This window comes from Clostridium arbusti SL206 (genome assembly GCF_000246895.1).
Classification (GTDB): Bacteria; Bacillota; Clostridia; order Clostridiales; family Clostridiaceae; genus Clostridium_I; species Clostridium_I arbusti.
In genome coordinates this window covers 1-57,671 of record NZ_BAEV01000006.1, presented here as the reverse complement: position 1 = coordinate 57,671, position 57,671 = coordinate 1, and the positions used below count along the sequence as shown (strand labels likewise).

Annotated in this window: 53 protein-coding genes, 4 pseudogenes and 1 riboswitch (1 of these 58 running past the window's edge); of the genes and pseudogenes, 45 read left to right on the top strand and 12 right to left on the bottom strand. The window is 30.5% G+C overall.

Annotated elements, in window-relative coordinates; translation table 11 throughout:
* Positions 1–831, bottom strand: the 5' portion of a protein-coding gene (locus RH99_RS02360; RefSeq protein WP_010233593.1) for an AbrB family transcriptional regulator. Its footprint begins 231 nt before the window's first position; the window shows 831 of its 1,062 coding nt (coding positions 1–831); it begins with the start codon at positions 829–831; its stop codon lies beyond the left edge, outside the window.
* 190 nt (positions 832–1,021) lie between these two features.
* Between RH99_RS02360 and RH99_RS02355 the strand changes: the two genes are divergently transcribed.
* The gene (locus tag RH99_RS02355) at positions 1,022–1,963 is read left to right on the top strand and encodes a substrate-binding domain-containing protein (RefSeq protein WP_010233592.1); all 942 of its coding nucleotides are present in this window, start codon (positions 1,022–1,024) and stop codon (positions 1,961–1,963) included.
* Between the two features lie 76 nt (positions 1,964–2,039).
* Here the strand turns inward: RH99_RS02355 and RH99_RS19420 are convergent, their stop codons facing one another.
* Complete coding sequence (locus RH99_RS19420; protein ID WP_193352364.1) at positions 2,040–2,447, bottom strand: hypothetical protein; 408 nt, start codon at positions 2,445–2,447, stop codon at positions 2,040–2,042.
* 442 nt (positions 2,448–2,889) lie between these two features.
* Here RH99_RS19420 and RH99_RS02345 point away from each other — a divergent pair, with 442 nt between their 5' ends.
* Both RH99_RS02345 and RH99_RS02340 read left to right on the top strand, forming a co-directional pair.
* Positions 2,890–3,774, top strand: a complete 885-nt coding sequence (locus RH99_RS02345) for a LysR family transcriptional regulator (protein ID WP_010233590.1) — start codon at positions 2,890–2,892, stop codon at positions 3,772–3,774.
* Positions 3,775–4,545: 771 nt separating this feature from the next.
* Complete coding sequence (locus RH99_RS02340; protein WP_010233589.1) at positions 4,546–5,373, top strand: 4Fe-4S binding protein; 828 nt, start codon at positions 4,546–4,548, stop codon at positions 5,371–5,373.
* Between the two features lie 188 nt (positions 5,374–5,561).
* Here the strand turns inward: RH99_RS02340 and RH99_RS02335 are convergent, their stop codons facing one another.
* Positions 5,562–5,897 carry a YmaF family protein gene (locus RH99_RS02335; protein WP_010233588.1) on the bottom strand — a complete coding sequence of 112 codons (336 nt, stop codon included), beginning with the start codon at positions 5,895–5,897 and terminating at the stop codon, positions 5,562–5,564.
* Positions 5,898–6,309: 412 nt separating this feature from the next.
* Between RH99_RS02335 and RH99_RS02330 the strand changes: the two genes are divergently transcribed.
* The 24 genes and pseudogenes from RH99_RS02330 (at position 6,310) to RH99_RS02235 (ending at position 26,671) form a co-directional block, all read left to right on the top strand.
* On the top strand, positions 6,310–7,047 hold the full coding sequence (locus RH99_RS02330) for a hypothetical protein (protein ID WP_010233587.1): 738 nt from the start codon (positions 6,310–6,312) through the stop codon (positions 7,045–7,047).
* Between the two features lie 236 nt (positions 7,048–7,283).
* Complete coding sequence (locus RH99_RS02325; RefSeq protein ID WP_010233586.1) at positions 7,284–7,739, top strand: 8-oxo-dGTP diphosphatase; 456 nt, start codon at positions 7,284–7,286, stop codon at positions 7,737–7,739.
* Between the two features lie 136 nt (positions 7,740–7,875).
* Positions 7,876–8,853, top strand: a complete 978-nt coding sequence (locus RH99_RS02320; RefSeq protein WP_010233585.1) for an aromatic acid exporter family protein — start codon at positions 7,876–7,878, stop codon at positions 8,851–8,853.
* A 125-nt stretch (positions 8,854–8,978) separates the two neighbouring features.
* Positions 8,979–9,104, top strand: a pseudogene (locus RH99_RS20000) (FosX/FosE/FosI family fosfomycin resistance thiol transferase); the annotation flags it as partial.
* A 332-nt stretch (positions 9,105–9,436) separates the two neighbouring features.
* Positions 9,437–9,841 carry a cytidine deaminase gene (locus tag RH99_RS02315; protein ID WP_010233582.1) on the top strand — a complete coding sequence of 135 codons (405 nt, stop codon included), beginning with the start codon at positions 9,437–9,439 and terminating at the stop codon, positions 9,839–9,841.
* A gap of 57 nt (positions 9,842–9,898) precedes the next feature.
* The gene (locus RH99_RS02310; RefSeq protein WP_010233581.1) at positions 9,899–10,678 is read left to right on the top strand and encodes an alpha/beta fold hydrolase; all 780 of its coding nucleotides are present in this window, start codon (positions 9,899–9,901) and stop codon (positions 10,676–10,678) included.
* A gap of 127 nt (positions 10,679–10,805) precedes the next feature.
* The gene (locus RH99_RS02305) at positions 10,806–11,384 is read left to right on the top strand and encodes a GNAT family N-acetyltransferase (RefSeq protein WP_010233580.1); all 579 of its coding nucleotides are present in this window, start codon (positions 10,806–10,808) and stop codon (positions 11,382–11,384) included.
* A gap of 263 nt (positions 11,385–11,647) precedes the next feature.
* On the top strand, positions 11,648–11,803 hold the full coding sequence (locus tag RH99_RS19120) for a hypothetical protein (RefSeq protein ID WP_158511922.1): 156 nt from the start codon (positions 11,648–11,650) through the stop codon (positions 11,801–11,803).
* Positions 11,804–11,849: 46 nt separating this feature from the next.
* Positions 11,850–12,116: a hypothetical protein gene (locus RH99_RS02300; protein WP_010233579.1), complete on the top strand. Its 267-nt coding sequence runs from the start codon at positions 11,850–11,852 to the stop codon at positions 12,114–12,116.
* Between the two features lie 70 nt (positions 12,117–12,186).
* Entirely contained in the window at positions 12,187–12,516 is a 330-nt protein-coding gene (locus tag RH99_RS02295; RefSeq protein WP_010233578.1) for a hypothetical protein, read from the top strand.
* A 603-nt stretch (positions 12,517–13,119) separates the two neighbouring features.
* Positions 13,120–13,626 (top strand): PH domain-containing protein, encoded by a 507-nt coding sequence (locus tag RH99_RS02290; RefSeq protein WP_010233577.1) that lies wholly within the window; start codon positions 13,120–13,122, stop codon positions 13,624–13,626.
* Positions 13,619–15,016, top strand: a complete 1,398-nt coding sequence (locus tag RH99_RS02285; protein ID WP_010233576.1) for a PH domain-containing protein — start codon at positions 13,619–13,621, stop codon at positions 15,014–15,016. The genes RH99_RS02290 and RH99_RS02285 overlap by 8 nt, the downstream gene beginning before the upstream one ends.
* A gap of 282 nt (positions 15,017–15,298) precedes the next feature.
* Positions 15,299–16,585 (top strand): glycoside hydrolase family 18 protein, encoded by a 1,287-nt coding sequence (locus RH99_RS02280; protein WP_010233575.1) that lies wholly within the window; start codon positions 15,299–15,301, stop codon positions 16,583–16,585.
* A gap of 262 nt (positions 16,586–16,847) precedes the next feature.
* Complete coding sequence (locus RH99_RS02275) at positions 16,848–17,720, top strand: DMT family transporter (protein ID WP_010233574.1); 873 nt, start codon at positions 16,848–16,850, stop codon at positions 17,718–17,720.
* A 311-nt stretch (positions 17,721–18,031) separates the two neighbouring features.
* Entirely contained in the window at positions 18,032–19,015 is a 984-nt protein-coding gene (locus RH99_RS02270) for a serine hydrolase (RefSeq protein WP_010233573.1), read from the top strand.
* Between the two features lie 335 nt (positions 19,016–19,350).
* On the top strand, positions 19,351–19,830 hold the full coding sequence (locus tag RH99_RS02265) for a recombinase family protein (protein ID WP_010233572.1): 480 nt from the start codon (positions 19,351–19,353) through the stop codon (positions 19,828–19,830).
* 350 nt (positions 19,831–20,180) lie between these two features.
* Positions 20,181–20,480 (top strand): autorepressor SdpR family transcription factor, encoded by a 300-nt coding sequence (locus RH99_RS02260; protein ID WP_010233571.1) that lies wholly within the window; start codon positions 20,181–20,183, stop codon positions 20,478–20,480.
* Positions 20,464–21,129 carry an SdpI family protein gene (locus RH99_RS02255; protein WP_010233570.1) on the top strand — a complete coding sequence of 222 codons (666 nt, stop codon included), beginning with the start codon at positions 20,464–20,466 and terminating at the stop codon, positions 21,127–21,129. The genes RH99_RS02260 and RH99_RS02255 overlap by 17 nt, the downstream gene beginning before the upstream one ends.
* A 229-nt stretch (positions 21,130–21,358) precedes the next feature.
* Positions 21,359–22,804: a catalase gene (locus RH99_RS02250; RefSeq protein WP_010233569.1), complete on the top strand. Its 1,446-nt coding sequence runs from the start codon at positions 21,359–21,361 to the stop codon at positions 22,802–22,804.
* A gap of 508 nt (positions 22,805–23,312) precedes the next feature.
* Entirely contained in the window at positions 23,313–24,920 is a 1,608-nt protein-coding gene (locus RH99_RS02245) for a putative polysaccharide biosynthesis protein (RefSeq protein WP_010233568.1), read from the top strand.
* A 12-nt stretch (positions 24,921–24,932) separates the two neighbouring features.
* The gene (locus tag RH99_RS19995) at positions 24,933–25,025 is read left to right on the top strand and encodes a hypothetical protein (protein ID WP_373854692.1); all 93 of its coding nucleotides are present in this window, start codon (positions 24,933–24,935) and stop codon (positions 25,023–25,025) included.
* Between the two features lie 160 nt (positions 25,026–25,185).
* Positions 25,186–25,722, top strand: coding sequence for a hypothetical protein (locus tag RH99_RS02240; protein ID WP_010233567.1), 537 nt, complete (start codon positions 25,186–25,188; stop codon positions 25,720–25,722).
* Between the two features lie 84 nt (positions 25,723–25,806).
* A pseudogene (locus RH99_RS19570) lies at positions 25,807–25,953 on the top strand (IS30 family transposase); the annotation flags it as partial.
* Positions 25,954–26,188: 235 nt separating this feature from the next.
* Positions 26,189–26,671, top strand: coding sequence for a DUF2975 domain-containing protein (locus RH99_RS02235; protein WP_010233566.1), 483 nt, complete (start codon positions 26,189–26,191; stop codon positions 26,669–26,671).
* A gap of 287 nt (positions 26,672–26,958) precedes the next feature.
* On the opposite strand, the gene RH99_RS02230 is transcribed toward RH99_RS02235, so the two are convergent.
* Both RH99_RS02230 and RH99_RS02225 read right to left on the bottom strand, forming a co-directional pair.
* Entirely contained in the window at positions 26,959–27,537 is a 579-nt protein-coding gene (locus tag RH99_RS02230; RefSeq protein ID WP_010233565.1) for an LOG family protein, read from the bottom strand.
* Between the two features lie 57 nt (positions 27,538–27,594).
* Positions 27,595–28,050 (bottom strand): annotated as a pseudogene (locus RH99_RS02225) (DMT family transporter).
* Between the two features lie 113 nt (positions 28,051–28,163).
* Here RH99_RS02225 and RH99_RS02220 point away from each other — a divergent pair.
* The 6 genes from RH99_RS02220 to RH99_RS02195 all read left to right on the top strand — a co-directional run bounded on the left by RH99_RS02220 (position 28,164) and on the right by RH99_RS02195 (position 33,993).
* Entirely contained in the window at positions 28,164–29,051 is an 888-nt protein-coding gene (locus RH99_RS02220; protein WP_010233563.1) for a LysR family transcriptional regulator, read from the top strand.
* A 39-nt stretch (positions 29,052–29,090) separates the two neighbouring features.
* Entirely contained in the window at positions 29,091–29,732 is a 642-nt protein-coding gene (locus tag RH99_RS02215; protein WP_010233562.1) for a lactate utilization protein, read from the top strand.
* Positions 29,733–29,934: 202 nt separating this feature from the next.
* Positions 29,935–30,648, top strand: coding sequence for a flavodoxin family protein (locus RH99_RS02210; protein ID WP_010233561.1), 714 nt, complete (start codon positions 29,935–29,937; stop codon positions 30,646–30,648).
* Between the two features lie 33 nt (positions 30,649–30,681).
* Entirely contained in the window at positions 30,682–31,269 is a 588-nt protein-coding gene (locus tag RH99_RS02205) for a DJ-1/PfpI family protein (protein WP_010233560.1), read from the top strand.
* Positions 31,270–31,327: 58 nt separating this feature from the next.
* On the top strand, positions 31,328–33,076 hold the full coding sequence (locus tag RH99_RS02200) for a MutS-related protein (protein ID WP_010233559.1): 1,749 nt from the start codon (positions 31,328–31,330) through the stop codon (positions 33,074–33,076).
* Complete coding sequence (locus tag RH99_RS02195) at positions 33,073–33,993, top strand: ketopantoate reductase family protein (protein ID WP_010233558.1); 921 nt, start codon at positions 33,073–33,075, stop codon at positions 33,991–33,993. The genes RH99_RS02200 and RH99_RS02195 overlap by 4 nt, the downstream gene beginning before the upstream one ends.
* A 295-nt stretch (positions 33,994–34,288) precedes the next feature.
* Here the strand turns inward: RH99_RS02195 and hydG are convergent, their stop codons facing one another.
* The 4 genes and pseudogenes from hydG to RH99_RS18435 form a co-directional block, all read right to left on the bottom strand.
* A complete protein-coding gene (gene hydG / locus RH99_RS02190; protein WP_010233557.1) occupies positions 34,289–35,701 on the bottom strand; it encodes a [FeFe] hydrogenase H-cluster radical SAM maturase HydG in 1,413 nt (470 codons plus the stop codon).
* A gap of 194 nt (positions 35,702–35,895) precedes the next feature.
* Positions 35,896–36,141: a TM1266 family iron-only hydrogenase system putative regulator gene (locus RH99_RS02185; protein WP_010233556.1), complete on the bottom strand. Its 246-nt coding sequence runs from the start codon at positions 36,139–36,141 to the stop codon at positions 35,896–35,898.
* Positions 36,142–36,303: 162 nt separating this feature from the next.
* Positions 36,304–37,428: an RNA-guided endonuclease InsQ/TnpB family protein gene (locus RH99_RS02180; protein WP_010233555.1), complete on the bottom strand. Its 1,125-nt coding sequence runs from the start codon at positions 37,426–37,428 to the stop codon at positions 36,304–36,306.
* Positions 37,412–37,531 (bottom strand): annotated as a pseudogene (locus RH99_RS18435) (IS607 family transposase); the annotation flags it as partial. The pseudogene RH99_RS18435 and the gene RH99_RS02180, both read right to left, overlap by 17 nt.
* A gap of 476 nt (positions 37,532–38,007) precedes the next feature.
* On the opposite strand from RH99_RS18435, the gene ftsH reads away from it, so the two are divergent.
* Positions 38,008–39,846, top strand: coding sequence for an ATP-dependent zinc metalloprotease FtsH (gene ftsH, locus RH99_RS02175; protein ID WP_010233554.1), 1,839 nt, complete (start codon positions 38,008–38,010; stop codon positions 39,844–39,846).
* The gene (locus RH99_RS02170) at positions 39,825–41,954 is read left to right on the top strand and encodes a HelD family protein (RefSeq protein ID WP_010233553.1); all 2,130 of its coding nucleotides are present in this window, start codon (positions 39,825–39,827) and stop codon (positions 41,952–41,954) included. Before ftsH ends, RH99_RS02170 begins: the two co-directional genes overlap by 22 nt.
* 61 nt (positions 41,955–42,015) lie before the next feature.
* Here the strand turns inward: RH99_RS02170 and RH99_RS02165 are convergent, their stop codons facing one another.
* A complete protein-coding gene (locus RH99_RS02165; RefSeq protein WP_010233552.1) occupies positions 42,016–42,525 on the bottom strand; it encodes a flavin reductase family protein in 510 nt (169 codons plus the stop codon).
* A gap of 406 nt (positions 42,526–42,931) precedes the next feature.
* Between RH99_RS02165 and RH99_RS02160 the strand changes: the two genes are divergently transcribed.
* The 5 genes from RH99_RS02160 to RH99_RS02140 all read left to right on the top strand — a co-directional run bounded on the left by RH99_RS02160 (position 42,932) and on the right by RH99_RS02140 (position 47,439).
* Positions 42,932–43,762, top strand: a complete 831-nt coding sequence (locus tag RH99_RS02160; protein ID WP_010233551.1) for a methyl-accepting chemotaxis protein — start codon at positions 42,932–42,934, stop codon at positions 43,760–43,762.
* 36 nt (positions 43,763–43,798) lie between these two features.
* Positions 43,799–45,793: an oxidoreductase gene (locus RH99_RS02155; RefSeq protein WP_010233550.1), complete on the top strand. Its 1,995-nt coding sequence runs from the start codon at positions 43,799–43,801 to the stop codon at positions 45,791–45,793.
* 273 nt (positions 45,794–46,066) lie between these two features.
* Positions 46,067–46,255 carry a hypothetical protein gene (locus RH99_RS02150; protein WP_010233549.1) on the top strand — a complete coding sequence of 63 codons (189 nt, stop codon included), beginning with the start codon at positions 46,067–46,069 and terminating at the stop codon, positions 46,253–46,255.
* 93 nt (positions 46,256–46,348) lie between these two features.
* On the top strand, positions 46,349–46,798 hold the full coding sequence (locus RH99_RS02145; protein ID WP_010233548.1) for a hypothetical protein: 450 nt from the start codon (positions 46,349–46,351) through the stop codon (positions 46,796–46,798).
* 101 nt (positions 46,799–46,899) lie between these two features.
* Complete coding sequence (locus RH99_RS02140) at positions 46,900–47,439, top strand: DUF1697 domain-containing protein (protein ID WP_010233547.1); 540 nt, start codon at positions 46,900–46,902, stop codon at positions 47,437–47,439.
* Between the two features lie 49 nt (positions 47,440–47,488).
* Here RH99_RS02140 and RH99_RS02135 read toward each other — a convergent pair whose 3' ends face one another.
* On the bottom strand, positions 47,489–48,592 hold the full coding sequence (locus RH99_RS02135) for a stage II sporulation protein P (protein ID WP_010233546.1): 1,104 nt from the start codon (positions 48,590–48,592) through the stop codon (positions 47,489–47,491).
* 381 nt (positions 48,593–48,973) lie between these two features.
* Positions 48,974–50,053 carry an aspartate-semialdehyde dehydrogenase gene (asd, locus tag RH99_RS02130; RefSeq protein WP_010233545.1) on the bottom strand — a complete coding sequence of 360 codons (1,080 nt, stop codon included), beginning with the start codon at positions 50,051–50,053 and terminating at the stop codon, positions 48,974–48,976.
* A 95-nt stretch (positions 50,054–50,148) separates the two neighbouring features.
* Positions 50,149–50,319, bottom strand: a riboswitch (Lysine riboswitch).
* 317 nt (positions 50,320–50,636) lie between these two features.
* Between asd and RH99_RS02125 the strand changes: the two genes are divergently transcribed.
* From RH99_RS02125 to RH99_RS02105, 5 genes are all read left to right on the top strand, one after another.
* Positions 50,637–51,875, top strand: a complete 1,239-nt coding sequence (locus tag RH99_RS02125) for an MFS transporter (RefSeq protein ID WP_010233544.1) — start codon at positions 50,637–50,639, stop codon at positions 51,873–51,875.
* Between the two features lie 438 nt (positions 51,876–52,313).
* A complete protein-coding gene (locus tag RH99_RS02120) occupies positions 52,314–53,882 on the top strand; it encodes an FAD-dependent oxidoreductase (protein ID WP_010233543.1) in 1,569 nt (522 codons plus the stop codon).
* An 82-nt stretch (positions 53,883–53,964) separates the two neighbouring features.
* Complete coding sequence (locus RH99_RS02115) at positions 53,965–54,891, top strand: DUF2935 domain-containing protein (RefSeq protein WP_010233542.1); 927 nt, start codon at positions 53,965–53,967, stop codon at positions 54,889–54,891.
* Between the two features lie 576 nt (positions 54,892–55,467).
* Complete coding sequence (locus tag RH99_RS02110; RefSeq protein WP_010233541.1) at positions 55,468–56,394, top strand: M15 family metallopeptidase; 927 nt, start codon at positions 55,468–55,470, stop codon at positions 56,392–56,394.
* A gap of 182 nt (positions 56,395–56,576) precedes the next feature.
* Positions 56,577–57,665 carry an amidase domain-containing protein gene (locus RH99_RS02105; RefSeq protein ID WP_010233540.1) on the top strand — a complete coding sequence of 363 codons (1,089 nt, stop codon included), beginning with the start codon at positions 56,577–56,579 and terminating at the stop codon, positions 57,663–57,665.
* Positions 57,666–57,671: the final 6 nt, after the last annotated feature.

Below are 57,671 nucleotides of genomic sequence, written 5' to 3'. Positions count from 1 at the left end.
ATAGCTAAGCAAAATGATTATTAGCGGAATCAGAAGGTACCTAAGTTCCAACACGTCATGCAATACGATAATACTTCCAAGATAACAGCCGCTCAAAACTTGAGCACATTTTTTTGCCCAGCGTGGTATGTAAGCAAAATCAAAAACTAACTTTAGGATAAGTACCGCAATAATAGGGAATGCAAAGGAAGCTGATGGAATGCTGGTCATTGTACCTAATATGCCGGCAATTGCAGCAATGATAAGGGTACATACAAAGGATTGCCAAGATTTTGTTTTAGACTTTTTACGTTTCTCAGTATTGGCCTCCCTTTCACTGTCTTTCTGGTCAGTCTTCTTCCTATTATCATAAGCAAGTATCAAAGCGGGAAATACTCCTATACCTAGTATCTGCCTTACCATCTGCATGACAGCTACCTTTGGTGCATCTGCTCCCATGGCTGCGGCTATGATAGGTGTATCACTAATGCCTCCCGGAACAACAGACATAAGTGAGGTTAAAAGATCCAATGGGCTTACCAGGTGTATAAGTAAACCTGCTGACAGATTCAGCACAAGAAATCCTAGCAGCATAATGATGGTAGGCTGAACTATTTTTGGAATCCTTTTTAGATCACTTTTTTCCATGATGCATCCAATAAATGCTCCAGCTATTATTTGTACAAATAGTTTAGTATGTTTTGGTACGTAGGTGGTCCCAAAGAAAATATTAAGTGCAGCTACACCTATAATGGCACCAACCATGAAACCACCTGGGATTTTCATTTTGGCTGCGGTGAGTCCGAAAATGCTTCCTATAGCTAGTGTCAAAAATAAATAGAAAAAGTTCATTATATGTTCCTCCATTTAAAATTTAATATCTCAATTCATATCAATTCACACTTGTAACATAGAAAAATATGCTATATAATATGAAATAAGATATAAATGTATATAAATAAGTTTTTAAGTTTAATAATATCTCAATTCGCACAGAAAATCAATATAGATTTTACAATATAGGGTAAATTGGAGGCCATCTATGAATGAAAAAAATGCTTTATCTACACAGGAAGTTGCAGAGATGCTTCATGTTAGCAAGAGCACAATATACGATTTAATTAAAAGAGGAGAAATACGTTCTTATAAGGTTGGAAGGAAAGTACGCTTTACAGAAGATGATGTAAAGGAGTATATTTCCCGTTCAAGGGACAGTCAGTCTGCTATGAGCATATCTCCTTCTAATGAGCCAGGTTTCACTCTTACGGGAGGCGATAAGAAAACTGATGGGTTTATTATATGCGGGCAGGATTTGATTCTGGATGTACTTTCAAACTATATGAGGCTTCATGGTGTTCCTGCACTTAGAGCTTATATAGGAAGCTACGACAGTTTAATATCCCTCTATAAGAATAAGGTTAATGTAGCATCGGCGCATTTATTGGACAGTGATACTGGTACATATAATATCCCTTATGTCAGAAGGCTCCTTCCTGGAATTCCAACAATTGTCATTCATTTGACCTGCCGCATGCAAGGGCTATATGTTCAGAAGGATAATCCAAAAGATATTACAACTTGGGAAGATTTTAGACGAGATGACATTACCATGATTAACAGGGAACAAGGAGCTGGCTCAAGAGTGCTGCTTGATGAAAATTTAAGACTTCTAGGAATATATGGGAGCTCCGTTAAAGGATACAATAATGAAACCCAATCACACCTAGCAGTTGCCAGTGCGGTCAGTAGTGGTAAGGCTGATGTGGCAGTAGGTAACGAGAAGATAGCAAGACAGGTGGATAACATAGAATTCATACCACTTCAGAAAGAAAGATATGATTTGGTTATTAGAAAAGAAGATCTTCACACCACAGAGATTGAAACCTTGCTGAAAATTATCCGCTCAGATGCATTTAAGAATGAGTTTGGACATGTAGGCGGGTATGATACAAGTGAGATGGGTAAAATTATTGCAGAAATATAATTACTTTATTATATAGGAGCTGAGTAAAATAATTATTCAGCTCCTACTAATGTAGTGTCCCTTTTTTAATTTTTGTTTAATACATCCACCAAGGTCTATAATGTATAGGATAAGGTCTGCGTCTTCTACGTCTTCTTCTACGTCTTCTTCTACGACGGCGAGGGTAAGGTGGATCATCTGAGTCATCATCGTATCCATCGTCATAAGCATCGCTATATCCATCATCATATCCATCATCGTAATCGTCGTCATAATCATCATAGTCGTCATCATAATCATAATCCTGACGGTACAGTGGTTGAGATATATATGGGTTAGAGTGCATTATAGGGCAATAAAATGTATGTGGTGATTTAGAAGACTTTCTATTGTCGTAATAAGTTGGATTAGTATTGATAGAAGGATTAGCACTATTATCAAAATTCTCATTGCTGTTTAAATCATTGTTTGAGTTAGAGTTTTCACTATAGGTTCTGTAGAACATAACTACCTCCATAAAATTTACTACATAAATAGAATATGTAAAGTCATAAAAATGGGTTACTTGATATTTAAAATTTGTTAATCTATACTTAAAGTAATAGACATATTATTGAAAAGAGACTGTAACAAAGCTTAGATATTATATAAATATAAGAATTACTCCCTTTTAGTGTATATATAATATAAGGAAAGGCACTGGTAGAAATACGGGTGTCTTTTTTTACTTATTTTTTATTATAAAAGAATTTAAATCAAGTAGTACATAATCATGTGATATATTTGGTGCTTTATACTAAACTAGTAAATTATTATAAAGCAAAATCAGTAATACTAATGAATGTGGATTTTTACCTAATGCTGTGATACCATAGATATATTAATTAGTATAATAAATGAATTTATATTATTATAATCGATGATCTCGATAGTAAAGGATGAACAATATGGATATAAGACAACTAAAAACATTTGTAACAGTTGCAAGATTGAATAGCTTTACTAAAACAGCAAACCAGTTGGGATATGCACAGTCATCTATTACTTCTCAGATTCAATTATTGGAGAAGGAGTTAGGTATCCGTTTATTTGAAAGATTTGGTAAGAATATATCGCTTACTTCTGAAGGAGAAAATTTACTCTTGTATGCTAAACAAGTACTCAATATTTGGGAAAATGCTAAAGGTGCAGTGTCTTCTTCAGATATTCCTAAGGGTACTCTTACTATAGGGGTGACAGAATCTATCTGTGCTATAAAAATACCTAAACTTTTAAAAGAATATAATAAATGTTACCCAGATGTAGAAATTATCTTAAAAATTGCTACTTCCTGCGAGTTACAGTCCTTATTACGAGAAAACCAAATTGATGTGGCAATTTTGCTAGATCAAAAAATATCCCTTCCTGAATTTAATGTAAAATTCCAGCAACAAGAGCCGGTATCATTAATTGCTGCGCCTAATCATCCTTTAATAAGAGAACATAGTGTCTATCCAAAAGATGTGTCTCAATATTCGTTGATACTTACAGGACGTGATTGTATATGTCGAAATCTTTTTGAAAAATCTTTAAAAGATGCAAATGTAATTCCTAAATTAACACTTGATACCAGCAATGTTGAAACGATTAAGCAGCTTGTCATTTCTGGTTTTGGTATAGCACTTTTACCACGATTTGCAGTTGTTGATGAAGTGGAAAGTAATAAATTAATAGAACTTTGCTGGCGTGGTCCGGATTTCGATATTATGACACAAGTTATTTGTCATAAAGACAAATGGATTTCTTCGGCCTTAAAAGAGTTCATCGCAATGATACAAAAAACTAAAATTTGATCAATTCTATTTAGTAGTGTAAGGCATATTCAAATAAATAACTAGTCAGTATGCTAGCCTATTTTGACCTGACTAACTTGGCGTAAGTCTCCCACGCACTGTGTGAATCGCTTTTCTTCAAGTGGGAGTTCAACGCCAAGTAAGTCATGCATTTGCAGTTCTAAAATTTAGATGGGGTAAAAGAATCCCCAACTGAATTAAGAACTTGCTTCAATCCTACTGCGTCAGCAGAACCCTCAGATAGCCAAACTATCTTCGGAACCTGCTTCCTTGCTCAATTCAAAATATTCGTTGCATCTTTGACTTACTATTTATTTTCACATGTCCAAGTTAAAATATTAAACTATATAAATCGATTTTTTCGAATAATATAATTTGAATTATCAATTTTACTAATGGTAAAGCCTATGATATTATAACAAATGAAGGCGGAATTAATTGTAAATTATAGTAGCTATTTTTAGCTATTATTAGCTTAGGCATCTTCAAATAAATAACTAGTCAGTATACTAGTATATTTTGAATTATACTACGTTAACAGAACCTTCTGATAGCACCACTATCATCAGAACCTGTTTCCTTGTATAATTCAAAATATACGTCGCATCTTTGACTTGTTATTTATTTTCACACGCCTTAATTTGCCTAAGATTTAATGTGTTGGCACTTTTAACTGTTAGCATGAGTTTTGTAGTAAATCTTAACTATATCTAATAAGTAAATACTTAAGAGTATGATTTTTATTAATCTATATGATTAGGGGGGAACAATATGAATAAGCATGACTTAATAAAAAGTGCATCATATTTTGTGCAAAACTCAGAAGACAATATTATAAAAAAACAAGTTGCACTTTCAGAGAATGTTGTAGGAATGAAGATTTTTGAGAATCCAATTTTTGCTTTTGGATCTTCAGATGATGAGTACTTCAAATTATTAAGAAATCCTTCTGCAATAGGAAAACACTTCTTGATACCAGAAGAATGGTTACCACATTCAAAAACAGTTATCTCATTTTTTTTGCCATTTACTAAAGAGGTGAAGATTGGTAACAGAAGGGATATGTCATGGCCTTCTGAGGAGTGGCTGCACGGACGTATTGAAGGGCAAGCTTTCTTAAAAAAGTTGTGTCAGCATTTGACGGCAAAATTGATGAATGCCGGATATAATAGCATTATACCATCTTTGGATGAAAGGTTCTGGGCTAAAGAAGGATTTAATAACACTTCTTTGCACCCCGATGTATCCTTTACGAGTAATTGGTCCGAAAGACATGTTGCCTTTGTATGTGGACTTGGAACGTTTGGACTCTCTAAAGGCCTTATAACTAAAAAAGGGGTTGCCGGAAGATTTGGTAGTATCATCACAGATCTATATTTGCCTCCTGACAAAAGAGAATATGAAGACATTTATGAATACTGTTCTATGTGCGGTGCATGTGCAAAAAATTGTCCCGTCAATGCAATATCCATAGATAAGGGGAAAAATCACATTATATGTTCTAATTTTATAGACAAAACAGCTGAAAAACATAAGCCAAGATATGGTTGTGGAAAATGTCAGACAGGAGTACCTTGTGAAAGTAAAATTCCTAGGTAATACGACGTAAAATAAACTTTAAATTTTTTTAATTCATACTTAAAGCAATAGACATGAAAAATAAACTTTACTCGACACTGGTAGAAATACTGGTGTTTTTTAGATTCGAAGTAATATTATTAATAAATTTTGGTGATAAAATATAATAGCAGAACTGCTGAAATATTTATGCAGTTCTACTTTTAAGATTAATCCTCGTCTGAAATAGGATTTTCAATCAGTGTAGCAAAAATTAAATTGTGAGAATGATCATCATCTTCTGTTGTTTCTGCTTCTACAAAATGAACGTGTCTTCCATTTCCAACGTCTATTGGAAGCCCGGAAGTTGCCACAATTTCATGATAATGATTTTCATAAAAGTCTGTTCTTGCTTTAATTTTGTGAACATGACCACCTGTAACTTGAATTGCTGGACCAGATACTCCTGCAAATCTATGATTATGAGGATCTTCTTCTAATTCAGCCAGCATAGTGCTACCCAAAAATTCATGATCATGGGTTTGATTTCTTTTACAACTAGACATATAATTTACCTCCTTCGTACTATGGCAATATATATAGTATGAAGATAAAATTATTATGACACTTATTATTATTATTATTTAAAAGAGGGAAACTATCTTAAGTTATGTAGAAAACCTAACAATCTTGTATATATTAGCTAGAGCTTCTCCAATAATAGGATGAAAAACTCTGTGAAGATGATACTTTGATAAAATTTTTAATTATGAAATAATATAATTATTAGCTCTAAATAATTATAACATAAGTAATATATGGTAAAATAAGAGTATATTATTGTAAATATTAGTAGGATGTTATCTAATAAGAGTTTGAGTGAAGATAGTGTTTATTTTTATAAATTTAGGTGTTAAAAATCTTATGTAATTATTTTATATAGGGAGTTGATAACATATAAATAAGAGAGGGAGTACTATGTCAGTGAAAAGAAATGAAAATGGAAGTGTAAATATTAAAAATAATAATGGATCAATTTCTATTGGAAGAATGATGTTAGTATCTGAAGATAGACAAAGAGAAAATTATAATAAATGGATAGAAAATTGTGTTAAACAGATAAAAGTCTGTCAGCATACTTTTAAGGAAACTATAAATTATTTCCTAGAACATTGCGATGCCTTAGCTTTTGAGACAGATGATAGAAGGCTAAAAAAATTTCAAAAGAATTTTATTAGGAATAATTTTCAAGATAAATTAGAGCATCAACCACAAAAATTTTCATTTAATATGACTTACGAAGAAATGGAAAACTGGAAAAAGGAAAATGATGCTATGGAAGAGGAACTAAAAAACTTATTTCCTGAAAAATTTGGCCTTATAATACATGGATATTATCTACCCCATACTGAGCGAAATGAGGCTTTTTATAAACAAATTTATGAGAAGAATGCAGAAAAGATTCTTCATATAGAAGAAAGAAAATCAAAAGTCAATGATAGAATACGTAATAAAAAAATTAGAATAATACATCAGGAAATTTGCTTCTTTTTTGAGGAAACTATGGAATATGTAGAATCTACGGATGGGAGTAATCTAATACATAGGGTTATAGCTTTCAGAGGTATTACAGAAAATGATATTGAAAAACGCACTTCTCGTTTTTTCAGATATGTTAGTGCACTGCGTTACATGAGTAAACTTCCTAATTTTTAGAATAAAATGTGGATGATTTGAATTTTACAGAAGTTGAAATAGAAGTTAGGAAGTGGATTGATGATTATTTAAAAGCATTTGTGCCTAATATTATTAAAAATAATCTTTAACTATAGATTATAGAATTTTTATGGGGAGATTTATTAAAGTTTAAATATATAAATATTTATCCTGAATTTGTAACGTTGTAAGAAAATCCAAATAATATTTATATTTTGTGAGGAGGAATAATAACAATGCCTAAGGTAGAATTGACAAATATGTGTATGATTTACGATAAAACAAATAATAAAGTTTTAGTTCAAGATAGAATTAAATCATGGAAAGGAATTTCATTTCCAGGGGGACATATAGAAGCTGGAGAAAGTATAGTAGAGTCAACAATTAGAGAAATAAAAGAAGAAACAGGTTTAACTATATCAGATTTAAAACCATGTGGAATTATTCACTGGTATAATGATGAAACTGGGGATAGATATTTTGTATTTAATTACAAAACAGAAGTATTTAGTGGAGAGTTATTAGAAAGAACACATGAAGGCAATGTGTTTTGGGTGAATAAAGATGATCTTCTAAAACTTAATCTATCAGAAGGACTTGAAGAAAGATTACCTATGTTTTTAGAGGAAAGGTATTCAGAAGGGTTTGGAATTTGGAATGAACACAGTATAAGGCAATTAAAATTGATATAAAATTTAAATTACAATTAAATTGTGATAATATTTAGACTTAAATATTATCATATGGATGTTTTTTACATTAATTGTTGCATTACACCTTTATGGACTTGAATATCTATATATATAAAGAAGAAAGATGGGTGATTATATGAAAAGAATTGTTGGATTTAGAATATTAAAAACAGCAATAGGTTCAGCACTTGCTATAATTATTGCTGAATATTTAGGTTTAAAATATGCAGCAGCAGCTGGAATTATAACCATTTTAAGCATTCAAAATACTAAAAAAACGTCTATAAAGCTAGCATTCCAAAGGATTGAGTCTACTATTCTAGCGTTACTAATATCAAGTATATTATTTTTAATATTTGGATATAACCCTGTTGTATTTGGGATATACTTAATTATTTTTATCCCACTTACTGTATTTTTAAAGATTACTGATGGAATTGTTGTAAGCTCAGTTTTAGTTACGCATTTATTAGCTGAGAAGTCATCATCTATGTTTTGGATAAAAAATGAACTTTTACTTATGACTGTAGGTGCAGGAATCGGAATAATTTTAAATATATATATGCCTAAAATAGAAAATGAAATTAAAGAAACTCAAAAAAATATTGAAGAACATATGCGTATAATTTTATTTCATATGGCAGAAGCTCTAAGAAAGCAATCGGTACATATTGAAGAAGAAAGGCTTTTTAATGAACTAAAAGCAATATTGGAAGAAGGAAAAGATAGAGCATATAGACATTTAAACAATTATATTATTAATGATGTAAAATATTATGTTAACTATATGGAAATGAGAACTTTACAATATGAAATATTAAAATATATGAGAAGCCATTTTATTAAGTTTTACCTAAACTTAGAGCAGACTGAAGTTGTAGCAGCTTTTACTGAAAAGATTGCATTAAATTTCGGGGAATATAATACTGCTGAAGAACTTTTAAAGGAATTAAATGAAATTATATATATGTTTAAGACTCAGGAACTTCCTAAGACAAGAGATGAATTTGAAAATAGAGCAATGCTTTTTCAATTTTTAAATGATTTAGAAGCACTTTTAGAATTAAAGAAAAATTTTTGGACTTATGTCAATATATTAGACACAAAAAGTTGAACTTTTTAGGGTGATGGTAGAATCTGTGTCATGTACTGAAAAGTAAATGCCAATAGGCTATTTAATATTCATGTAAATCCAGTAGGAGGAAAAATAGTTATTTGGATAAAATTAAAACTTTAAATTTAGAATTAAAGCCACCTAGAAAAAGAGTAGATGGGTAAGGCTATTCAATTTATTTTTATGATCATGATAATAATCCATTTGAGCTTCATACGGAAACATTAGAAAAAAGACTAGCTTCGTATTAAAGATATAATCTAATTTTCATTTATTTGAAGTTATATGTTTTTCTATAATGACATGCTTAGAATTGAATTAAATTAAAAGATTTAAAACTGTTTCTTTTAAGAAAAGGATATTACGGAGATATAATTAGTTATATGGTATTTATCGACTTAAATAGACAAAGTACAGTAGACGATTTCCCTTATCTTAAAGGAATTGAAGATGAAAGAGATTTTGGTATGAGTAATTTTATTAAGATTTTATTTTTTTAAAATAATAAAATTAGTAATGAGATGAGATATTATGTTATTATGTTGAGTACAAAAGAAGCAGAATTTGAAAGGATGATAAGAATATGGATATATGGGAAAAATTATATGAAAAGGCGAAAGAGGTTCAAAATGATAGAGAAGTTTCACCATTTATTGCTGGGGGACAAGTTGCCGCAGCTATTTTAAGTGAAAAAGGTAATATTTACACAGGAGTATGTATTGATGCACCTTGTAGTTTAGGAATTTGTGCAGAACGAAATGCAATCTTTAATATGTTTACAAATGGGGAGCATAAAATATCTAAATTAGTATGTATTGTTCCAGACGGCACAGTAGGTTCACCATGTGGTGCATGCAGGGAACTTCTAATGGAGTTAGATAAAGAGAGTGGTGAAATTGAAATTCTTACTAATTATCAGAAGCGTCAAACGGTGAAATTAAAAGAACTTATGCCAGACTGGTGGGGACATAAGCGATTTGAAAAATAAATTCGAAATTTAAGGTCAAATGTTACAAATAGTAAATTTGCAAAGGAGATGTCATATATGAAAGAATACATAGTAGATAACATAAACAATAAGATGAGGTATCATGATTTACCTGGTAAAGATACACCAATACTATTTATTCATGGCTTAGGCTGTGCTGGTTCATTTGATTATCCTGAAGTAGCAGCACAAACTGATTTAATAAATCACAGACGAATATTAATAGACTTGATTGGTAGTGGATTTAGTGATAAACCAGACAATTATTTATATACTGTAAAAGAACATGCAAACTATTTGTATAATTTTGTACAAGACCTAAAGCTTGATAAGTTTATTATTTTTGCACATAGTTTAGGTGGAGCTGTTGCACTTGAACTTGCTAATAAATGTAGAGAGAATATAGAAACAATTATTCTAAGTGAAGCTAATTTAGATAAAAGTAGTCAAGGTTCATCAAGTTATGAATTTGGAACCTATCAAGAAGAAGATTTTGTAAATGGAATATTTGATGAAATTGTTAATGAAAATTCTAGTGTAAATTCTATGTGGGTAGCCACATTATCAGTTTGTTCTTCTACAGCAATTAATAGAATTTCAAAGTCAGCTATTGCTGGCTCAGAGCCATCATGGCGTGAAATATTATATTCATTGCAATGTAAAAGGACGTTCATTTTTGGTGAAAAATCTTTGCCGGATGATGATAAAATTGAGTTGGAGAGACACATGATAAATATTGAAATTGTAAAATCAGCAGGACATTCTATGGCTTGGGAAAATCCGAAGGGATTAGCAGAAGCAATTAAGAAAGGTATTCTTTATGCACGAGGATTATAGACTTTAGAAATAAATTGATAAAGTCTAATTTAAGGTTTGGGTGTTATAAGTAGTCTATGTATAAATAGTCATGACGAGGGGCTTACAGTACCTTGTACACTAGATATTATAAGGAGAAATAATAGTTATGAGAAAAGATATAACTATAAGAACAGAAAATGAGAAAGATTTTGAAGAAATAAATAAACTAGTGATTCGCTCATTTACTGAAGGAACAGATTACTCAGATGGTACAGATGTTGTAGCATTAATTAAAGAAATACGTGTTGGTCAATACTATATTTCGGAGTTGTCACTAGTGGCTGAAATTAATGGAAAGATAGTTGGACATTTTATGTTTTCACATTTTCCACTATCAACAAATGCAAAAATGGCGGATTATGATAAAAGTATCAAAAATACGGAAACAGTAATGCTTGCGCCAGTTTCTGTTCATGCAGATTATTTTAGGCAAAATGTGGGTTCCACTATGATTAAATTAGGAATTGAAAAAGTAAAAGAGAAGGGTTATAAGGGAATTCAAGTTGAAGGTAACCCTGCATTTTATAATACACTTGGTTTTATAACATCATCAAAGTACAATATTTATCCAACAAGTGGATGGCCTATGCAGGTTCCTGAATGTATGATGTATCAAGAAACATATTCTGGTTCGCTTGAAGGAATTTCAGGATATGTAGTTTATGATATGTATGAAAATGCATAGTTTATTTTTAAGTAACATACAAATTCCAATTTATCTAAGAATGTACTATGAACAATTTGCATATATGTCAGAGTAAAAATTATTTGTATTTTCTTGAGTGGAGGTATATATGGAAAAAGAATTATCAGAAATGACGCTGGAAGAATTGTGGGAGTTATTTCCTATAATTCTACATGAAGAAATTGCTAAAGAATAATGTGGTATTTAAGGAGAGCACTTTTATCTAATGGGTAAATTATAATTGATAAATATGTGAATGCTTTATGATAAAACAAATAATAAAGTTTTGCTTCAACATAGAATTAAATCTTGGAAATGAATGCTTTGATAAAGTTGTAGGAAATATAGACATATTCGATATTAATGATGTAAATCCATTGTTAAATGCAGCGTATGGCCTATTAAAAGTTAAAATTTAACATAGTGAGATGCTGAGAATATTGTTTTTAAGAGGAGGAAGTGAACATGAAAAATAATAGATTGAATTTGATATTATATATAATTGCTGCACTGATGATTTTTATTCCTATGTCAATAGTGTTTGTTACAGGAAAGAGCTTCGATTCATTTCATAGCAAAGTATTTGTTGGTGTAGCAATTACTTTTGTTATAGTAGGGAGAATATTAACTATAGTAAAAAAGACTATATATGATAAATGTGTTCCATGGGTTGATATTGGCATTATTTCTGGAATATTCATTACATTGATAGGACTTGTACTAAGAATATGATTGAAGAAGAATTAAAATATATAAAAGATAATGAAATTAAATATATGATAACTTTATAGGGGGGTAAAAAATGATTATATGGTCTGGATGGGGTTTTTTGGTTGCAATAATTTTATTTATTAATTCTTTTATTGGAGAGTTATTATGTAGGTATATAACAGGAAATAACGAATATTACCAACAAAATAGTTGGCCGCTTACAGTTGTACTAATTTTAACAGGTGTTATATGTTGGTTTTTAGGAAAATACTTAAATAAACCAAATGATAAAGTTTATATTGATAAACAAACTGGCAAGGAAGTTCGATTAAGCAAAACACATAAGTTATTCTTTATAAAAATGGAATACTGGGGACCTATATTAGTGATTATTGGATTAGTGAATCTATTTGTAAGATAAATTTACATAATAATGATAAATGAAATATTGTACACAATAATCTTAGTCAACAATTATAAATATTAACAATCTAACATTTTATAAATATACCGTATTATTTAGTAAATTTTACGGTGTTTTTGTGTCACAGCTTTTTAAAGGATTGCAATATGTATAGTTATTACATTAATATAATCTAGTAAATTAGTCTTAATTAAAGGGACCGTTGTCAAAAGGAACAAATATTTATTCTTTTTGATAACGGCCTCATTTATTTACTATAGATTTCAAATGTTAAATAAAATCATGTCAGAAATACCATAATCCATTCGTATTAATTTATGAGAAGCTTTTTAGAGGAGGAAAAATAGTGATTATTGATAATATCAATTTTATAGAAGAACTGAAAGTCAGGTACTGCGGCCACGTTATCTATATTTAAACCAATTTTCAGAAAGTTTTTTTGCCATCTCATCTTAAAATTTTCGTCTTCTTTGGAATATTTTTAGTATCTAAAACAAAGTCAAATAAAATTTATGCACAGCCAATAGATTTTAAATGCAAAATCTTGAAAAACTTTGTTATAATTAATGAATATGAATAAATTATGTATTGGAGGGAAATATGAGTAATCAAGACAAATCTAAAATGTATGAAAATATTAATAAAAATGCTATAAAAACATGGATTATTGGAAGATTTATAGCAAGTATTATAATTATTGCTGTATATATTGTAGGGATGTATATATTTGTTATACCAAAATTCCACAATATAATTGTGCTAAAATATGCAATTCATATACTGGCATTAATTATAATTCTAATTTCAATTTTGCTTAGTTTTATATGGCCATTTTTAGAGTACAAGCAGTGGCGGTATGGCATATTTGAAGATAAAATTGAATTGATAAAGGGTATTATAATAAGAAAAAGAATAATAATTTCTATTTCAAGAATCCAAAATTTAAAGATAGAGCAAGGGCCAATTCAAAGAATTTATGGAATAACCTCTGTAAATATCATAACTGCAGGTGGCTGTCATGGCATACCTGCAATAACTCTTAAGGAAGCGGAAAAGATTACAGAAAATCTTAAAAGAATTATACAAGTAGGAGATGAAAATGAATAGGATAGAGAGAAATCATTTTTTAAAATTGTTCTATGATTTGGGAGAGTTGGTTAAGGGATTTATAGGTATTGTCATTGCAATGAGTTTTTTAATAAATAAAATAGGATTTATGGAATCTGTAATTATAGCGGCTGTATTGATTATATTAGTTATTTTACATAAATTTTTATCATGGAGAAAAAATTTTTTTATAATAAAAGAGAATTCTATATATCATGAACAGGGAATCATTAATATAAAAAAGATTGAAATTCCATTTGAGAGAATTAATACAGTAGATATTTCTCAGAGATTTTTAGAAAGAATTTTTAAGATAGCCACTATTAAAATAGATACTGGAGATATAAAGAATAGAGGGAGTGAATTAAAATTTACTTTAAGTAAGGAAAGATCAGAAGAACTTAGAGATATTTTATTAAAAAAAGAAACAGGTAGTAGTATAAATCAACAGGATAAAATTTATACTATGAAACCAAAGGGACTCATTATATATTCACTTATTTCAAATTCAATATTTAAGGGAATCGGAATGATATTTATTGCACAGCAATTTTTTGATGAATACTTAAAAAGATTTATTAAGATAAATCTTTCGCAATATGCAAAGGGATTACAAAAAGGTAGTATTTATCATATCATATATGTAATAACAGCTATAGTATTGGTTTTTGTATTTATAAGTTTTTGCCTATCTATAATATATAATTTTCTTAAGTATTATGATTTCAAGATGTGGGTTGATAAGAAAAAGATTTGCATAAATTATGGAGCTATAAATAAAAAAAGTTATAGCTTTGATAAAGAAAAAGTAAAAGGGATTCACATAAAACAGACAATTCTAATGCAATGTTTTGGATTTTTCACTATGGAAATTGAAAATATAGGCTATGGGGACGAAAAAGGTGAAAAAGCTATATTGTATCCAATGTGTAGTAGTTCTTTAAAAGATGAAATTATTGAAAACTTACTAGGTGAATTTAAATATAGTGGAAGCATTAATAAGCCACGGAAAAATGCATGTTTTAGATTCTTTTATAAAAAATTTATTCTTTGGGCTATTATAGCTGCTATTTGTTTTTTTATAAAATCTGAATTTGTATTGTTTACTTTAATAATACTATTATTTTTGTTTGTTATTGGATATTTGGAGTTTAAAAATACTGCCTTTGGAATGGATAGAAATTTAGTTTATATGGGTTATCATGGTTTTAATAAAACAAAATCTATATTAAAAATGACAGCAGTTCAGTCCGTGACGGTATCATGTAGTTATTTTCAACATAGGAGAGGATTTTGTGATTATAGTATTATTTTATATAGCTCTAGTGCTGGTAAAATTTTAAAAGTACAAAATTTAAAAGATGATATTATAGGTGAAGTTTTTAGGTAGCATTAGGCATATGAAAATAAATAACAAGTGAAAGATATGACGTATATTTTGAATCATACAAGGAAACAGGTTCTGATGATAGGGGTGCTATCAGAGGGTTCTGTTAACGTAGTATGATTCATAATAGACTAGTATACTGACTAGTTATTTGAACATGCCTTATATAGCAAGAAAAGATGCAATAAAAAACAGTTGTAAATATACCATCAATCTTAGCAGGGTACAATTACTATAAAGTCAACATACATTGTATAGAATAGTAAATTTATAGAGGTGTACGCTTTGTTAATTTATGTAGTGAAGCCTGGAGATTCACTTTGGTCTATTGCCAGAAGATATGGAGCTAACTATAACGATATTATTAAAATTAATGGACTTGAACATAGAAAATATTTAGTTAGCGGTGAAGCTCTTCTGGTACCTACCACTGGAGTAAATTATACGGTTAAACCTGGAGATTCAATATGGAATATTGCTTCAAAATTTAATGTCTCAGTTAATAGTATAATATCCTTAAACAATATTACAAATCCGTCAATGCTTTATCCAGGAATGGTTATTAAAATTCCAGAAAATTTAAAAGGATATGAGCAAATTGAAGTCAATGCCTTTATTATACCTTCAACATCCGAAATGGAAACTGCTATTATTAATGAAACTTGTCCATACCTTACTTATATAACGCCATTTAGTTATCATGTACAAGAAGATGGAACATTAACACCATTAAATGATGAAGTCATAATTAGAGAAGCTAAGAATTGCGGAATAGCACCATTACTTTGTATAGACAACACTTCAGAAGGTGTGTTCAGCAGAGAATTAATTGGTAAAATATTAAACAGTAAATCATTACAGAATACTTTGATAAATGATGTAATTAATATTTTAAAAGCAAAGGGATATACAGGAGTTTTTATTGATTTTGAAGATATAGCACCTGATAACAGGGAGAATTATAATAATTTTCTAAAAGAAATTGTGAGAAGACTACATGAACAAAACTATACAGTTACAACAGCATTGCCACCTAAAGCATCAGCTAGTAAACCAGGAACGGTATATGAAGCATATGATTATATTGTACAGGGTGAATTGGTGGATTTTACATTTATTATGACATATGAATGGGGATGGGCTGGAGGTAAACCTATGGCAGTTGCCCCAATAAATCAGGTTTTAAAGGTATTAGATTATGCTGTAACTGTAATACCTAGAAATAAAATAATTATGGGTATCCCTCTTTATGGATATGATTGGATGCTTCCATATGTTCCAGGTGGAAAATATGCTAGAGCTATTGGTTGTAAGGAAGCAGTTAATATGGCAGAAAAGTATGGAGCAAGGATAAAATATGATGTTGTTGCTCAATCACCTTTTTATAATTATGTAGATGAAAATAGATTGCAGCATGTAGTTTGGTTTGAAGATGCCAGGAGTATAGAAGTCAAATTTAATGCGGTTAAAAGATATCATCTTAAGGGAATAGGATACTGGGTTTTGGGAAAGCCATTTCCTCAAAATTGGGTACTGCTAAACACGATGTTTACAATAAAAAAGCTAGGTTAACAGTTAAAAGTAGGGAATCTGTGTAATCAGGCCAAAGTAACTGCAGCATACTAGTTATCTAAAATAGAACAAGAAAACTTAGGCATATGAAAATAAATAGTAAGTCAAATATACTAGCATACTGACTAGTTATTTATTTGAATGTGCCTTACTATTAATATGGAACACAACCAAGGACCAAGTTAATAATACATATTATAGTGGAGCTATTTATTTTAAAATTTAACACGAAGAACAAGAGACATATAGGAGGATTATACAAATGGATAAAATTTCTCGCAAAAAAATGGGCATATATTTATTATTCTTGGTATTTGTATGGGGAATTAACTGGCCATTAAGCAAATATGCATTATCTTTTTCACCACCATTGTTATTTGCAGGTTTGCGTACTTTAGGTGGTGGATTAATATTAATGATTTTTGCATTAAACAGAGTTAATATGTTTAAATTCAAAGAATTATGGCCGATTTATGTTACGTCATCAATTTTAAATGTTGTTTTATTTTACGGGTTACAAAGTGTTGGGCTGCATTATATGCCATCCGGATTATTTTCGGCAATTGTGTTTCTTCAGCCAGTTTTATTGAGTATTTTTTCTTGGTTATGGCTTGGGGAAAAAATGCATACTTTAAAAGTAGTAGGTTTGTTGATTGGGTTCGCAGGAGTTGCCGTTATGAGCAGTAATGGAATTCTGCAAGGAGCTTCAATAGTTGGTGTTTTATTGGCTTTTGCCACAGCATTTAGTTGGGCATTTGGAACTATATATATCAAAAAATCATGGGAAAAAGTTGATTCTATTTGCTTGACAGCTATGCAGCTTACAATTGGTGGAATAATTATGCTGGTAGTTGGAGGAAGCTTTGAAAGCTGGTCAAGTATCATTTGGAATCCAGCCTTTATTTATGACACTTTATTTTTGGCTCTCTTTGTTATTGCAATGGGGTGGTTGGTATACTTTAAGCTAATTAGTGCAGGTGATGTTAGTAAGGTAGGCTCATATACGTTTTTGATCCCACTTATTTCTATCCTTTGTAGTATTTTTTTCTTAAATGAGAGAATAAATATTAATTTAATAATAGGATTTGTTTTGGTTATTTCAAGTATAGTACTTGTTAATCGTAAAGTGACCTAAGTACATAATTCACACCAATGGTGGAATTTTTCCCTATCAAGTTTATTGAAATTCAATAAACCTGATAGGACTTTTTTAATGGAAAAATTTTCACCCCAGGGGTGTAAATTTTTCCAATTGGAATACAGAGATAATTGGAAAAATAAATGCTTTTTAATTCAGTTACATATTCTTCACATATTTTCTTGATATTTATACGGCAAATCAAATTTATACTATAGATGATAATAAAATCATTATATAAAAAATTGCTGATATAAAATATTAAAATTGAGAAAAGAATAGACAACTTATTTGTGGAGGTATGTAACATGAAATTTTTAAAATTAAGTATTGTTTTATTTATAATATTAGGAATTGGAATTGTATTTCAGCAGAAAGTTTCAGCTAATTCTGACTATACAAAAATTGATATTACTAAAAGTGAGTCTTCTGATAACAAATCACAGAATGACAAGTCAAAAGTTCAAGTTGTAAATAGTCAAGCAGACAATAATGACAACAAAGATGAGAAACAGCTTGAAATTATCAAAGAAGAGAAGGTAAAGGAAGAACAGTTAAAGGCTAAAAAAGATAAGTTGGAGAATGACATAAAAAGTTACCTGGGAAATAATATCAATAATATAGGTCTAAGTTATTATGATATAACTTCTGGAGAGCAAATAAATATAAATTCTGATAAAACATTTTTGGCAGCAAGCACAGTGAAGGTACAGTTAAATATGGTTTTAGCAGATATGTTTAAAAGTGGACAAGCTAGTGAAAATGAACAGCTTACTTTTACAAGTGGAGACTATGAGGGAGGAACAGGTATTCTTCAAGACACGGATATGTCAAAACCCTATGCTGTAACCACCTTATCTGACTACTCTATAATACATTCAGACAACATAGCTACTAACATGCTTATGAGAAGAATTGGATATGAAAATTTTAGAACTTTAGTAGATAAAAAATTGGGATACACAACAGATCATTCTAATAATTATATCACAGCAGCACAGGAAACAACTATATTAACACAGCTATATAGGAATAAAGATAATAATGCCTATTACTCTCATATAATAGATATAATGAAAAATACGGATTTTCACGATAGACTTGATAAGTATATAGATACTAAAATAGTTGCACATAAAATTGGGAATTATAGTGACTATGTAAATGATGCGGGTATAGTATATGCAAATAAACCTTATGTAATATCAATATATACAAAAGGAGTTTCTAATGCTGATGAAGTAATTGCTCATATATCCAAAATGGTATATGATTATCAAAATGAAAAGTAGTATTTAGTAAGATAATAACAGTTTTGTTTCATTTTACAGTACTAATATTGATGATATTCTTATATTCATGCTATATTCACACAAATAGGGGTACATGGACACAATTACCACCATAATATTTAAAATCAAACCTTGAAGCTTTAAAAAATGATGATAAAATATTAAGTATCTAAAAGTGTAGATGTGAAGAATTTTATATATTTATTTAAGGCATATGAAAATAAATAGTAAGTAAAATATACTAGCATACTGACTAGTTATTTATTTGAATGTGCCTAAGTGAAGAATGAGATAACGAATGTATTATTCAAAAACAAATATTAGGAGAATATAAAATGGGTAGAATAATTGGATACGCAAGAGATATAAATGAAAATGTAAATAATAAGAATATACAAAACCAAGTAGAATTTCTAGAAGATGCAGGAGAGTTAGAATGTGAATTAGTTTATACTGATGAAAACAGAAATGATGATATGAACCGTCCCGTATTGCAGAAAATGTTAAATGAGCTTAAAGAGGGGGATATTGTTTGTATAGATGAATTGTACAGGCTATCCTGTAATTATGAAGATTACATAAAAATCAGAAAAACTATTGACAGCATGGGTGCTTCAGTGTGGTGCCCTGGTAACGATGATATAAAGCCTAAATCCTATGTATACGACTTTGAAATTAAAGGATGTAGATATAAAAGGCTGGGGAATGGCGTTTACTGGGTAATAGAAGAAGAAACAAATACAGTATTTAAAGTAAGCGATACAGAATATTTTTACAGAAAAATAATGCATACTTTTAAAAATCAGATGGGATAAAAGATTATAATAATAAAAATATATTAAGTAAGGATTAGGAGTTTGGATTACATATAAGAAGGAGAAGGGTACCGAGGATAGAAGAGTAACTTATATTGTTTTGAGAGAAAAGTCATTAGCCTTTCAGAAGGAGTTTGAACATATTTCTAAGGAACTATTATCGAAGAGTTATCAATTAAGTGTATCTACTGATTGATAACTCTTATTTTCTTTTTAAAAATGATTTATTTCAGTTGGAAGTGAAGCTATTATTCACACAGCTAAAATAAACTATTTACATTTTTTACAAAAGGTAATATAATGTCCTTAGATATTTAGATAATATTCTAATTATCTAAGGAGGAAATAAGATGTCAATAATTAACTTGTCTTTTAAAGCATTGGCAGATCCTACAAGAAGGAAGATTATCATTCTTTTGAAAGAAAAAGACCTTACTGCTGGAGAAATTGCAGAACATTTTAACATGACTAAGCCAAGTATATCTCATCATCTCAATGCATTAAAACAAGCTTCCTTAGTAACAGATGAACGAAAGGGTCAAAATATTTATTATTCCCTTAATACTACAGTGCTACAGGAAGTAACGAATTGGTTTTTTAATGTAACTCATGTTAATGAAGGAGGAACTGAAAATGAAAAAAATAGTTAACACTTTAAAGAGGGATTGGATAGTTTTAATTATTATAATTTTACAATTTGTACTAGGTGCTTATTTCTATAAATCGCTGCCAAATAAAATACCTATACCTATACATTGGAATGGAAATGGAGAAGCTGATTCTTATGCAGGAACGTTATATGGTATATTTAGTGTGCCACTTATAAGTTTTGGAATTTATATACTATTTATTATACTTCCATTTATAGATCCTAAAAGAGAAAATTATAAAAAATTTAATTCGACTTATAATTATTTAAAATATATATTAATTATTTTCTTATTCATAATTGAAGGTATTACTATTTTAGCATCAACAAAGTCTTCTTTTAATACAGCAATTTTAGTTAAAATAATGGGTTCACTGCTGCTAATTTTAATAGGAAATGTTATGGGTAGATTTAAACATAACTATTTTGTGGGAATAAAGACTCCCTGGACTTTAGCTAGTGAGGAAGTATGGAGAAAAACTCACAGAATGGCAGCGCCAATATGGGTTATAGGCGGCATTATAAATATGTTTCTAAGCTTTACAAGAATAAATTTAAATAGTATAACACCAACAATAATAGTGATAATTGCGGTGATTCCTATGGTGTATTCTTATATTATTTATCATAAAATGTCAAAAGGCATATAAAGTTTAACGTTTATTGAATGACGTTTTTGGGTGCGCTAGGCAAAGAATGTTAAATTGTAAGCGGGTTAACACCATTCTAATTTTCATGAATATAGTAAATGTATTAATAATAATATAGTAAATGTAGTAATTTATTTTGTCCTTCGATTCAAATGATTCGTAAAATCAAGCTAAAGAGAATTCACTGAAAAGCGTAAGATATACGAATAAATTATAGGAGGCAAGGATAATGGAACATAACAATGAGGCATCTTACTGGGAATCAAAAGACCCTGTGAGTAACCACAATCCGCAAAATATAGGAACATCCAACAACACCCCAAAGGCTCAGGGACACATCCACTCACAAGGGGATATGGATTCCATGGCTACTTTGCATTCACAGACTGTGGGTAAAAGAGGACCTGTGCTGGAACAGGACAACATCTTACACGAAACATTAGAGACTTTTGTAAATAGTAAGATCTTAGAACGTCCAGTACATGTAAAAGGCTTTGGTGCATTTGGATACTTCCAGACAATGCATTCCATGAAAGAATACACAAAGCTTAGCTTTTTACAGAATCCTGGAACTAAGATTGCCACCACGGTAAGGTTTTCTCTTGCCGTAGGCACCAAGGGCACCCCAGATACTTCCCGCAATGTGCGTGGTTTTTCCACTAAGTTTTATACGGATGAAGGTATTTTTGATTTGGTTTGTAACCACATTCCGGTATTTTTAGTACGGGACGCTATTCGATTTCCAGAATCTATCAGGGCATTTTTGCCTTCGCCTGTAAATAACCTGATTGATCCGGAGCGCTTTTGGGGTTTTATAGCCCGTGCGCCAGAGGCAACACATTTCCTAACCTGGCTATATTCAGACGCAGGTACGGTAAAAAGCTTTCGTCATATCAGGGGCTACGGTGTGAATACCTATGTTTGGAAGAATGCCCAAGGTATACGCCGTTATGTTAAATATCACTGGATTCCACTTGCCGGTGAGCAGGATATTAACAGCCAGGAAGCTAGCAAGCTGGCCTCGGTGAATCCAGATATTGCAGGTCAGGATTTATACGATACCATCGCATCAGGAAATACAGTACAATATGAACTAAGGGTACAATTAATGTATCCAAATGAAGATAACATGCTGCCTTTTGATCCGCTGGATGACACTAAAGTGTGGGATGAACAGCAGTATCCACTGATACCAGTAGGTAGACTGGTACTGAATCGCAATACGGATAATTACATGGAGCAAGTGGAGAAAGTGGCATTCTCGCCATCCAATCTTTTAGAAGGGGCCGAACTGTCAGATGACAAGATGCTGCAGGGTCGTGCCAATATCTACTGGGATTCACAGCGAAGACGACTGGGACCGGATTTTCGCAGAATACCTGTTAACCACCAGAAAAACTGGTCGCCAGATTCTCTTGTAACCAGCGGTAACGGCACATATGCAGCAGGACACCTGGTGCGATCAGACATACCTAAACCGGATAATTTTACCCAGGCTGGTCAGCGATATCTTTCTCTTTCTCCAGTTCAAAAGAAGCACCTGGTGGATAATCTTGCTGCTGATCTGTCTGTTGTCTCCAAGGAAACTCAAAGCATCGTACTTGGATATCTGTACAATGCTTCCTCGGAACTTGGGAAACAGGTTGCTCAGCAAATAACAGTATATACAAAGTGATAACTTACTAAAAAGAGTTCTATCGATGTAGATTATCGTTAGTAGTATTGGTTTGTTTTCCTTCAGAAAGGCTTGTAATTATAGCATTAAAAAAATTTAAACTTTATAATATGAAAAGATAGAATTTATATTTTAATAAAGTTACAAAATATTGTTTGAAAAATAATATCTTTGATATGCAAAAAAAAAATATAAAAATTGAATGATGAAATATGATGCCGTATTATTCAGCAATTAATAATACGGCATTTTAAAATACCATTTAATTATTTTGGGTTAATACTAAAGTGTATACATAATATATTCTCTATGATATAAACATAACAGCAATATATTTTATGTACATTAAATTTACATATATAAAATTAACAAACTATATACTTTGTTTGTAATAATGGATTATATAGAATAATATGGTATACTTTTTATAGAAATTAAGTTTAAGCTGTAATTTAATATTAATCATAAATGTATTGAATGAAATACAATACATTAAGAGGTTAATTTTATGAAAGAACAATCTAACAGTAAAGGGTTTGCTATACTATCAACTGCTATGATGATAGTAAAACTTTTATCACTTATTTATTCTCCATTTATATTTAGAATACTCGGAGGAAATAGATCCTTTGGAATTTATAATGTTACATATATGATTTATACATTTATATATGTAATCACAAATTCAGGAATACCAAGTGCCATATCGAAACTTGTATCTGAATTTATTGTAGTTGGAAACTATAGAAGTGCTACAAAAATTTTCAAGATTTCAAGATTGATGTTAATTATTGTAGGCACAATTATGGCAATTGTAATGTTTTTAGTATCAGCTCCCATTACTAGGATTATGCATTCTCCTGAAGCCAGATATTCTGTAATTGCTCTCTGTCCTGCTATACTATTTACATCTGTAGGGTCTACTTATAGAGGATATTTTCAAGGTAGAGGCAATATGAAGCCTACAGCTATATCACAGGTATTAGAGCAGATATTTAATACAGTCTTTTCACTTTTATTTGCAGCTTTACTTATAGGATATGGAATTGAATACGGATGTGTAGGGGCCACTATTGGCACAACCTTAGGAGCATTAGTTTCTTCACTGTTTTTAATAATAACCTATGAAAAGAGTAAAAATTCAGAGGGCTTTAATTTAAAAAATACTGGCAATCGTATAATTCATACAAATAAACAGATATTTAAAAGGATTATAAAGTACAGTATTCCCATAACACTATGCATTGGAGTACCAAGTTTAGGTTCACTTATAGATATTTATAATATGATATCTAGACTTATGGTGGGTGGTATTTCTGAAAATTATGCTCAAAGTCTTTTTGGAATATATAGTAAATTCAATGTACTTACAGCAGTACCCATCACTATAATATCAGCCTTGGCAGTTACTGTTTTGCCAGCCATATCTAAGGCTGTTACGCTTAATAATAAAAAACTAACAGAAAGTAAAATAAACTTTGCCTATAAAATAAGTTTTATAATATCAATACCTGCCGCAGTAGGCTTATCAGTATTAAGTAAACCTATATATGCTCTTCTTAAATATAATGATGGGTACAATATTATGTTAGTTGGAGCTGGTATTGTAATATTTATGGCCTTATTTCAAATTCAAATTAGTATTCTGCAAGGAATGGGAAAGATATACATAGTAACACTCTATTCAATTTTAGGTATAGTCATAAAGTATGCTATTAATTATATTTTAATAGCCATTCCCAGCATAAATATTTATGGAGCAATTATTGGAAGCCTAGTAGGATTTTTAGTTCCAGTAATTTTAAACTCCATATACATAAAAGTAAATTTAAAATTAAAAATTCAGCCTAAAGCTTACATTTTTAAATGCATAATTTCATCCATAGCTATGGGATTAGCAGGCTATGTAATATACATTGTTTTGAACTTTGCAATAGGCTTTGTCACTAAAGGATATATTAACAATGCTATTTCTGTAATTGTAGCTATTGTGGTGAGCATCATTATATACGTGTATACAATGATATTAAATAAAGGTATTACTGATGAGGAGTTGAATCTTGTTCCCCATAGAATAAGGAGATTTATACCATTCAGTAACACTCAGAGGGCGTAAAATACTAACTCTATATTATATGAAAAAAGATACAAGCTATCAATAGTAACACTTATGCTGCATTATTTATTTAAGAAGCCAATATGTATTAAGGATGGAGAATAAATATTTTTTAAGAATTTAAAGGATATTAAAGCTATAATTATTCTTAATACGTAAGTGTAATTTAAGACAAAGTACGAATTAACTTATAATGAAAAAAATCTGTTTTTATTATATTGGAATAAGTATAAACATAGCTAATTTATAGGAGTGATTAAAATTAATGAATAAAAAGAAAACATTAATATTTGTGGCAATAGTCATAATACTATTAATAATACTATCTATTTTTATTAAGTTTTCAACAACTAGCACAATTGATAGGAATAATGAAAATAACCAAACTATCGAAAATCCTTTTTCTTATTCTGCATATATACATAATAATTGGAACATTAAAATGCCAAATCCGCTCAAAGAAGATGTTATTTTATCAGAAGTAGGTACTAGTAATGGATTATCGAAACTAGAATTTTTTAATACAGATACAAATTATGAAAAATTTAAAAATTCTATTGAATGGATTAATTCTGGAAATCAAAGTGAATATTATATAGATGATTTTATAAAATATGTTTCCTCTATGCCCATAAATCAAAAACAATCAGATAAAGAACAATGTATCTTATTTCTTCAAAATTTAAAGAAAAATAAAAATTATAAGTTCTTTTATGAACTTAATACTAAGGGATATTTATATTTTATTTTGATAAATAATAAACCAAATATAATATATTCAATTACAATTGGTTCTAGATAAGTGGCAGTAGTAAATTATTGACAATAAAAAAAGGGAGGTAAAATGTTAACGGGTTCTCTTTTGGGGTGCAAAAATCGATTATACAATTCATACAAAAGAAAAAAGCTGAACAACCGTAGCCCATACGAAACGTTCAGCTTTTACCACGGAGAAGAAGTTTTAACAAAACTTAGATGTGCACCGGTTGCAGCCAGTGACATCATGTTAAAGCCAGTTCTTCTCAAAAAATAAAACGATAAAACTGCATTTGGGTTACAAAAACTGCATTTCGTTTACAAATATTCAGTTGTTGATTACAAACATTGCATTTGGTTTTACAAAGTTGCATCTCGTTTTGCTATTGAGTAACAATTAAAAGGATATAATAATAACAATAATAATATAATAAAAAACGATATTAATTTATTGCAAAACGATAAATACCGTGTTAAAATCATTTTATCATTAAATTAGTGAGGTGCTTTAAATGAATGTTAAACAATGGTCAACCACTTTCTTAAAGGTAATTATTTTTCTAATTGGAATTGCGGTGCTTGCTTTGTGTATCTATTGGTTACCTGAGATGGCAATTAGAGATGCAAAAGTACATCCAAGGGACTACTCGATATATCCAATTTTAGGATTTGCGTATGGATGCTGTATTGCGTTTTCTGTTGCATTGTATCAAGTATTTAAACTATTAAACTATATCGAAAGAAACAATGCTTTCTCCGAGTTATCACTTAAATCTTTGAAGGTTATAAAGAAATCTGCTTTAACAACTATTTTCTTAATTGTGTTAGGGATAGTATACTTAAAGGTACTTGCTAAAGTCACAGGAGATGACCCAGCAGGTCCTATATCATTAAGTCTAATGGGTATTTTAGCAATAAGTATCATCACCGCTATTGTGGACGTGCTTCAAAAACTATTAAAAAATATTCTAGATACAAAACTAGAAAATGATTAACTTTACCTTTACGTAGAGTAGTTTGTTTTAATGTCACAGTGTAGTTTGTAAAAATTTTGGTTAATGGTATAATTTTTTTAGTGATTAATTCATAGTTGTAATTTTAGACGAATCAATAGTATCAAAATATTAGGATTAGAAATTCTGAACTGTATAGTTAGTTATGTAGACTTTTTTAGGTTAGCTATGGAAAATTGAATAAATAGACAGTTGACTTCAAGTTACATATAACAGTTAACTGTCTATAGTTTTCTTATAAGTACCTTTGGCAGAAAACAAAGATATTTTTATGCTAATTCACGCCATTTATTTTCCATTAAAGGTGGTACATAGTTTTTCATTTGTTTGATTAATTCTAAAGGATTGTCTGAAACTGAAATAAGTTTAATATTTGATTCATTCATGAAACCTTCAGTACAAGTGTTTTTAATCATATGTAAAAGAGGGTCAAAGAAGTTTGATATATTTAATATGCTAATAGGTTTTTTATGAATACCAAGTTGAGCCCAACTAAGTACTTCAAATAGTTCCTCAAAAGTACCCAGTCCACCAGGAAGTGCTATGAATCCATCAGAAAGCTCAGCCATAGTTTGTTTCCTTTCATGCATATTTTCAACTTCAATAAGTTTAGTCAACTTTTTATGAACCATTTCACCTGAGAAAAGCCCTTTAGGCATAACCCCAATAACTTTTCCGTTATTTCTTAAAACTTCATTTGATATCTCACCCATAAGACCTATTCTTGAACCACCATATACTAATTCAATTTTGTTTTCAGCCAATATTTTACCTAGTAGTTTAGCACTTTCTTTATATTCTGAACGGAAACCTAGATTAGAACCAGAATAAACACAGATTCTTTTCATAAATATTACCTCCTATAATAATGTTTTATTGATTAAGATTTAAATATAAATCTCTAATTAGTGAGTTTGAATAATGTAAACACCTAAGACTAAGAAAATAATCCCTAGGGATTTTAGTGGAGTTAACAAATGGATTTAATTTCCTAATAAGCCAAAATTATCAAACATAACAGCAAGGAGTATTTGCCCACATATTACAAGACTAAACATACTTCCAAATCCAATTTTAGGAGATGCAAATATGGTTGTAAATATATAAAATGCTCCCAATAATCCACCCAGGAACATCCACCAACTTGTATTTCTGATATGAGTAGCAGTTGGTAATGTACTAGAATCATTTAATACAGTAAAGAAGAATACTAATGCAAGTCCTAAAGTTCCTACGCCGAAGCTAATAAGGGATGAAAGAATAGGGTTTCCTATTTTAAAACGAAGTACCCCATTTATACCAACCTGTAAGGTTAAGGCAAATCCAGATATTAATGATAGTAAGTAATAAATAAATACCACACTATAACCCCCAATACTTTTAGTTATTGAATAACTTTTATAAAGCAATTATAATTAATATAATGATATAAGTAAAATTAATATCTAATATAGGAGGTATATTAAATTTTTATATGTATATTAATCTTGAACTTTACAGAATCTTTTATATTACTGCCAAATTAGGAAGTATATCTAAAGCAGCAAAAGAGCTTTTTACATCGCAGCCAGCAGTTAGTCAGTCTATAAAGTTATTAGAGGGAAAATTAGGTGGAGAATTGTTTCATAGAACTCCAAAAGGAGTTTCACTTACCTTAGAAGGTGAAGTGTTATTCAAGTATATAGAGCAAGGCTATGGTCTCATGCTGACAGCAGAAAGAAAATTTTTAGAATTAAAAAATCTTAATTTAGGTCAGATAAGAATAGCTGTATGTAGTGCAGTATGCAAATACTATCTAATGAAATATATAGAGATTTATAATTTAAACCATCCAAATATAAAAATTTATGTTAAGGATAAGTCAAGCTATGAAATAGCGAAAGCATTAGATTCTGGCGAGATAGATATAGGGATTTTAAATATGCATATAGAGACTAACAATTCTTTTAATGTTATTAAAACATTTAAAATACAAGATTGCTTTGTGGTAGGGGAAAAGTACAAGGAAATTTGTAAAAAACAGATACCATTAAAGAACTTAGTACATAGATATCCTATTATCTTACTAGAGAAAGGTGGAAACACAAGGGATTATATAGATAACTATTTTAGTTCACATGGACTAGAAATAGTACCACAAATAGAGTTAAGTAATGTTGAACTAATCATAGAATTTGCAAAAAGAGGGTTGGGAGTTTCTTGGGTTATAAAAGATTATATCCAAAAGGAATTAGAACAGAAACAATTATACGAAGTAGCTATTAAAGAAAAAATCCCAGAGAGAATTATGGGCATAGCAACTAAAAAAGATATTCCCATGTCTACGGCAGCGCAGAAATTCATTGAGCTTATTGAAGACTAGATTATTTATTTCAAATTTACATTTTTCGAGGTGATAAGTGTGGATAAAAATATTGCATGGTATATTCAAAAACAAGTTGAGAGAACTATAAAAAATATAAATAACCGTAATATGGAAGGGTACTACATTAAAAATAGGGAGCAGTTATTTCAAAAATTAAAAGATTTAATAACTGAAGGTTCTACTGTTGGTGTAGGAGATTCAATGACTCTTTTTGAAACAGGAGTGATAGAGTTTTTAAGAAGTGGTAAATTTAATTTTTTAGATAAATATAAGGTTGAATTAACAAGTGACGATAAACGAAACATATATATTAAAAACTTTTCTGCGGCCACTTTTATTTGTAGCACAAATGCCTTAACTGAAAGCGGAGAATTATATAATATAGATGGCAACGGAAGTAGAGTGGCTCCAATGATATATGGGCCTAAGCAGGTTATACTTGTAACCGGTATAAATAAAATTGTTAAAAATTCAGAAGAAGCAGAAATAAGAGTAAGACAATATGCTGCTCCAATTGATGCAAAAAGATTAAATAAAGACACACCTTGTACAAAGCTTGGATATTGTGTTGATTGCAAAACTCCAAATAGAATTTGTAATGATTTTGTTGTAATTAGAGGACAATTTATTAAGGGAAGAATAAAAATATTAATTGTTGGAGAAACATTAGGTTATTAACAGGTTAAACGATATTTTAAAGTTTTCGTTGCATCAGATACGATGAAACATATCATAAATTATAACTAATATTTTAGTTAGTTCGGAATCTTCTAATAAAGCGTTACAAAACATTAGCAAATTATAATCTAACTGTATATTAATAAATATGGACTGCAGTGTAAATTAGGCAAACAAATATATATATAAGGCGGTATTGAAAATGAAGGTTTGTATAATCAATGGTAGCCCAAGAAAAGGAAATACTTATAATGCAACGCAAATATTTAAGGAAGAATTACAGAAAAATGGTGCTGTGGAATTTGTTGAGTTTTTTCTTCCAAAGGATATGCCTCATTTTTGCTGTGGTTGTTTTAATTGTTTTGAGAATGGTGAGGAAAATTGCCCACACGCACAGTATATACAACCTATTGAAAAGGCTATGAGAGAAGCAGATGGAATTATAATGACTTCTCCAGTATATGTTTTGGCTGAAAATGCACAAATAAAGGCACTGCTAGACCATTTTGGTTATATGTATATACCTCATAGACCAAGGAAAGAGATGTTTTCTAAAGTTGCAATGGTAATATCCACTACAGCTGGAGCTGGCACCGGCAATGCCATAAAAACAATATCAAGAAGCCTCAGCTATTGGGGTGTTAGAAGAATATATAAATGTGGTTTTACTATGTTTGCAATAAGTTGGCATGAGATGAAACAAAAAAAACAAAAGAAATTCAATGATATTCTAGTGAAAAAAGCAAAGAAGTTTTATAAGGTTATGAAAAAGAGAAAGCATATACATTCAAGAGTTTTCACCAAAATTTTATTCACAGCTATGAAAATTATGATTTCAAAATATCCTGATAGCAATCCTGACAAGATATACTGGAAAGAAAAAGGATGGATAAGTGGCGGAAAGAGTCCATTCTGACTAAAATGAAGGTCAATAGGGAGGAGATTAACAATGAAAAAAGTTTTATTATTATTAGCTAAAGGTTTTGAAACCTATGAAGCAAGCGTATTTATAGATGTTATGGGATGGAATCTTATTGATGGAGATGGTACTACAGAAGTTGTTACTTGTGGATTAGAAAAACATATAAAAAGTACTTTTAATTTAATGGTAACTACGGACATAATAATTGATGAAGTTAATGTAGATGATTATGCGGCACTAGCTATTCCAGGAGGATTTGAAGAGTATGGATTTTATGAAGATGCGTATAATGAAAAGTTTCTTGGACTTATTCGGAAGTTTTACAATAAAAATAAATTAATTGCATCAATTTGTGTAGGAGCTTTTCCACTAGGAAAAAGCAAAATATTAGAAGGAAAATCTGCTACAACCTATAATATGAAAAACGATATTAGACAAGAAAAACTACGAGGATATGGAGTTAATGTAATTAATGAACCTATAGTAATAGATGACAATATAATAACTTCATGGAATCCTTCAACTGCTATGGATGTGGCTTTAAAATTACTTGAGCTTTTAACATCTAAGGAAAAATCAGATTATATAAGAGAAATAATGGGATTTAAGATATGAAAGTTAATCTAAATAAGATTCATTGATAGCATTAACATATATTATGGAGGTATTTGTTTTGAAAAAGAGATTCATCAATTCTCTATCAAATATATTTACATTAATAATAGCTTTTGCGGGAATAATAATCATTAATTTTGGTATATATATCAGTTATAAGTATCTTTCTTTATTAATACCTTTGGTATGTTTACTATTAATATTATTATATGTGAAGCGAATTTTAATTTTAAAAGAAACATTTAAGAATTTCATTAGTAAATGGGGAAAGAGAGTACAGAGAAAAAGAAATTTTAATAATATAAGAGGTTTATTCAATTATATAAGATCTGAAAATGACTTTTATTTGGATGATCAAACTTGGAGTGATCTTACTATGGATGAGGTTTTTTCTCTTATGGACAGAACAGTAACTTCTCCAGGGGAAGAGGTATTATATAAGATACTTAGAATTCCAATATTTGATGAGATGATTTTAAAGGATAGAAATAAAATTATAAGTTTATTTGAAAAAGATAAAAAATCAAGAGAAATGTTAGTAGTGGAACTTATAAAAATAAATAGAAGAGATAAAATCGATATACCAGAATTGTTATGGGAAGACATAGATGTTGATCTTAGATTAAAACCAATATGTAGAATTTTGAGTATTATGCCTTATATGATATCCTTAATAATAATATTTGCCTTTAGGGACATAAAGGTAATGATTGGTATATACATATTATTTATGGCTATAAATATATTAGTACATACTAAACTTAAAAATAAAATTTATATGTATGCTTCTTCTATTGGATATTTAAATAATTTAATATACATATCAAATAAAATTTCTAAATTAGATGTAGAAGAATTAAAAGGTTATAAAGAAACATTTAAGCAGTGTATAAAATCAGTAAGAGCTATAAGTAAAAAAGCTTATCAAGTTGAAAGAATAGAGGGTACAGCTGATGCTCTTACTGAATTATTCTATATGATTTCTTTAATCAAAGAAAATCAATTTTTTTCCTGCATAAAAATCATAAGGGAACACCAGGAAGATTTAAAAAAAATCTATATAAGTATTGGAGAATTAGATGCTTTTTTATCTATAGCTTCCTATAGGTTCAGTTTAAATAATTACTGTAATCCTAATTTTACAAATAAAAGTAGATATGTTAGTGCTGAAGATATTATACATCCTATCCTAGAAAAAGCTGTATCAAATTCAATTACTATGGATAATAAAGGTATAATTCTAACAGGTTCGAATATGTCAGGAAAATCTACTTTTTTAAGAACGATAGGAGTAAATGCTATACTAGCTCAAAGTATATATACCGTAATAGCTTCTAACTACATCACTAGTTTTTTTAATATCATGACCTCTATAAGTCCAAAAGATAATATAATAAGTGGTAAAAGTTATTATTTTAGAGAAGCTGAGGCCATACTTAAAATAATACAGGAAAAAAATGATAATTATAGTACACTCTGTGTGATTGATGAAGTGTTTAGGGGAACAAATCCTATTGAAAGAGTTAATGCATCTATAGAAATATTAAACTATTTTGAAAAAAATAATATTCTTGCAATAGTTGCTACACATGATATGGAGCTTGCAGATGAATTAAAGTATAAATATGACCTTTTCTATTTTATGGAAGATATAAATAAACAGGAAATGATTTTTGATTATAAATTAAGAGAAGGGGTATGTAGAAGTGGGAATGCAGTGAAATTACTGAGAATGCTTGATTATCCCAAGGAAATTATTGAAAAAATAAATAAACATATTTTAAGTAAGGAAGGGACTATATTATGAAATATTTAATAATAGGAACAGGCGGTACTGGTGGATGTATTGGAGGTTATCTTGCTAAAGGTAGAAAAGACGTTATATTTATTGCTAGAGGAGCTCATTTAAGGTCTATGAAAGAAAAGGGACTTATTCTTCATTCTACAAAAGATGGTGATATAAAGCTAAAAAATGTTAAAGCTTACGATGGAAGCGAAGAACTTGAGAAGTTTGATGTAATATTTGTATGTGTTAAGGGATATTCAATAGATGATATTATTCCCACAATAAGAAAGACTTCTCATGAGAAAACAATTGTAATTCCCATCTTAAATACCTTAACTGCTGGTGAAAAGTTAGCAGCAGCTTTGCCGGATATAACTGTACTAGATGGTTGTATTTATGTCAGCGGATATGTATCAGCACCTGGTGAAATTACTCAAGGGGATATGATATTCCGTATTGTCTTTGGACCTATGGAGAATACAAAAGTTGATATGAATTTACTAGGAAAAATACAAGCAGATCTTGAAGAATGTCATATTGAAGGAGTTATTTCAGATAATATAAAACGTGATACCTTTAGAAAGTTTTCATTTACATCTGCCCTTGCATCAACTTGTGTATATTTTGATGTTGTAGTAGGTGAAGTACAGAAAAAGGGTAAATATCGTGATATGTTTATATCACTTCTTAAAGAATTAGAAGAACTTGCTGATATGTCAAAGATTAAATTAACTTGTAATTTAGTAGAAGAAAACCTAAATATTTTAGTAGGACTTGCTCCAGATATAACAGCTTCCATGCACAAAGATATAAAGAAAGGTAAGAAAAGTGAGAAGGAAGAACTGATATTTGATGTGGTACGAATTGCTAAAAAATATGGTGTTAGTGTTCCGAGCTATAGTAAGATAGCAGAGCATTTTGGATATAATGAAAATTAACATAATACTCACTTTTAATAATCTATGATATTAAAAAATAATAAAAGCACTATGAAATTAGCTTTAATTAAGTTCATAGTGCTTTTAGGCATATTCAAATAAATAACTAGTCAGTATACTAGTCTATTTTGAATTATACTACGTTAACAGAACCTTATGATAGCACCACTATCATAAGGTTCTGCTTCCTTGTATAATTCAAAATATACGTCGCATCTTTGACTTGTTATTTATTTTCACATACCTTATTATATAAAAATTTGTGTGGATTATAATTTATAAATAAGGCTTTATGTTAGAAATAAAGATCTCTTTCTCCAGCCTCTATTCTATCCAATCTTTTTAAAGTTTCTTCTCTTGCTTTATCAGAAGTTATATCCTTTAGGTTTTTCTCTATAGTCTTGGCACCAATTTCCTTTAACTCATCATCAGCATAATCTATTAAGAATTCCTTAAAAGTCATAATAGCATTTGGAAGACAGCAGTTGTGGATATTTCCAGCTTTAGCAAGACTCATGAATCTTTCACCAGTTCTGCCTTGTCTATAACAGGCTGTGCAGTAACTTGGTATGTAGCCTTGTTTACATAAAAGTTTCAATATTTCAATAGGAGTTCTGTGATCACTTACAACAAACTGTGAAGAAGCAGGAGTAGTTTTGTTTCCGTATTCATCTTCATAGCCACCAACGTCTGTACAAGAACCAGCACTTACCTGGGAAATTCCAACAGCTATGACTTCTTCTCTGAAGTTTGGTTCTTCTCTTGTGGAGATGATCATTCCAGTGTAGGGAACAGCTAGTCTTATTATTGCCACAAGCTTTTTAAAGTCATGGTCTGAAACTAAATAAGGGAAGTTTTCATAAGTAACTCCTTCAGCAGGTCTCAGTCTTGGAACGGATATTGTATGTGGTCCTACACCGTTGAATTTTTCTTCAAGGTGTTTTGAATGTAAGAATATTCCTATAGTCTCGTATTTATAATCATAAAGTCCATAAAGAACACCAATACCAACATCATCAATGCCACCTTCTATGGCTCTGTCCATAGCTGTAGTGTGATAATCATAGTTATGTTTTGGGCCTGTTGGATGAAGTCTTGCATAAGTTTCTCTATTATAAGTTTCTTGGAAAAGGGTATAAGTACCGATTCCTGCAGCCTTTAATTTCTTGTAGTCCTCTACAGTAGTTGCTGCTATGTTTACATTAATTCTTCTTATGGATCCATTATCTTTCTTTACGCTGTAGATAGTTTTCATGCAGTCAGTTACATAGTCAATAGGGCAATTTACTGGATCTTCACCAGCTTCAAGGACTATTCTCTTATGACCAAGATCTTCAATAAGTTCTACTTCTTGAATGAGCTCTTCCTTTGTAAGCTTTTTTCTTGTTTCTTTATTTGTACACTTGTAACCACAGTATTCACAGCCATTTACACAATAACTACTTATATAAAGTGGAGCAAACATTACTATTCTGTTTCCATAAATTTGCTGCTTAATCTTTATTGCAGCTTTGTACATTTTATCCAGTAAAGAATCATCTTCCACATGTAAAAGAGCGGAAACTTCATCTATAGTCAATCCATGAGCTTTAGAAGCCTTTTCTATAAGTCCTTCAATATAATTTTTATCCTTAGAAAGTTCTGAGCCTTTAGCCATATGCTCTCTTATAACTTTATCATCTATAAAATCTGCTTTTTCAATATTCATTTAATTGCCTCCAGTTAATTTTAGATTTTGTAACAGTAACATAAAGTTATAAATCTCCAGTTTTAAAATAAGTCTCATTGGTATGATGTGTGTATTAGTAGATCTTCTTTATGCAGCGAGGGATATCGTAGATACACATAGCATATCAAGTTTTGAGACTTATTTTAAAATTAACGCAATACTAACATTAATTGTTATTTCTTAGAGATTGCTGACTTTACGCTTATATTCTTTATGTTTCCAAGTTTCCCAGTCATGGCACTTATATCATCCATAGAACCATCTACTATTAAGGATATAACAGATACTTTCCTCTCCTTGTAGGGTATACCCATACGCCCAACGATGATATCACTGAAATTATGAAGAACATCATTGACTTCTTTAGAATTTTCTATATTATTAACTATAATTCCAATGACACCTAATCTTTTATCCAAAAGCTTCACCGTTGCCAAAAATCTATAAAAATCTATAAATCTTGTTTAATTCCCTGTTCAACGTGTCCGATTTTGCATGAGCTACTTTCGTTTGATATAACACTCCTAGGGCTTAAATTCCCATACAACGAATGGTACATATTAGTAGTATCGTTTAAGTGATTAAACTACTAATTCATATCTTGATAAATTGATACTTGCATTATAGTCTCTATCTATAACACAACCACATTTCTCGCAGATATATGTCCTTTCAGATAATGAAAGCTTAGTTTTTATATGACCACACTCACTACAAGTCTTTGATGATGGATACCATTTGTCAGCTTCAACAAATTCAATTCCATTGAACTCACATTTATATTGCATTTGTCTTTTAAACTCATATAGACACTGTTTTGCAATAGCTTTTGATAAATGTTTATTCTTCATCATACATTTAATGTTAAGTGTTTCCATAACAACTCTTGATGGCTTGGTTTTCACTATCATATTCGTTGCTTGGTGATTATAATTACTTCTTATATTAGCTAATTTTCTGTGAAGTAATTTAATCTGCTTTTCGATTTTTATAATATTACTTGTTTTGACAAACTTACTCCCTTCTTTATTTTTTAGGTATTTGCGAGATACCCTACGCTGTAATCTACGTAGCCTTTTTTCAAGTTTCTTTACAGTTTTTGTTTTATTAATATTTTTAAATGCCATTCCATTGGAGCATATAGCTAAATCTTTAATGCCTACATCAATTCCTATGATCTCATTTGTCAATTCTACTATTGATTGTTCTTTTTCAATTCCTACAGATATAAACCAATACTTTCCATCAAAACTTACTCTTGGATTGCAATATTTACAATTCATAGGAATAGCATTTCTTTTGATGTTAACCCAACCAACCTTTTCAATTAATACTGTGTTATCTTTAACTTTTAGTTTTATATTATCATTATAAAACGACGGCTTTGACTTTCTTCGGCTCTTAAATCTTGGCTTATCAGCTAATTTCTTAAAGAACTTCTTGTAAGCTTCACAACCATCTTTAACAGCTTGTTTAGCAACATTGTTAGATACTCCACTCAGCCATTTAAATTCTTCTGTTTTCTTTAAAATAGTTATCTCTTTTCTTAAATCACTATCAGATATGAATTTGCCACCATTTTTATAATTTTCTTCTTGTCTTGCAAGTGTCCAATTATAAATGAATCTTGCAGTACCTACTGATTGCCATAATTTCTGCTCCTGTTCTTTAGTTGGAAATAATCTAACTTTATTCCCCAGTATCATTTTCCAACAGCTCCTTAATCATCTTCTTGGCTTTATTAGCACGTTTACCTTGTAATCTACAGCTAAAAACCGTAACAATTTGGATTAAATCCTCAACTAATTCCTATAAGTTTTCTTTAACTGTTGCCACCCTCTAATTTCATGAGTTGTTTGCAGAAAAATAAACGGGCACTATAACTATATTAGTATAATATTTGATGCACTATTTCACATATGATCAATACTAAACAATAAAATTTAACAAAACAAAAAAACTTCCTCAAAAAAATAGGAAGGTAAAATATACGTATCTTTATCTCCTTCCTTTTGCTCAGAATTACTTTGCAATCAGAAATCATACTAATAATATATCCAATTTAAAAGAATGCTCTCGTAAATTGAATCTAAAACTATTTTCTCATAAACAATTTAATATATCAATAGAAGGTAAAAAATTTATTTTTATATGTATAATAATCTATTGAGTAAATACAAAAAGTATTATATATTATATTATTGAAATTATTAAAAAAACCGTAATAGAAAAAAGGGCTATTTAGTGATAAACTTAGTAGTATGAAATGGAGGGGAGAATGATTAATGTTTAACAATAATTTCGGCGATAAGAAATTTAAGTATGCAGCATACTATTCCATTGGGGTTATTATTTTAGTACTTATATTAAACTATTTGCTTGTGAGTATAAAAACTGAACAAATAACATACAACAAGTTCCTTGATTTATTAGCACAGAAAAAGATATCAGAGGTTCAGGTTACTCCAACTAGAATAACAATAATACCTAATGATAATAGTGGGATAAATAAAAAAGTATTGTATACAGGAAGACTTTATGATCCAGATTTAAAAACAGAACTTAAAGATTCAGGAGCACAAATAACAGTACCTTCAGGAAATGATGATCCTATAAAGAATTTTATTGTAACTTGGGTGCTTCCAATAGCTATATTTTTGATAGTTGGTAGATTTTTATTTGGCAGAATAGATAAAAAGCTAGGCAGCGGGGTTATGTCCTTTGGTAAAAACAATGCAAAGCTTTATGCAGAAAGTGAAACGGGGGTAACTTTTGAGGATGTAGCTGGTCAAGAGGAGGCTAAGGAATCTCTAATTGAAATAGTTGATTTTCTCCATTATCCTGAAAAATATGCTGAGATAGGAGCAAGACTTCCAAAGGGAGCATTACTTGTAGGCCCTCCAGGAACGGGTAAAACACTTCTTGCTAAGGCAGTAGCAGGAGAAGCTAAGGTACCATTTTTCTCTATGTCAGGTTCAAATTTTGTAGAGATGTTTGTTGGAATGGGTGCATCTAGAGTAAGAGATTTATTTAAGCAGGCACAGGAAAAAGCGCCGTGTATAGTATTTATAGATGAGGTTGATGCTATAGGTAAGAGTAGAGATAATGCTATTGGCGGTGGAAATGATGAAAGAGAGCAGACACTAAATCAGCTTTTGGCAGAAATGGACGGCTTTGATTCATCAAAAGGTGTAGTTATTTTAGCAGCTACAAATAGACCAGAGGTTCTTGACAAGGCACTTTTAAGACCAGGTAGATTTGATAGAAGAGTAATTGTGGATAGACCAGACCTAAAGGGGAGAGAATCCATATTAAAAGTGCACTCAAAGGGTGTTAAAATTTCTAATGAGGTGGATATGTTAGCAATAGCAAAATCAACTCCAGGAGCAGTAGGAGCGGATCTTGCCAATATTGTTAATGAAGCAGCACTTTTAGCTGTTAAAAGTGGAAGAAAAGAAATAGCTCAAGATGATTTAGAAGAAGCAGTAGAGGTTATAATAGCAGGTAAAGAGAAAAAAGATAGAATTCTTTCTGATAAAGAAAAAAAGGAAGTGGCTTTTCACGAGACAGGTCATGCATTAGTTGCAGCATTATTAAAGCATACAGACCCTGTACACAAAATTACTATTGTACCTAGAACTATGGGTGCATTAGGTTACACTATGCAGCTTCCAGAAGAAGAAAAATACCTTGTAACAAAGGACGATATGCTAGATGAAATTACGGTTTTACTAGGTGGTAGATCTGCTGAGGAAGTTCAGTTTAACAGTATATCCAGCGGTGCGGCAAATGATATTGAAAGAGCAACTAAGATAGCTAGAAACATGATAACTATATACGGTATGACAGATAAATTTGATATGATGGCACTGGAATCAGTAGAAAATAGATATTTAGATGGAAGACCAGTACAAAATTGTAGTGCAGAAACTTCTACATTGATTGATACTGAAACTTTAAACATAATAAAAACAGCACATGATAAAGCAAAAAATATATTACAGGATAATATAGAATTACTCAGAAGTATATCAGGTGTGCTTCTTGAAAAAGAAACATTAATGGGTGATGAATTCATGAAGCTTGTAAAGGAGAGTTCGACTTGGAAGGAACAGGATATGTAGAGGATAAAAGAAATGAAGAGGTAGAACTTCAAGAGGAAAAAACAAGACTTGCTGGCGTAATAGATATAATAAACAGAGAAATACTGAATTATATAGAAAAGAGAAAAGATATAACTCAATATATACTTGACAGCAGAAAAAAGAATATAGAAGACTTTGAAGATGATGAAGATAAGATAATAGAGTATTTTGATCATGAAAGGTTTGTAAAGGAAGAGGCCTTTAAAACTATAGATAAGAGATTAAAAGAGCTTACAATATTAGAATTATCCCCTTATTTTGGAAGAGTGGATTTTAAAGAAGAGGATGAGGATCAAAAGATATATGTAGGAAGATTTGGTGTTACTCCGGATGGAGCCTATGAACCTTTGATTGTAGATTGGAGAGCTCCAGTTTCTTCACTATTTTATACAAGTAGTCTTGGCCCAAATAAATATACAGCGCCTTTAGGAGAAGTTGAGGTAGAGGTAATTAAAAAGAGACAATATATTATTAAGAAGAAAAAGCTTATTGGACTATTTGATTCCTCTGTAGATGTTAAAGATGATATATTACAGCTTGTACTTAGCAAAAATGCAGAAGAAAAACTTAAGGATATTGTAATGTCCATACAAGAGGAGCAGGACAATATTATAAGACAGCCAAGAAATAAAATGGTAGTGGTGAATGGTGTTGCTGGCAGTGGGAAAACTACTATAGCACTACATAGAGTAGCCTATCTTCTGTATAACAATAGGGAAACTCTTCAGGATAAGGTGCTTATTTTAGGGCCTAACCCTATATTTATGGAATATATATCTTCCGTGCTGCCAAGCCTTGGTGAAGTAGGAGTTAATCAAAAAACCTACAGAGAATTTGCTATAGAACTTTTAGACATAAGACAGCGTGATATCATGCTTACTAAGGAATATATGGAGAGAATTTTAAAGGGTGACAGTGATTTTATTAAAGATGTTACCTATAAAAATAGCGATAAATTCATAGTAGACCTTGATAATTTAATAGCTGATGTGGAAAAAAATTATTATGCGCTACAAGATGTAGTTTACAATAATAAAGTGGTGGTTTCAAAAGCAGAAGTTGAAGAAATGTATATAAAATATTATAGTAATATTCCACTATTTAGAAGAGTTAAAAAGCTTAAGAGAATTATTTTTTCAAGGCTTAAAGATGAAAGAGATAGTGTAGTTAGAAAAATAGAACAGGATTATCAAGAGTCTATAAGTGGGCTAAGTAAAGATGAGTTAAGGCTTCAAGGTACTTCTTTAGATTATAAGAGAAAACTTAAAATTAGAGAAGCTATAAAGGTACTTATAGATGTAAAAAAAGGTCTTAATTGGCTGGAAGAGCCCTCTATAATAGAATTATACACAAAACTAAGTAGTGAGAAACCATATACTATGGATGATTTAACTGCGTTGTTATATCTTTCTATAAAGTTTGAAGGTTTAACTATTGACAGTGAAATAAAGCACGTAGTTATAGATGAGGCTCAGGACTATAGTAAATTGGCACTAAAAGTTATAAAGGACCTTACAGATTGCAAAGGTATGACTATTGTTGGAGACAGTAATCAAAGACTCATACCACTAGAAGGTGATATACTACCTTTTAACTCACTTGAAAACTTTATAGATGATATAGAAATAGAGCATTTTAAGCTAAATAAAAGCTATAGATCTACTAAGGAAATAATGGAATACGCCAATAAATTCCTTGGAGAGGATACAATAGTTCCTCTAGTGAGAAGTGGCGAGCCTGTTAAAAAGCTTGTAGTTAAGTCAGAAGATGAATTTGAGGAGAAAGTAAATAATCTTATTAAAGAATACAAGGAAAAAGACTTTGACAGTATAGCCGTAGTTTGCAGGAATCTAGACATTACTGAAAAGTACGGAAAGATTTTGGGTAAAAAGAACTCTTTAAAGGTTATAGATAGAGAAGACATTATCTATCAAGGTGGAGCAGTTATAATACCATCTTATCTTGCTAAAGGACTTGAATTTGATGCAGTTATAATTATTGAGGACAGGAATTACAGTGAAAAAGATAAATTTATGTATGTAATGGCTACAAGAGCTCTTCATGAGCTGGCAGTGGTGAAATATTAAAATTATAAAATAAGCCGTAAGATTGAATTCAATCTTACGGCATTTTTATAGTATTTAATAACTATTTTTTAATAAGTATTTTTGTTATTTCTCCAATATATAAAGTGTGATAATCTTTATCTGGATACCATTTTCCATCAATGTTTTTATCAGTGAAGCATTCAGGTTTGTACTCTTGAGCATATAGTTTTTTACATATTATTGCTACGCTAGCTTCATTAAAATAAGGTGTGTCATCAGAATGAACTACTGATAAATTACTTTTTGATACTTTGTCTTCATCTCTTCCAGATACAGTACCTAGATAAGTAAGTTGTTTTCTAAAGCTCTCATCTAAAACAGTAAGAGAAAATGTATCTGAAGCATCAATAAATTCTTTAGTAAAACGTTGAGGTCTGATTACAATGTTAGCAACATTTTTACCCCACATTACTCCAAATCCACCCCAAGAAGCAGTCATTGTATTTACTTTACCATCCTTTTCAGCTGTAACTAACATCCAATCTTTTCCTATAAGATTAAATATATTTTTATCAAGCTGCTCAGGTGAGATTTCATAAAAATCACTCATAATATATACCTCCAAATTATATCTAGTGTACAAGGTACTGTAAGCCCCTTGTCATGGCTATTTATAAATAGACTACATATAAATAATGTAGTCTATAATTTTATATTATTTGTAAAACATCTTTATTTACAATATAACATAACGAAAAAGGTAAATAAAGTATGCGTTTTTTTGTAAGTGTACTATAATTAGTATAACTGAATAATAAGGCATATGAAAATAAATAGTAAGTCAAATATACTAGCATACTGACTAGTTATTTATTTGAAGATGCCTTATAGTAAATTAAAAGCTTATCTATAGAATCTAATATAGAGAGTTTAAATTAGAAATACAAACTCTAATAAATTATATGAATCTTTATAATTACCAACATAAATAAATTAGCTATACGAGGAGAACTATTATGGAAGATAAAAACAATAAAATATTAGAAGCTTTTTCTACAGTAATGCCTTATCTAAAAATAATTTTTGATGATGAAGCTGCCTTTTCAATAACGGATACTGAAAGATTCATAGATGTGATTGAAAATGAAAAACTGCCTATCAATGCAACTGTGGGAGATCCTGTTTCTAAAAAAGGTGCAATCTATGATGCTCTTAAAACAGGTAAAACTATAATAAAAGATGTCCCAAAAGAAGCTTATGGGGTACCTTTTAAATCTTATGCAATTCCAATAAAGGATGAAAATGAAAAAGTTATTGGTGCCATTGTAACTGGAAAGAGTGTGGAAAAGAGATTGAAAGTAAACGAATTTTCACAAAATCTAGCGAACTCTTTAAAAGAAATATCTAAGGGAATACAGGATATAGCAAAGAAATCTCAAGACTTATTATATTCAAATGAAAATATACTGGAAGAGGTTAAAAAAGCAACTAAAACTACAGAAAATACAGATGAAATAGTAAGTTTTGTAAAACAGGTTTCTAATCAGACAAATTTACTTGGATTAAATGCAGCAATTGAAGCTGCAAGAGCTGGTGAAGCAGGCAGAGGATTTAGTGTTGTTGCCAAAGAAATAAGGAAGTTATCTAATTCAAGCAGTGAGTCAATAAAAAAGATTGATTCAGTATTGAAAGAAATAGGAAATGGTGTTTTAAATATATCAGAGGGAGTTAATAAGTCCAGATCCTTTTTTGAAGAAGAATCATCAGCCTTTCAAGAAATCACAGCATCTATAGAAGAAATTAACGCTAATGCACAGATTTTAAGCGAACTTGCAAAAGAACTATAGAATTAAAAATAGACACACTTATGAGGAGGAATGAAATTGAAAAAAGAGCATAAAATTCTATTTGAAACTGTAAAAATTGGAAAGTTAGAAATCAAAAATAGATTTGCCATGGCACCAATGGGTCCAATGGGATTAGGGGATTCTCAAGGTGGATTTAATCAGAATGGTATAGACTATTATACTGAACGTGCTAAAGGTGGTACAGGCCTCATTATTACAGGGGTTACTCAGGTAGATAATGTAGTTGAGAATCATATTGGAACAGGTTTTCCCTGTGCAACACAAAATCCAACACAATTTTTGAGAACTTCAAGAGAAATGGTAGAAAGTATTCATGCTTATGATTCAAAAATATTTTTACAATTAGGTGGTGGATTTGGAAGAGTAATGTACACCCCCTATAAAGTTGAAACTGTAGCACCATCACCTATAAAAAATGTATGGACTGATGTAACCTGTCGTGAAATAACTGTGGATGAAATTAAGCATATAGTTAAAATGTTTGGTAAAGCTGCCGCCATTGCAAAAAATGCGGGCTTTGATGGAGTACAAATACATGCAGTACATGAAGGTTATCTAATGGATCAATTTGCCACTTCCTTCTATAATCAAAGAACTGATGAATATGGTGGATCTCTTGAAAATAGATTACGTTATGCACGTGAAGTGGTGGAAGAGATAAAAAAAACTTGTGGACCAGATTTCCCGGTTACTTTACGTTATACATTAAAAAGTTTTGTAAAGGATTGGAAAGAAGGAGCTTTACCAGGAGAAGAATTTGAAGAAAAGGGTCGTGATATTGAAGAAGGTATTAAAGCTGCTAAGCTTCTTGTGAGTTATGGTTATGATGCTCTTGATGTTGATATCGGAACTTATGACTCATGGTGGTGGAATCATCCTCCAATGTATCAGAAAAAAGGCTTATACATACCTTATGCTAAAATACTTAAGGAAAATGTAGATGTACCAGTTATTTGTGCGGGGAGAATGGATAATCCGGATATGGCATCCAAGGCAGTAAAGGATGGAGCATGTGATATTGTAAGTCTTGGACGTCCACTTTTAGCAGATGCTTATTATGTTAATAAATTAAGAGCTGAAAAAGTAGAATCTATTCGCCCTTGTCTTTCATGTCATGAGGGATGCCTTGGTCGTATGTTTACCTATGTGTCTCTTAATTGTGCGGTGAATCCAGAGGCTTGTCGTGAAAATGTAGCGAAACTTGTACCTGCATTAAGGAAAAAGAAAATTTTAATTATAGGTGGAGGAGTTGCAGGTTGTGAAGCTGCAAGGGTACTTGCACTTAGAGGACATGAACCAGTTATTTATGAAAAGGGGAATAGACTTGGTGGAAATTTGATTCCTGGTGGAATGCCAAACTTTAAGGAAGATGACCATGCACTAATTAGATGGTATGAGCAGGAGCTTGACTCACTTAATGTTGAAATACATTTAAATAAAGAAATGACTTCTGAAGAAACTAAAAAATATAATGCAGATGCAGTAATAGTTGCCACTGGGTCTACACCAAAGATATTTGATCTTGGTAATAATAAAAATGTTTTTGCAGCTGCAGATGTGCTTAATGGAAAAGTCAAGCCAGGAAATAAAACCGTTGTTGTAGGTGGTGGTCTTGTTGGATGTGAAATTTCACTTTGGCTAGCTAAAAAAGGTATTAGTGTAACAGTTGTAGAGGCATTAAATAAACTTCTTGCAGTAAATGCACCATCTTGTCCAGCTAATAGGGGAATGCTGGAGAGGCTTGTTCCATTCAATGGTGTTGATGTTTTAACATCTTCTACTGTAACTGAAGCTTCCGAAAATGGAGTAACAGTAAATAAAAATGGGACGGATTCAAAGTTTATTGAATGCGATAGCGTTATATTAGCAGTAGGATATAATTCTGAAAAGTCAATATACAATGATTTAAAGAATGAAATATCAGAGATATATTTACTTGGCGATTCACGTAAAGTTTCAAATATTATGTATGCTATTTGGGATGCCTATGAAATTGCTTCAGGTATATAATTAAAATAACATGTAAAGTAACATTTGAAAATGAATATATAATAGTTAATTATTGCCTTATAAAAGAGAGAGCCAAATGTAGTAATTTGTATCTCTCTTCTTAGTTTTGATTTTCATTATAGAAATATAATAGATGTAATTTCATATTATTGTAATTACTGGTTGATAATCAATATGCTATATTATAATATTGATATATAAGCTAAAGTTGAATGAGAAATTGTTAGTATGAATTAGTAATATATTGTTCGTCAAAAATGGGAGGGTAATATCATGGAAGGAAATAGTGAGTGTCCAATTTGTGGTTGTAAAGAAATTGGTAAAGGAAAACAAATTTCACAAGGAAAAATGTTTCCCATAGATAAAACATTTTCTATGGGTTCAGAAATAGTTTCAGATATTTGTACAAAGTGTGGTTATATTTTATCTATGAGAGTAGCCAATCCAGAAAAATTTAAGTAGTTTATTCTTATTTTATTTCATAAGAGTAATTTAGAAGGAATTAGATTTAGATTATTACGATACCATTATAAATTTTATTGGAGGAGATATAAGTTGATAAAAACAACCAGTATTATGATTGTAATAATGCTATTGATACTTACAGGTTGCTCAAACAAAGAAGTTATTAAACATAACTATATTTATAAAGGAGAAAATGAATTTTGGACTGTTGAATATAAGGCGAATGGGACAAGTATATTTACTGAAAAGAATAACAAAACTGAATACGAATCTAATTCTAATAATACATTAACGGTAACCTATAGGAAAAATTTATCAGATTTATTTTCAGTAAAACATTTAGAAATATCTTATGAAAGTAGTGTTGGAGGTGGAAAGTTAGCTGATGACTTTGATAAAGATCACCCTCCAAATCAAAAGACATACGTGCTTAAATCCAGCGCTATAGGAGGAGCAATAGAAATCAAGAATGAAATAATAAAAGTTAATATAAACCTCGATGGAAAGATACAAACGATTGAGTTAAGGAATGTAAAGTAATTTTATCGATTGTTTTTACTTGTGTCACATTTTTCTATAAAAGCGAATTATATAAAGATACTAAAAGAAGATTGATTTTGTAAACAAGGGGGTATAAATCAATGAAATATATAGCTTTATTAAGAGGTATCAATGTTAGCGGAAAAAATCGTATAAGAATGAATGAACTAGTAGATAGTTTTCAAGCACTGCAATTTAAAAATGTAAAAACATATATTCAAAGTGGCAATGTGGTTTTTGACTATGATGTTATAGATACTAAAGAATTAGCTTGCAGTATTAAAAAGAAGATAAATGAAGATTTTGGATTTACTGTAAAAGTACTTATTCGTACTAAGGATGAAATGGAAAATATTATTAATAGCAATCCATTTATTAAAGAAAGTAATGTTGAGATTGATAAGTTACATATTACTTTCTTAGAAAGTATACCAGATAAAAATGCATTGAGAGGAATATATTTAAAGAAAGAAGAAAATGAAAAATATTTAATCATCTCTAAAGAAATTTATTTATATTGCCCTAATGGTTATGGAAGAACAAAGTTAACCAATGCCATATTTGAAAAAAAGCTTAAAACCATTGCCACCACAAGAAATTGGAAAACAGTAAACCGTTTATTTGGGATAGCAAATAAATGACTTATACGTCTATAAAATAAAAAATTTAAAATTATTCTAATGTAGCTAGTTATTGTTTAGTATTTAAGTACTCTGCAATCATTCTTGCGATATATTTTGATGTTCCCTTTGATTCATCAAGATTATTTGAAACAGAACCCATTTCTATCAAAAGTGCATTATTACTTTTATCTTGATTAAATGCACCAGATCCATGACCATAAGGATATATTCCATCATTAATAATTAACTGTGGAAACTCTTTTTTAGCTATATTCAATAAAGAATTTACCATGGAAATATTTTTATCAAAGTGAGGATTGTTTTTTGCCATAACAAACCAGAATTTACCTAGATTTTGTCCGTTTATATTAGTAGTAACACTATCTTTATTGGGATTTGAGTCTCTATGTATGTCAATTATCATTTTAAAATCACCATATTTACTTAAATATTTATTTAGAGTTTCTCTTGATCTCTTATAACTGCTATTGTAAGCTGCAACATTATGAATAGTTGTGTCGTGTATTACTGAAATACCATAATCATTTGAAAGAGTTTTAGCAAGTTCATCTCCAACAGCACATACATTTTTTGCAGGATCAAGATTATCTTGTCCATAAGTTCCGTAGCTTTCAGTTGTATGAGAATGATATATAAGTATTTCAGGTTTTGAATTATCTAGAGTTTTCTTTAGCTTAGGATTATATACTTGATTGATTTCATTAGGAACATTGTTAGCATTATTATCTGAACTACTGTTAGCAGTATTTTTAGTTATATCACTATCCTTCAAGTGGAAATTACTTATATTTATATTATTAGTACTATTGGAGTCTGCAGAATTATAATCTGTTTTAAAATAAGATATCTCTCTTTTTAAAATTTGATCAGGTTTATTTAAATTTATTCCAATGTAGTTTAACAGTCCACTTTTTAAAGAAAAGGTACTTTCTGCCATATCTGATTCATCAAAACTTGTAATTTTTACTACAGGCATTACGTGGTTAACTAACTGTATATATAGCATATTTCCTTTGTCAGCAGTTAGCTTTTCTTGAGTCTTTTGCATATTAAAGAAACTAAAAAATAGATAAATGGAAAATATAATTATGGTAATGCCTAGAATTAGCATAAAACTACTTGTCCGACTGTTTGCCTTTCTATTAATCATCCACAGTACCTCCCAATATTAAAGGTTATGAAAAATAATGTGAATTTATTACTTAAAAATATTTTAGTGTATATTTATCTATAATCAATAGTTTAATAAGCTTTGCATTTATAATTTAGGCATGTGAAAATAAATAACAAGTCAAAGATGCGACGTCTATTTTGAATTATACAAGGAAACAGGTCCTGATGATAGTGGTGCTATCAGAGGGTTCTGCTGACGCAGTAGAATTCAAAATAGGCTAGCATACTGACTAGTTATTTATTTGAATGTGCCTTATACAACAAAAGATATTCGAGTATAAAAAAAATTGCAATGCACTGGAGAAAAATCTCCTTATGCATTGCAATTTTTCCTTATATGAAAAAATCAAAATTTATCTTAGTCTAAATAACCTTCTCTATATAGAAGTTCAGCAGTTAAAAGTGCTCCACCTGCTGCACCACGTAGTGCATTGTGAGAAAGACATACAAATTTATAGTCAAATACAGTATCTTCTCTAAGTCTTCCAATGCTTACTCCCATTCCTTTTTCAAGTTCTCTATCAAGTCTTGGTTGAGGCCTGAAGTCATCTTCAAAATAAGTCAAGAAGTTTTCAGGGGCTGTAGGAAGCTCTAAAATCTGAGGCTTTCCCTTGAAGTTTTTAAAGTGTTCAAGCATAGCTTCTTTTGAAGGTTTTTTTTCAAAGGAAACAAATACAGCAGCAAGATGTCCATCAGCTACAGGAACTCTTATGCACTGAGAAGTTATTTTAGGATTTTCAGCACAAACTATTTTATCATCTTCAATATGACCCCATACTTTTAAGGGTTCTTTTTCACTTTTATCTTCTTCACCAGGAATATAAGGAATAACATTATCAAGGATTTCAGGGAATTCATTAAATGTTTTTCCACTGCCTGATATTGCTTGGTAAGTGCAAACAAGTATTTTAGTAGGCTTATACTCTAAAAGTGCACTTATTGCAGGAACGTAACTTTGGATTGAACAATTTGGTTTCGCTGCGATAAATCCTCTTTTTGTTCCAAGTCTTTCTTTTTGTTTCTCAATTATTTTAAGATGATCTGAGTTTATTTCAGGGATAACAACAGGAACATCTTCAGTAAATCTATGAGCAGAATTATTTGATATTACAGGTATTTCATGTTTTGCGTAGGTTTCTTCTACTTTTTTTATTTCATCTTTAGGCATATCCACTGCACAAAATACAAAATCTACTTCATTAGCAATTTCATCTATTTCATAAATGTCCTTTACAACGAAATCTTTAATATATTCAGGCATAGGTACACTCATTTTCCATCTGTTTTTTACAGCTTCAGAATATTTTTTACCAGCAGAGCGTTTGCTTGCTGCAACACATTTAACATCGAAATATGGATGATTGTTAAGAAGGGTTACAAATCTTTGACCAACAAGGCCAGTACCTCCAAGTAATCCTACTCTTAATTTTTTGTTCATTATAAAATCCCTCCAGAATAAATTTTATTAAAAAATAAAAGCCAAGGCTAAAACCCAGGCTCTTCTATTCACACAAATTAAAAAGAATAAAACTCGCTCAGGATAGCGCTCCACAAAAATGTGACAGTCGTACATATATTATATGCAAAACCAGTAATATAGTTTTAAAGCATTAACTATTTACTTCGGCGATGATTCCTTTTCCAATACTTCATAGTGCTTAGCTCAGTAAGGGTACTCTTAAACATCGCGCCTCTATCTCGAAATTATTTTGTTATGTGTATTATTGTACACCAAGAGTTGAAATTAATCAAATATTAATTTTAAAATATTTTATACCAATATAGTAATATACATTCTACATTGACAATATAAGTACAGAAGTATATTATTTATAGTAAGTTACTACATTTAATAGAAAGTTATTATAGTAAGAGTAAAACTTGTTTGAAATACAAGTTTATGACTCTCGATGTAAAGGCATAAAAGTCTTGGAATCGAGGGCCTTTTATTATGTATTAATCCATTTATTTGAATGTGCCTTAAATGGGTGTAGATATTTTTTGTATTAGGAAGTGATTTTGTGAAAGTTTGGAAGAAAAATTTGTTGGTTTGTGCCATAGGTACTTTTAATACATCCATGGGGATGAGCTTAGTTGTACCTTTTTTAGCTTTTTACATAGAAAGCCTAGGTGTTAAAAATGTAAATTCAGTTGAACAATTATCAGGTATAGCTTTTGCCGTAACATTTTTAGTTGCCGCATTGATGTCACCAATTTGGGGAAAACTTTCTGACAGAAGAGGAAGAAAATTAGTTATGATGTGTACTGCAATGGGTTTATCCATAGTGAGTTTTGGAACAGCCTTTGCTACTAATGTTTATATGCTTATTTTTTTTCGTATACTCCAAGGCCTAATTTCAGGTTTTAATCCTTCAGCCATATCTCTTGTTGCAAAAGAAACACCAAGTAAAAACACAGGCTGGGCCTTAGCCATGCTTACTACAGCCAGCATGGCCGGTATGCTGCTAGGACCTATTGTAGGTGGATATCTAGATGAACTTGTGGGAATAAGAGTTGTTTTCTTTATAACTGCAGGGTTTTTATTTATGTCTTTTTTAGTTGTTAAATTATTTTTAGTAGAGAAAAAAAGTGAACTTAAATTAAATGAGACAAAAGTTAGTAAAGTAAATGAGAAAAAGCAATCAATATGGGATAAGGTGGAATCAAAGTATTTTATATTTGTACTATTAATATCTACCTGCATAATAAATACTTCAAATCAGTCAATAGAACCCATTGTATCTTTATATGTAAGACAATTATTGAGTATGAGTCATATAAGTGGTACACATAGTAGTCTTTATTCTGGGATAGTTATGTCAGCTACTGGATTTGGAATTCTAATATCTGCAGCAAAAATTGGTAAGATTGGTGATAGGGGTAGCTATTTTAAAGTTTTGCGTATTTCAATTATATGCTCAGCTATCATGTTTATACCCATGATATTCGTAAGAAATCCTTGGGAACTGATGGTTTTAAGGTTTATACTTGGGATTACCCAAGCGGGTATTATGCCAGCTATAGCCACAATGCTTAAGAAAACATCCTCTATTGAAATTTCAGGTACTATATTTGGATATAATCAAGCAGCGCAATATTCAGGTCTTGTGTTTGGACCCATAATAGGAAGCCAAATTTCAGCACATTTTGGATTTGCACATGTATTTTTATTTACTACTTTTTTGTTGCTGTTAAATTACGGATTAATTGTATACACTAAAAAAAGGTCGGCAGAAAAATTAAGTAAGCTTTCATTATGATTTCTGCATTAAAACAAGGTAAAAATACCATCTAGCATTTTTAATTTGTTCATTAACTTCTCACCTTTTTAAAATATATTTATTTTTATATTTTCTTACATGTAAAATACTTTTATACAATTTTTAGTTAAGCATAAATTATTGCTTTAAGGAAAAACTATACACTTAATTCATTGAATTCAATGTATCTAAGCTGAAAATCATGGAGAAAGGTATATAAAGTAAAATTTAATGAAATCTATTTACACTGAAAGCTTGATTAAGCTAGTTGATTATGTATTAGATTTTTATACTATGACAAGCTGCTGTAATACTCACTTGTAATATATCTCAGAGTCGGGAATTCTTTTGTAAAAGAATAGGGTAGAAATTGTGAAGTATAAACTATGATATTTAAACAAATAATAAAGTAAAAAAACTTAATTGTGGAGGATACAAATGGAAGATACTCAGTCGCATAATTTAGATGTTTTTTCTAGTATCCATGAACCATATTGGATTGCATCTACAAAGGGAATAGAATATCCCACTTTAAAAGAGGATATAAATGTTGATGTTGCCATAGTTGGTGGTGGGATAGTTGGATTAACTTCGGCATTTCTTTTAAAAAACAAAGGCTTAAAGGTAGCTGTACTAGAAGCTAACAGAATTGCTCACGGAACAACAGGTCATACAACTGCAAAAATAACTTCACAGCACAATTTAATTTATAATAAAATAATATCTAAATTTGGAGAAGAGAAAGCAAGGCAGTATGCAGAAGCTAATGAATCAGCTATTCACTTTATTGCAAATCTTGTAAAAGAAAAGAATATTGATTGTGATTTTTATTGGCGTCCTGCTTACGTATACACTCAATCTGAGGATTACATAGAAAAAATTGAAAAAGAGGTAAAAGCTGCTTCAAGCTTTGGAATAAAGGCATCCTACGAAGATAATATTCCATTACCTTTTAATATAAAGGCTGCTGTTAAATTTGATAACCAGGCTCAATTTCATCCTCTAAAATATTTGCTTTCAATAGCCAAAGAAATACCAGGTGAGGGAAGTGAAATTTTTGAATCCACTAAAGTTGTAGATATTAAAGATGGAGAAAAATGTACAGTAGTAACGGAGGATGGAAAAAAGGTAACTGCAGCTAAAGTCATTATTGCTTCTCATTTTCCTTGTTATGACGGTAGATCAATGTATTTTGCAAGGCTTTATGCGGAAAGGTCTTATGTACTTGGAGTTAAGATTAAGGAAAAGTTTCCGGAAGGTATGTTTATAACGGCAGAAGATCCAGTTCATTCTCTTCGTTCCCAAAGATATAAAGATGGTGAAATTGTTCTCGTTGGTGGAGGAAAGCATAAAACAGGTAGCGAAAGACAAACAAATATACATTATAAAGATCTAGGTGATTTCGCTAGAGAATCTTTTGACTTACAGGAAATATTGTATAGATGGTCTACGCAGGATTGTATGACTGTAGATGATATTCCCTATGTAGGCTATTGTACATCCAATACTTCCAATATATTTGTGGCTACAGGCTTTGGTAAGTGGGGAATGACTAATAGTACAGCGGCTGCAAACATATTGACAGATTTAATTACAAAAGGAGAAAGCCCTTGGTCACCTGTATATAATCCATCTAGATTCGATATAGCTGCCTCAGGTGCTAAATTGGTATGTGAAAACGTAGATGTGGCAGAAGAACTAATAAAGGGTAAAACCGCTCCAGTACCTAAAGATGCGAAAATTAATATTGGTGAAGCTAAAGTAATTAGTGTTGATGGTGAGCGGGTTGGAGCCTATCGTGATGAACAAGGTGATTTGCATATGGTTGATATAACTTGTACACATTTAGGCTGTGAATTGGTATGGAATGAAGCAGAAAAAACTTGGGACTGTCCTTGTCATGGTTCTAGATTCAGCTATGATGGCAGTAATGTGGAAGGTCCTGCATTTAATCCTTTGAAGCATAGAGGTGAATGGCCAAATAAAAAAGATGCAAATATACTTTAAATATTGCTGAATAGTAACATTTTATATTTCTAGTTAATATATTAATAAATAGCAGTTAATAATATATTAAGAGAGGTAAATTATGTTATCAAGTATTAATTTTATACGACAGTCTCTTGAATTGCATCTTTTTTTCGCACGAATTATGAAAGAACATTCATTTTTTCTACAAGCAGGTTTTACACAGAAGAATTCAAGGCTTATTCATGAAGCAGATATCTTTAGAAGAGCTTTTGATAGATTCTTAGCAGATGTTATATCACTTTCTAATGGTGTTGTTAGTCCTAGCGTGTTACAGTCTGGTGAAGTAATAACACCTTTTACACTAAAAGCTGAAATGGCTTCATCATATTTTACAGGAATAAATATTGCAATTGGTTTGACAGAAGCAGAAAAAGGTTTAATGGGTAACGGTTTAACAGGAGATAACACTGTTCTTGAACGAAGAGTATATGTACTTAATGAAAGATCACAGGGTTTAGTTAATTCTTTGTTGCAGTTTAAGACTAGAATATTGTCAGATGTTATATCCTGCAAGCTGTTTACAAATAATTATCCGTTACTTATAGACCATATTATAAGAGAAGCAAAGTTCTACTTTTCCATGGTTCAAAGATTGCAAAATCGTGAAGAAATAAATTTGGAACGAGAGGCTTATGAACAAGAAGCATTTTGGAACAGAATTATGGCAGAACATTCAAAATTTATTCGTGGACTTCTTGATCCAACTGAGAACGAACTCATAAATACTGCAAATAACTTTGGAAATGAGTTTGATGAATTGACAAAAGAAGCAAAAGAAGCTATGGATAAGACAATACCGATTTCAAAAGTTACAGATGAAAGTCTTAAAGCCACTACAGAAATAAGTAAATTTAAAGCACAAGGTACACAAGGATTGATAGAGTGCAAAATCAAGTCCATAATAATACCATTATTAGGTGACCATACTTTACGTGAAGCAAATCACTATTTGCGTTTATTAAAGATATTTGAAAAAACTGCATAAGATTTTATACTTATACTTTATATATTAGAAATCTCTAGCATATATGTTTCCTACCTCATTGAATTGGTTGTGCTTTTCAATGATAGGTTAACATATTATGCTGGAGATTTTATAATTGTTATAGAATAAAATATAAATTTAACTTGTTTCCTTATTAAACAATTATCGTTTATTAAAATCTACTGTTAAAATTTGTTGTACATACTCCTAAGATTTAATGCTAAAAATATAATAATAAAAGTTTCCTTTAAATAAGAGTATAAGGCATATTCAAATAAATAACTAGTCAGTATGCTAGCATATTTTGAATCCTACTGCGTCAGCAGAACCCTCAGATAGCCCAACTATCTTCGGAACCTGCTTCCTTGTTGGATTCAAAATATTCGTCGCATCTTTGACTTACTATTTATTTTCACATGCCTAATTCAAAAATTTATGAATTTATCTCGGAGGTCAGTTTGATTTATTATAGTTTCTCAATGTTAATCTAAGTATTTACAGAATTCTTATTTTAATTTCTCACAGTTAAGAATTAATATATATAAATATCAAAAAAATATATAAAGGGTGAAAATCATGAAAAAGATAATTACATTTTTAATTACAGCATTGTTTATTTTTAATACTATAAGTTGTAATCCAAAAGCTATAAGCGAAAACTCAGAAGAATCTAATTATAATTTAACTATGAAGCAAGATCTCTTAAGTATAATGCTAGCCTATCCAGAATATGTGGATACTGTATCTAAAGACAGCAATGGAAACGTATATTTAGTTATGAAATCAGGGAAAAAGATACTTTATGATGATAAAAGAGAGAAGAGTTCTGAAGAAAAATTAAATAATCCTGATTTACAAGATATGCTAGAACAAGTCTATCCATTAGGAGCCGTTACAAAACTTATGGACACGAATTTTGACCCAGGTCGTTCTAGAGTATATGAATTTACTAAAGATATATACGGGGGATCAAGACAACAGATAGAAAAAAATCTTATGATGGTACACACAAACTATGGTTCATTTCAATTTAATAAAAATAATAAAGCAGGGGAATCCTTAGGAAATGCCTTTAAAGAGCTTACACAAATGGCTAAGGAAAACGGAAAAATCTCTAGTTTTCTATCTCCATGCAGTGGTACTTTTAATTATAGAATAATTGCTGGAACAGGAAGATTAAGTCCTCATGCCTTTGGTACTGCAATAGATTTAGCCAGTGATAAAAGAGATTATTGGAAGTGGGCAACTAGAGAACAGGGAGAAACAAGACTTTTATCCTACTCAAAAGAAGTAGTAGATGTATTTGAAAAAAATAATTTTGTCTGGGGTGGAAAATGGGGCCATTTTGACATACTTCATTTTGAATACAGACCTGAAATCATATTAAAGGCTAAATATTTTAATAAAAAACATGAAGCTAATAAGCCTTGGTATGAAGGAGTACCAACAGAAGAAGGTAATGCTAAAAATTTCATTGAAAAAATTGAAAATGCTTTAAAATAGCACATTTTTAGATTAAATTTACAGAGGAAATTTATGATTTATTGGGAATACTAAAAACACTATAATAGGCAAACTTCAATTAGGCATGTGAAAATAAATAGCAAGTCAAAATAGACTAGTATACTGACTAGTTATTTACCATGACTTATAGATAAATAAACTGAGAAAAGGAGTAGTAGCTTATGAAGTGTATATCAAGGCTTTTAGTGTTAGTGGCTTGCTTAGTATTTCTTCCAATCAGTACAGCTAGTGCAGTAGTAGAAGGTGATACTACTGAAAAAGAAGAAGTTACTAAAGCTATAGAGGAAATATTTCAAAAAAGAAATAAAGCAATAATAGATAAAGATTTAGAATATATACAGTCTATATATGATATGAATACCAAATATGGAACTTGGGCCTATGAATATGAAGTTAAAAAATCAAAATATATTCATAATTGGGCAGAAAAACAGGGAATTAAGTTTACAGCAATAACTCCGAAGGTTGTAATGAGGAGAATTAGAGGAACTGATGGAAAGTATTCAGCTAATTTCTTATGTTCAGCGGAGTATAAATATGTATATGAAAATGCTCCAGATGTTGTAAATACTTCTAGAATGGGAACCTATCATATTTTAAATATTGAAAACAGAGATGGAGAATGGGTAATTACAAAGGAATGGTATAAAGATCCTTTTGCTGATTCTTTGAATCTAGATAATATAAAAGCTGATGATATAAAGCAGTATATAATTTCACAGCCTATTAGAGATTTATCTAATATAGAGGATAGAAGAAAAGCAGCTATTGACTACGCTAACAGATACTGCGGTGCAGCCAGTGAAGAAAAATATGGGTTTAAATATAATAAAAAGTATAGGGACTATAATCCACAAGGTGGAAATTGTGCTAATTTTGCCTCTCAAATTCTATTTGAAGGAGCAAAGTTCAAGAAAAATGGAGCATGGAATTATGATGGCAAAGGTGCTACAGGACCTTGGTTAAATGCAGATAAATTCAAAAATTATTGGGTTGGAAGTGGCAGGGCATCTGTAATTGCCCATGGAAGTTATGAAAAAGTATATAAAGCTTCCTATAAGCTGTTACCTGGTGACTTTGTAGCCTATGAAAAAAAAGGAGATATAACACATATATCTGTAGTAACTGGTGCTGATTCAAAAGGATACTCTCTAGTAACCTGTCATAATGCAGATAGAAACAATGTGCCTTGGGATTTAGGATGGAGTAATAAAAAAATTAAATTCTGGCTAATACATGTTAATCATTGAAGCAAG

Coding starts and splice junctions, on each gene's coding strand:
- RH99_RS02115 (WP_010233542.1), top strand. CDS start 53,965: ATGTTATCAAGTATTAATTTTATACGACAGTCTCTTGAATTGCATCTT.
- asd (WP_010233545.1), bottom strand. CDS start 50,053: ATGAACAAAAAATTAAGAGTAGGATTACTTGGAGGTACTGGCCTTGTT.
- RH99_RS02240 (WP_010233567.1), top strand. CDS start 25,186: ATGAATAAAAAGAAAACATTAATATTTGTGGCAATAGTCATAATACTA.
- RH99_RS02250 (WP_010233569.1), top strand. CDS start 21,359: ATGGAACATAACAATGAGGCATCTTACTGGGAATCAAAAGACCCTGTG.
- RH99_RS02300 (WP_010233579.1), top strand. CDS start 11,850: ATGAAAAATAATAGATTGAATTTGATATTATATATAATTGCTGCACTG.
- RH99_RS02335 (WP_010233588.1), bottom strand. CDS start 5,897: ATGTCTAGTTGTAAAAGAAATCAAACCCATGATCATGAATTTTTGGGT.
- RH99_RS02135 (WP_010233546.1), bottom strand. CDS start 48,592: ATGATTAATAGAAAGGCAAACAGTCGGACAAGTAGTTTTATGCTAATT.
- RH99_RS02160 (WP_010233551.1), top strand. CDS start 42,932: ATGGAAGATAAAAACAATAAAATATTAGAAGCTTTTTCTACAGTAATG.
- RH99_RS02275 (WP_010233574.1), top strand. CDS start 16,848: ATGGATAAAATTTCTCGCAAAAAAATGGGCATATATTTATTATTCTTG.
- RH99_RS19420 (WP_193352364.1), bottom strand. CDS start 2,447: ATGTTCTACAGAACCTATAGTGAAAACTCTAACTCAAACAATGATTTA.
- RH99_RS02165 (WP_010233552.1), bottom strand. CDS start 42,525: ATGAGTGATTTTTATGAAATCTCACCTGAGCAGCTTGATAAAAATATA.
- RH99_RS02120 (WP_010233543.1), top strand. CDS start 52,314: ATGGAAGATACTCAGTCGCATAATTTAGATGTTTTTTCTAGTATCCAT.
- RH99_RS02305 (WP_010233580.1), top strand. CDS start 10,806: ATGAGAAAAGATATAACTATAAGAACAGAAAATGAGAAAGATTTTGAA.
- RH99_RS02325 (WP_010233586.1), top strand. CDS start 7,284: ATGCCTAAGGTAGAATTGACAAATATGTGTATGATTTACGATAAAACA.
- RH99_RS02210 (WP_010233561.1), top strand. CDS start 29,935: ATGAAGGTTTGTATAATCAATGGTAGCCCAAGAAAAGGAAATACTTAT.
- hydG (WP_010233557.1), bottom strand. CDS start 35,701: ATGAATATTGAAAAAGCAGATTTTATAGATGATAAAGTTATAAGAGAG.
- RH99_RS02220 (WP_010233563.1), top strand. CDS start 28,164: ATGTATATTAATCTTGAACTTTACAGAATCTTTTATATTACTGCCAAA.
- RH99_RS02320 (WP_010233585.1), top strand. CDS start 7,876: ATGAAAAGAATTGTTGGATTTAGAATATTAAAAACAGCAATAGGTTCA.
- RH99_RS02180 (WP_010233555.1), bottom strand. CDS start 37,428: ATGATACTGGGGAATAAAGTTAGATTATTTCCAACTAAAGAACAGGAG.
- RH99_RS19120 (WP_158511922.1), top strand. CDS start 11,648: ATGATAAAACAAATAATAAAGTTTTGCTTCAACATAGAATTAAATCTT.
- RH99_RS02110 (WP_010233541.1), top strand. CDS start 55,468: ATGAAAAAGATAATTACATTTTTAATTACAGCATTGTTTATTTTTAAT.
- RH99_RS02230 (WP_010233565.1), bottom strand. CDS start 27,537: ATGAAAAGAATCTGTGTTTATTCTGGTTCTAATCTAGGTTTCCGTTCA.
- RH99_RS02260 (WP_010233571.1), top strand. CDS start 20,181: ATGTCAATAATTAACTTGTCTTTTAAAGCATTGGCAGATCCTACAAGA.
- RH99_RS02150 (WP_010233549.1), top strand. CDS start 46,067: ATGGAAGGAAATAGTGAGTGTCCAATTTGTGGTTGTAAAGAAATTGGT.
- RH99_RS02330 (WP_010233587.1), top strand. CDS start 6,310: ATGTCAGTGAAAAGAAATGAAAATGGAAGTGTAAATATTAAAAATAAT.
- RH99_RS02290 (WP_010233577.1), top strand. CDS start 13,120: ATGAGTAATCAAGACAAATCTAAAATGTATGAAAATATTAATAAAAAT.
- RH99_RS02345 (WP_010233590.1), top strand. CDS start 2,890: ATGGATATAAGACAACTAAAAACATTTGTAACAGTTGCAAGATTGAAT.
- RH99_RS02310 (WP_010233581.1), top strand. CDS start 9,899: ATGAAAGAATACATAGTAGATAACATAAACAATAAGATGAGGTATCAT.
- RH99_RS02255 (WP_010233570.1), top strand. CDS start 20,464: ATGAAAAAAATAGTTAACACTTTAAAGAGGGATTGGATAGTTTTAATT.
- RH99_RS02340 (WP_010233589.1), top strand. CDS start 4,546: ATGAATAAGCATGACTTAATAAAAAGTGCATCATATTTTGTGCAAAAC.
- RH99_RS02315 (WP_010233582.1), top strand. CDS start 9,437: ATGGATATATGGGAAAAATTATATGAAAAGGCGAAAGAGGTTCAAAAT.
- RH99_RS02195 (WP_010233558.1), top strand. CDS start 33,073: ATGAAATATTTAATAATAGGAACAGGCGGTACTGGTGGATGTATTGGA.
- RH99_RS02285 (WP_010233576.1), top strand. CDS start 13,619: ATGAATAGGATAGAGAGAAATCATTTTTTAAAATTGTTCTATGATTTG.
- ftsH (WP_010233554.1), top strand. CDS start 38,008: ATGTTTAACAATAATTTCGGCGATAAGAAATTTAAGTATGCAGCATAC.
- RH99_RS02295 (WP_010233578.1), top strand. CDS start 12,187: ATGATTATATGGTCTGGATGGGGTTTTTTGGTTGCAATAATTTTATTT.
- RH99_RS02265 (WP_010233572.1), top strand. CDS start 19,351: ATGGGTAGAATAATTGGATACGCAAGAGATATAAATGAAAATGTAAAT.
- RH99_RS02235 (WP_010233566.1), top strand. CDS start 26,189: ATGAATGTTAAACAATGGTCAACCACTTTCTTAAAGGTAATTATTTTT.
- RH99_RS02270 (WP_010233573.1), top strand. CDS start 18,032: ATGAAATTTTTAAAATTAAGTATTGTTTTATTTATAATATTAGGAATT.
- RH99_RS02245 (WP_010233568.1), top strand. CDS start 23,313: ATGAAAGAACAATCTAACAGTAAAGGGTTTGCTATACTATCAACTGCT.
- RH99_RS02140 (WP_010233547.1), top strand. CDS start 46,900: ATGAAATATATAGCTTTATTAAGAGGTATCAATGTTAGCGGAAAAAAT.
- RH99_RS02205 (WP_010233560.1), top strand. CDS start 30,682: ATGAAAAAAGTTTTATTATTATTAGCTAAAGGTTTTGAAACCTATGAA.
- RH99_RS02355 (WP_010233592.1), top strand. CDS start 1,022: ATGAATGAAAAAAATGCTTTATCTACACAGGAAGTTGCAGAGATGCTT.
- RH99_RS02105 (WP_010233540.1), top strand. CDS start 56,577: ATGAAGTGTATATCAAGGCTTTTAGTGTTAGTGGCTTGCTTAGTATTT.